Source organism: Acinetobacter sp. YH12131 (assembly GCF_013418635.1).
In the GTDB taxonomy this organism is placed as follows: domain Bacteria; phylum Pseudomonadota; class Gammaproteobacteria; order Pseudomonadales; family Moraxellaceae; genus Acinetobacter; species Acinetobacter towneri.
Genome location: NZ_VPBQ01000017.1, coordinates 1 through 48,462, shown reverse-complemented (window position 1 = coordinate 48,462; position 48,462 = coordinate 1). Strand labels below are relative to the sequence as shown.

The following is a 48,462-nucleotide window of genomic DNA, read 5'->3' as shown; positions in this document are numbered from 1 at the left end:
CATAGCAAGAGTGAACCACCTGATCCCTTCCCGAACTCAGAAGTGAAACCTCTTCGCGCTGATGGTAGTGTGGGGTTACCCATGTGAGAGTAAGTCATCGCCAGCTCATTATTCAAACACCCTCAACAAATGTTGGGGGTGTTTTTTTATGTAGAAAAGAAAATATTAAAAACTATAAAAAGTGAAGGCAAAATAAAACCATCAGATGATGATGGTTTTATTACGGCTTAGATAGAAGATTGATTTAAGCGAATAATTGAGTAACGGAACACCATAGAATTGCTAAAATCGCAATCGCAACGATAGGTTCTAGTACTTTAGACCAAGTGGGTACAATTGCTTCTACAGGCTCAATATTTTGATGATCATCGTGGGTATGTTGTTGAACCATTTGATTAAACTCCTTAATTGATGCCTCTAATGATAGCTCTTCTTGAGGAATTGGTTTAGAACCTTTTAACTCTATTAGATCATTTGTTGACCAAACCCAATCATCCGCTTGACCAGATAAATGTTCAATTTGACCTAGCAATAATTCCCCTAGACCTTTATTGCCAAAATTACCGGTTTGATCCAATTGCTTGAGCTCTGTGAGTTGTAAGGCTAAGACTTCACTAATATTCTGTTCAAGCTCAGTTTTGGAGAGAGGTGACTGATTGTGTGGAGATGTGGTGAGTCGACGTGCAATTTCCTGAATATATAATTCATCTTGATGATCAATTTCTTGATAAAGTTTTTGGTTGTCTTTTCGCCACAGACTGACCAGTTTGCCTAAGCTCAGCGCATTGATTTCTTGAATATATTGGTCGCGATCAACAGCATTATATTGTTTCAAAAGCGAGGGCTTTTGAAGTTTAATCTGCGCTGCAAAATATTGTACTAAATCAAAAGCCATTCACTACTCCATTGTTTTAATCTAATAATCTAAGGCTTGGTTTTTTCTTAGTTTGTTCGGTTTTTTCTTCAGTCTTTGATTCTAAAGCATCTTGATCATTTTGGATATGTGCATACTCACTTGGATCAAAGAATAAGCCTTGTCCATTCTCTCTTGCATAGATACCTACGACGGCATTCATAGGTACATATAAGTCGCGTGATACGCCACCAAAGCGTGCAGAGAAGGTGATTGCATCATTGCTCATGTGTAAGGCATGCACTGCATGTGGAACGATATTTAGGACAATCTGACCATCCTGAATAAATTGTTCAGGAACAAGCGTATTCGGCTGTGTAGCATCGACCAATAAATGTGGTGTGAGTTGGTTATCACAAATCCATTCATAAATTGCGCGGGCTAAATAAGGACGGGTTGGACTTAAATTGATTTCAGATTCAGACATAATATGCTCTTTAAGTATGAATTAAAAATTCTTGATAGCGATTTTTTTCTTGCAAAGTCATTGCTTGAGTGAAGGCAGGGCGTGAAAAAATCCGCTGACAATACAGGAAAATTGGACGACAGTGTTGTTGGGGTAATTCTATGCCCATGGCTTTTAGCCGTATAAATAAGGGTGCCAGCATGCAATCTAAAATACTGAAATTTTCTGACATGAAATAAGGATAATGCTGAAATAATGGTGTCAGTGAAATGAGTGTATCACGTAATTTTTTTTGTGCAGCGCGCTGTGTTGTGTAAACTAAGCTATCAGGATGACGTAGCATCTGATCGGCAAGTTTGAACCAGTCTTGTTCAAAGCGCCAAATATATTGTCTTTGTTCTGCACGTGGCATAGGTGCATCTGCATAGAGTTTATTTTGTCGATAACGATCATCCAGATATTCGGAAATAATCGCAGTATTAAAGAGTTTTAAATCGTTTTCTAGCAGCATTGGAAGTTGATTATACGGATTCAGGCTTGCGAGGTCTTCATCTTCATAATCGACCAAAATCAGTTGATATTTGATTTGTTTTTCGGCCAGAACGTAACGAATCCAATGTGAGCGAAAGTCGTCCGCATGACTGTAGAGGGTAATGCCTTGTAAGGGTGCGTTCTCGACTGACATAATCCGAAATAAAACCAAATGAATAGAATAGGATACTAAACTTAGCCACTAAAATCACCCAGCAAAGCTGATAAAAGTGTATGAGATATTTGTTGATTGGTTTTCAATTTTTGGACTGTATTGAATTTTGATTTTTGGTGTATGTGAATCCGAATTGTTTATCTGGCTTAAAATGCTCAGCTCGTTGATTTGCAAAAAAAAAGCCTTGGAAAATCCAAGGCTTTTTTTGTGTCCGATTCGGTAAACGAATTAACGTTTAGAGAATTGTGGACGTTTACGAGCTTTACGTAAACCAAGTTTCTTACGTTCAACTTCACGAGCATCACGAGTAACGAAACCAGCTTGACGAAGAGCAGGTTTTAAAGTGTCGTCAGATGCGATCAATGCACGAGTAATACCGTGACGGATTGCACCAGCTTGACCACCAATACCACCACCAGCAACAGTGATGTAAAGGTCATATTTTTCAGTAGCTTCAAGAAGCTCTAATGGTTGACGTACGATCATACGAGCAGTTTCACGACCGAAATATTGCTCAAGAGTACGGTTGTTAATTACGAGTTTACCTGTACCAGCTGATAAGAAAACACGTGCAGTTGCGGTCTTACGGCGACCTGTACCATAGTTAGTAGCCATGTGCTGTATCCCTTAGATGTCCAAAACTTGTGGCTGTTGAGCTGTGTGAGGATGCTCAGCACCAGCGTACACTTTCATTTTCTTGATCATAGCATAACCAAGAGGACCTTTTGGCAACATGCCTTTTACAGCGCGTTGGAAGATTTCTTCTGGTTTGTGAGCAACTAATTTCTCGAAATTAGTTTCACGGATACCACCAGGGAAACCAGTGTGGCGATAGTATTTCTTGTCAAGTGATTTGTTACCAGTCACTTGAACTTGCTCAGCATTGATGACAACGATGTAGTCGCCAGTGTCAACGTGAGGAGTATAAGAAGTTTTGTGCTTACCGCGTAAACGACGAGCGATTTCTGTCGCAAGGCGACCTAGAGTTTTGCCAGAAGCATCAACAACGTACCAGTCGTGTTGAACTTCAGCTGGCTTAGCGCTGAGAGTTTTCATTAAACCACTACCTATTATAGTTGGTTTGGACTATGGAAGCTGTCCAAACAAAAAGGAGTCCGAATTCTACCTGAGAATGGGTAGAACTACAATGGAAAAGTCACATTTTAAGCGCTATATTTTATCAAGTTTGGTTATAAAAGCAAAATCACCTCTAGCGACCATTTCACGACAGTAAAAATCAGGTATTGATCTTCTTTATCTAGTGCTGTTTTAGCTTTTTCTGTATGGTCGCAGCAAATAATAATGATGAGGACGGATCACTATGTCTGATGATTTAGAACGCATCGCTACAACGACAAAAGCATTAACGACAGAAGCATTAAAGCCGCAACCAAATAAACTGCTAAAATTTATAGCAGGTTTTTTCATCACATTGATTGGTCTGTATGAACTGGCATTTTTGTTGGTAGGTGCAGCTTATGGTACTGATGTATTTGATTTTATCTTAATCTATTCTGTATTTATGCACATCACCTTGCTCCCTTTTATGTTATATGGCATCGGTGGCTTCATCATCTTGAGTCTATCTGATCAAAACTATCGAGCAGTCACTCAACAAGCGCCCAAAATACTATTTATAGGTTTGTTGTTATGTATGGTCGTGATTGGCATTTCGGAATGGGCGCATCAGATGGGCATCTTAGATAGCCGATTTAGATTAGATTGGAGATAAAACAATTTTGCTCAGGATGGCGCTATAATTCAGCTACACCTAGCTATAGTGGATGAAGCTGCATGCGCCCTTTATATGTCACCAGTGGTGAACCTGCAGGTATTGGACCTGATATTTGTCTAAGTCTGGCAGCTCGACAAGATGAGCGTCCAATTGTGGTATTGGCAGATCATCAATTATTACAACAACGCACCGAAATTCTAAAGCAACAAGTCGAATTGATTGAATATTCAGGTCAGCAACAGCCTGCAGCGCTTGGGCAGTTATATGTTGAGCATGTGCCTTTGGCTGTAGATGTTGAGTTGGGGCATTTAAATGCACAAAATGCAGCTTACGTTTTGGAGCAATTACGTCGCTCAGCTTCTTATGCAATGACAGGTAAGAGTGTGGGCGTGGCGACAGCACCCGTGCAAAAATCTATTATTAATGAAGCTGGTATTTCTTTTAGTGGGCACACTGAATATTATCAGGAGTTTGCAGGTGTTGCGCGTGTGGTGATGATGTTAGCCACCAAAACCTTACGAGTTGCCTTGGCGACCACGCATTTACCTTTACGTGCCGTGGCAGATGCCATTACCAAAACACGTTTAGAACAAGTAATTGATATTTTGCTGCACGATCTAAAAAGCAAGTTTAAAATTGAACATCCTAAAGTATTGGTCTGTGGTTTGAACCCACATGCGGGCGAAGATGGTTATTTAGGCATGGAAGAAATTGAGGTGATTAATCCTGTGCTGCAAAATTACCGTAATCGCGGTGAAAATCTCAGTTTAAGTTTACCTGCAGATACTTTATTTACCCCAGAAAATTTAAAAGATGCCGATGCAGTTTTAGCGATGTATCACGATCAGGGTTTACCTGTGTTAAAATCTCAGGGCTTTGGTGAAGCAATCAATATTACTTTAGGCTTACCGTTTATTCGCACTTCAGTCGATCACGGCACAGCGCTCTCCCTCGCAGGTACGGGACTTGCGAAAAGTTCTAGCTTGCATGTTGCTGTCGATTTAGCGCTGGATTTAGCACGTTCATAATCTCAGCTTGGAAATCTTTATGTATCAAATTAATGCCCTAAACCCAAAGGAAGAAGGGCATCAGGCTCGTAAACGCTTTGGTCAAAACTTTTTACATGACCAACGTGTGATTGCCAAAATTGTACGCTCTGTTAACCCACGTCCGGGTGATAATATTGTCGAGATTGGGCCGGGTTTGGCTGCATTGACCTCACCTTTAATTGGTGAGTGTGATGCCTTGACTGTAGTGGAGTTAGACCGTGATTTGGCTGCAGGCTTGCCAGGGCGTGTACCGCATCCCGAACGCTTGACCATTGTTGAAAGTGATGCCCTGAAATACGATTTTAGTGAATTATTTGCTGAAGGCCGTCCTTTACGTGTGGTCGGAAACTTGCCGTATAACATTTCGACGCCGCTTTTGTTTCATCTCTTAGAGTTTGGTGACAAAGTTAAAGACATGCACTTTATGCTGCAAAAAGAAGTGGTAGATCGTATCACGGCTGAACCGAATACCAAAGAATATGGGCGTTTATCGGTGATGATGCAGTATTATTGTAAGCCAACGTTCTTGTTTGAAGTACCGCCTGGCGCATTTAATCCACCGCCTAAAGTGACTTCTGCAGTATTCCGTTTAGAGCCTTATGTGACTAAACCGATTATTGCCAAAGATGAAAAAGCATTGGCACGTTTGGTGGCGCATGTATTTACCCAACGTCGTAAAACATTGCGCAATAGCTTAAAAGGCATGTTGGCTGAAGATGCGTTTGAACGTGCAGGGGTAGACCCAATGGCACGTCCTGAAACTTTAAGTTTGAGTGCATTTGTCGCATTGGCAGATCAGATGGTGAATTAATGGCAGCAATTCGATACAACTATGTCATTGGTGATGTGCAGGGCTGCTTTGAAGCCTTAAAACTATTATTAAAAGAAATACAGTTCGATCCCGATCAAGATTTTATTTGGTTTGCAGGCGATTTAGTCGCGCGGGGTGAAAACTCGGTAGGTGCTTTGCGTTTTATTAAAAAACTGGTAGATCGTGGCGTTGCAGCAACGGTGTTAGGCAATCACGATTTAACCTTGTTGGCAGGCGCACGTGGCTTAAAGAAAATCAAAGCACAAGACAACACTCGTGATGTGATTGATGCAATTGACAGTGATGATTTGATTGATTGGTTGCGTAAACAACCATTGTGTCTTTTTCCTAATGAAAACACCATTTTAACTCATGCAGGTATTCCACATATTTGGAATGCGGAACAAACCGCAGCTTTGGCAAAAGAAGTTGAGGCGGTGATTGGGCATGAGGACTTTGAGGTAGTGGATGCATTCTTAAAGGAAATGTATGGGGCAGAACCTGCAGTTTGGTCGGATGATTTAGAGGGGCATGCGCGTTTACGTTGTATTACCAACTATTTGACCCGTATGCGTTTAGCCAATGCACAGGGTGGTTTGGAATTCAGCTTTAAAGATGCCTTAGATGATCCGATGCCAGAAGGTTTTAAACCGTGGTTTGAATATCCATCTTTAGCTGCGCAAACACATCAAATCGTATTTGGTCATTGGGCAGCATTGCAGGGACAAACGGTAGCCGACAATATTCAAAATGTGGATGGCGGTTGTGTGTGGGGCAATCAGCTTGTGGCTTATCGTTTGGAAGATCAGCAATTGTTTGCAGTGGATAATCCGCTGGCAGAATGGTAATAACATTCATCTTTAAAATTTAAAAATGTGATGATGAAATGAAAATAGCCACCTATTGAGGTGGCTATTTTTTATCTTGAATTTTATTGAATTCGAATCCAAGTTTGACTGCGACCTAGTGTAGATACACCCATATAAGCACGTAAAGTTAAACGTTTACCTGTTGAGTTGAGGCGAATTTTTGCATCGTAAATACGACCTGCCAATGGATCAATTACGCGTCCTTTTTCGTAATTGTTGCTGTTTTTGACTTGTTGTAAGCCTTTTAAAATATCCATCCCTAAAATAGGTTGGTCGGTATAAGGCGCAGGGCATTTATTACAAAGTTCACGTGGGGTATAACCCGGACGCGGGGTTACTTTCACAATTTTACCCGTATAGGTTTGATTGGCTTCTTTACGAATTTCGATGACAGCTTTGGGTGAGCCTGTTTTATCATCAATTTGTTGCCAAGTTCCTGCTAAATCTTGTGCCATCGCCAAAGTGCTTAGACTGCCGAAGATGACGGCTATTCCTAAAGCCAATTTCTGAATCATTTTATTTCCCTTACTCGGTCTTTGCGGCTAGTCTAATCTGTGAATTAACGGACACAAAGTCCCGAGTATCCAGAAAAAATGACCGATGAGACACAATTACTCGCTTATTGTTGGCGAATCCACGTTTGTGTCCGACCAATGGCTGAAATTCCGACGTAACCACGTAAAGTGAGACGTTTATTATTAGATGCTAAACGACCTTTCAGGCTATACATTTTGCCTGTAAGTGGATCTAAAATACGCCCATCGGCATAGTTGTTATTTTCCACATGCTTTAAGCCACTAATAATTTCCAAACCGACCAAAGGTTTGTTGGTATAAGGTGCAGGGCAATTCACACACATAGTTTTTGGGGTATAGCCCGGTCTTGGTGTGACTTTGATAATTTTACCAGTAAAGCTGCCATTTTCAGCTTGGGTAATTTCAATCAGGGCTTTGGGTGAACCTGTTTTGTCATCAATACTTTGCCAGATACCTGTTAGGTCTGCAGCAAATGCTGAACCACTGAAGATTAAGCTTGCAAATACACCCATCAATACATTTTTCTTCATATCAGTTCCTTTGATTGTCGAAAGTTATTACAGAGGTTAATTCAAGATATAAAGCGAGTTGTGGTAAGAGTCAAGAGATTTGAGGAAATTTTTAATCTTAAACTTGCAGGGAAAATGCTGGAAAAGATGTGAAAAATGCCACGAACGTGTGGCATTTTAAGTGAAAAGTGAATTAATTAAGTTGATGGAATAACTTATAAATTAATCACTTTTAATCCAAGTTTGGCTACGTCCTAAAGCAGATACGCCCACATAACCACGCATGGTCAGACGTTTACCATTGCTGCTTAATTTGGCTTTGGTGCTGTAGATATTGCCGTTTAATGGGTCAATAATTTTTCCACCAGAGAAGTTAGTACCACCTGTATGTTTTAAGCCTTTAAGTATATCCATTCCTAAAATAGGTTGGTTGGTATAAGGCGCAGGACAGTTGACACAGGTATCTTTAGGGGTGTAGCCAGGACGAGGGGTAACTTTGACAATTTTAGCCGTATAGGTGCCATTGGCTTCCTGACGAATTTCTAAAATTGCTTTTGATGAACCTGTTTTGTCATCAATATTTTTCCAAGTACCCGTAATATCTTGAGCTAGCGCAAAACTTCCTAACGCTGAGCAGATTAAGGCAACGGTGAGTTTCATCTTGACCATGTTCAATGTTCCTTGTTTTTGGCTAACTGGATATTTCATAGTAAAAAGAAAGTTAAAACTCGACAAGTCTAAATAAGTGATTGCTCAGTCACATTTTTTGTAAATACAGTATAAAAGTTGGCAGCCATACTGCGGTAAATACTGCATTGACGGCCATACCAAAGGCGGCATAACGTCCAGCTACGCTACCTCGTTGCCAAGCTTGGGCGGTACCAATTGCATGCGCAGCCAGACCTAGAGCCAAACCAGAGGCACGTTCATCATTGATGTGTCTTAAAATAAAAGGTGAGAAAGCAGCACCTACAACACCCGATAAAATCACAATCAAGACTGCCAGTTGAATTGGGGCTTCCAAAAGCGTGGCGATATTAATCGCAATCGGCGTGGTCACTGCACGGGTGGCAAATGCCATAATATCGGCACTGGACATATGTAGCGCATAAGCAAGCCCCATCGGCAGCGCCACAGCACTAAGACTGGCAAAGAACAAAATACCTAAAATCGCTTTGAGGGGTAAATCGTCATAACGCATGGCTGCTAGAGGAATGGCGAGTGCAACTGTCACATAGCCCAATAATTGATTAAACAAAGGGTTGGTTTGTGCGACGTAAGTTTCGTATGGAATCCCGAAAAAATACAACAGTAGCAACACAAAACACATGCCAAAGACAATCACAGGGATTTGCGGGACTTTTTGGTTGCAAGGTTTTGCCAGTAAATATGCAACGAGAGTGATTAAAAAACCATATAGAATTGACAGCATTTTAATCTCCTAAAGCCAGCGTTTTGCCATTTTGGCATACAGCCAAAGCGGGATCAGCGTACTGATAAACAACACAATTAAGAAGATTGGAATTTGTTTGCCCATGTGCGTGAGCATAATTAATGAACCCGCGCTGATGGGTAAAAAGGCAAAGGCACTTTCTTTCATGATTTTGTTGTTGGTATCGACCAGACGAGCAGGAATTTTACTGAGTTTGCGCCATGTAAATAATACCGCCAGCAGGCTGAGCAAACCGACTAAATTGCCTAATTCTGGGTGATTAAATTGGGTCATGATCCATACAGAGGCTTCACGAAACACAATAATCAAAAGGAGTGTGCCGATCCATGCTGGCCAATCGATATGTTTTATCCTGCTCATTTTTGATCTTTCATTAAAATTTTACTTATCACGTTTTAACCGATCTGATCGTCAATTTCAAATGCTTCAAGCGGACGTTTAAATTGTTCTGCCTGTGCACCTAAAATTTCGTCTATCGGTAAATGTGCCTGTTTAATCAGTTGTTCCAGTTTATGTGGTGCCATGCTGACTTGTAGATGTAATTGACCTTCATCATCGTACTGTTCTGCCTGAATGACATTGAGCGCATACAGTTGATTGCGCAGTTTGCCATAAGCAGGTTGTAATTTAAGATCAAACTTTTGAATTTGCCCCATCAAACATTCATGTACGGCTTGTTTTAACAAGTCTAAACCTTGCCCTGAATATGCCGATACATAGACACGGTCAGGTTGATGCGGTTTTTCATAGATAATTTTGGCTGTTTCGCCTGAGACATCAATTTTATTGTAAACCCGCAAAATAGGTACATCTGCGCCAATTTCTTTTAGCACACCTTCGACTGCTTCAATTTGTTCCAACACATCGGGGCTGCTTGAATCAATCACATGCAGCAATAAACTGGCTTCTAAGGTTTCTTCCAAAGTTGCTTTAAAAGATTCCACCAAAGAGTGAGATAGGTTTCTTACAAAGCCAACGGTGTCTGCCAATACCAGACGTCCGATGCCATCCCATTCTAAACGCCGTAAAGTAGGGTCAAGCGTAGCAAACAGTTGGTCAGCAGCATAGACATCACTTTGCGCCAAAATATTAAATAAGGTCGATTTGCCTGCGTTGGTATAACCGACCAATGAAACGGTAGGAATGGCGGCTTTTTGCCGAGCCACACGACCTTGTGCACGGGTTTGACGGACTTTATCGAGTTTGGTTTTTAGTTGTCCCATGCGAATACGCAATAAGCGTCGGTCAGTTTCAAGCAAGGTTTCCCCAGGACCACGTAAGCCGATACCGCCTTTTTGACTGTCTAAGTTGCTGCGACTACGCACCAAACGTGAAGATAAATGTTGTAATTGTGCCAATTCGACCTGTAATTTACCTTCGTAAGTGCGGGCGCGTTGAGCAAAAATATCTAAAATGAGTTCGGTACGGTCAACCACACGGCATTGCATCACTTTTTCTAAATTACGTGCCTGTGCAGGACTGAGTGCATGATCAAAAATGACCAAATTGGCGTCGTGTTCTTTGACCAATGCGGCAATTTCTTCGGCTTTGCCTGAGCCAATAAAGAGTTTGGCATCGGGTTTACTACGTTGAGTGTGGACGTGTTGTAAAACTTCTGCACCCGCAGATTCAGCCAAGAGCTGAAATTCTTCGGCATCTAGGTCTTCTAAAATTTGGACAGCGACACTGACCAGTACAACACGCTCGCCATCTTGATGTGGCACAAAATTTTCCACTCAGCGCAATCTCCATGCTAAAGCTATATTCTAGTAGAAAAAATGTTTGTGCAGGGAAATAGATGATTGGATTTTTCCTGCGCCCTGATTTGATGCTATATCAACGTATGTAAACTCAATTATAAGGATGACCCCAATATAGAATTTATCTATTTAGATTTTGCCAAAAGTCGCATGTTTGCATGCAGGTTTCGGTTTTTATTATCAATGCAAGTTCAGATTGAACAGTATAGAATGAGCAAAATATAGACCTTTATACGTTGTTTTGCGTTTAACAATTAGTGATGACCCTATGAACCCAGCTGTTGAAACTCACACATCTCCAATTCATGGTTTTGCAAAGCTTGCTTTGTATAGCAAAAAAGTTCTGGCAACGGCTGGCGCGATTGGTGAAGGGTTCTATTTGGTCTATCGTCATCAATTGTATAAAGACACCAACAACCCGAACAATACGCGCTATGTGCAATATTTTTGCCGTCAATTGTGCAAAGTTTTTAATATTGAAGTGCAAATTCATGGTGAAATTCCGCATGACCCTGCGCTATGGGTCAGTAATCATATTTCGTGGTTAGATGTAGCGGTATTGGGTTCTAGTGCGCGGGTATTTTTTCTGGCCAAAGCTGAAATTGAAAAATGGCCGTTATTGGGTAAGTTAGCCAAAGGTGGGGGGACGCTATTTATTAAGCGTGGCTCTGGCGATTCAGTCAAAATTCGTGAACAAATCACGCAATTTTTAAAACAAGATATTCCTGTATTATTTTTTCCTGAAGCGACCACGTCAGATGGAAGCAAAATTAAAAAAGTGCATGGTCGTATTTTAGGGGCAGCAATTGAAGCCAAACGACCTGTGCAAATTTGTCTGATTTGTTATGTGAATCAGCAAGGTGAGTTAGATACTGTTGCGCCGTTTATTAATGACATGACCTTTGTTGATCATGTGAAAGATGTTTTGGAAATGCCGAAAGTGACAGCGCATTTAATGGCGTTACCTGCAATTGTGGTAGAAGGGCACGATATTGAATCTTTAACTGCTGTGGTACAGGAACGCATGACAGAAGGTTTGGCTGAGTTGCATCGTCAGGTATTAAAACCACAAGTGCTGACATCATAAAACATGCTTAGGCGCATCTTCATGTTAAAGATAGCCTAAGCACATCACATTTTTTTAAGAATAATGGTCATCATCCAACAGCTTCAATATTATGTTGCTACATAAAGCCTTCAATTGGCAGCCATGAGGTAATTTTCATTGTCGCACGTTGATACCATTTCATCCCTGGTTCTTTTTTCAGAATTTGAGTTTCGCCTTGTGGATTTTTCATGTGCCATTGAATGTTTTGCTGTGCATCCAAAACCAGTTTATAAGCATATTTGGACAAATTGACATCCATGGTGTGGTGAACTGAGCGAGCCAATGGCGGACTGTTTAAAATCACCCCAATTTCAGTATTTAAATATGCCGAGCGTGGGTCAAAATTAAACGAACCAATAAATACCTGTTTTTCATCCAATGCCATGAGTTTGGCATGTAAACTAGAACGGCTTAAACCTTTCATACTGACTTTGGCTTTTTTGGAAATTTCGTGCGTATGTGTGTTTAGGTTTTCCATTTCAGGTCGCGCCAAAAACTCATACAGCTGCACGTTATTTGCCAATAAATCTTCTCGATATTTGGCGTAAAAAGCATGCACCACAGGAACATCGTTGGCTTTAAAGGAGTTGGTCAGTACGCGTACCTGAACGCCATCATCCGCCAAGTCTTTTAGTTTTTCTGCCCCCGATTGTTCGGGGACAAAATACGCAGAAATAATATCGACACTACTGCTTGGCTTCTCTAAATGCGTCAGCAATTGAAAGTTGAGATGTTCTTCTTTTGAGGCGCGGTCTTTAATTTTACTCGGCGCATCTTTGACCACTTCAGCACTGACCCAATCGAACTTAATACTATGCGTCATCCACTGTTCAATCGCTTTAGAACGAGTCACCAAATCTAAATAATTTTGTACGGTGGCTTCTTGATCGTGCTGTTCTAATTGCTGTTTTAAGCTTTCATAACGCAAGGTGTAATGTTGTGGATTGACCAATTGCTTGACTGAATAAGCATAGTCATCATTCCAGTATTCATCAAAAGAGTGAATAATTTCATCCGAAGCCGAGCCGACTAACATCACATCGACATCAGAAAATTGATAATTGTCGCTGACGTTATAGTATTGATTGCTCATATTGCGCCCACCAATCAGAGAAATTTGGTTATCGGCAATAAAGCTTTTGTTGTGCATACGACGGTTAATACGCTTCAAATCCAAAATCATGTCCATGGCACGATAATGTCGAAAGCGATATGGATTATACAGTTTGATGTCGATGTTGACGTGTTGATCGAGCGCGAGATAAATGCCTTCCATTTTTTTGGCATTGTTATCATCGACCAATAAGCGGACTTTCACCCCACGATCTGCCGCACGAATAATGGCGTGTAGTGCAAGCGCGCCAATTTTATCGTTATCCCAAATATAATATTGTAAATCTAAAGATTTTTCTGCTTTATTAATCAGATAGATACGTGCTGCTAGGGCTTCGAGCGGATCATACAGGACATGATAACCCGTAAGCTGCGGATATTTTTCGCGTAGCGGCAGTACAATTTTGGCCAAACTGGTTTGATCGGTTGGGGTTTCAAACGCCATCCGGATCGGATGTTCAATCTGTTTGGGCAGCGTGCTACAGCCTGAGAGTGTCAAAACGAAGGCGCAACTCAGCCACAAGACGTTGTGCCGAATATTTTGAAATGGAGCGGATGAGCTGCGGTTTGCCAAATTAAATTCCTTTTTAGCACGAGGAGCAAATAAGTTAAAAATAGGGTTTGAGTATAATTGTCAGCTATGAAAAGATAAATATGACAATACAGATATATGACGTGTGTGGGTTAAATGCGACATCTGGGTTTAGCGCAGCATTGAATAGCAGAAGTATGAAGTAATAGAGAATAAATATGTGGGATAACGATTCAGTCGTGTTGTATTTCTATATGGGTATGGCAATTTTGGCGCTGTGGGCAGTTTCGCAAGCATGGCGCAGTCAGGCCAATACAGAAACCATTCACCCGTTTAAGGCCTTTGTGCATTTGTTGGCATTTTATTTGTCTTACCTGTTGCCGCCTTTGGTTTTTTTTAGTGTCTATGCGGGTATTCAGGGCTATTACTCCATCCACGAAGCGATTTTTGTATTTTTAGTCAGTGCTGTGTTGAGCTATGCGCGTTTTATTGAACCGCATTTGATTCAAGTCAAAACTACCAAATATCAAATTCATGCAGATCGCCGTTTATTAAAGCCTGTCAAAATTGCTTTAATTGCAGATTTACATATTGGCTTGTTTTCTGGGCATGAGCGTCAATTGAAGCAAATTGTGAAAAAACTCAATTTGCAAAACCCCGATATTGTCGTTGTAGCAGGCGACTGGACTTATGAGCCTGAAAATAAATTGGTCGAAGAATTGGCGGTATTAAAAGAAATTTGTGCGCCTGTATATTCGGTAAATGGTAATCATGATGAGCAGTATCCTGGCCCGCCCATTCAAGAGCTGTTAAAAACGGCTTTAGAACAAAATAACGTGATTGATATTGAAGGTAGAATTGTCGAGTTTGATGAGTTTCGTTTGCTCGGTATTGGCGATTTATGGGCAGGTAAAACCGACATGCGCTATATGCCCGATTTACCTCAGGATAAGCCGTGGGTGTTGTTATCACATAACCCCGATACAGTGGATATGGTGCCAAAATTGCCGACACGTCCGTTGATGTTGGCAGGACATACCCATGGTGGGCAGGTTGAACTGCCGTGGCTGACCGATTATGTGATGAAAAAAGTATCTATTTTAGGGCATAAAAAGGGGTTATATCGCCATGATCATGCCGATGTATTTGTGACTGTAGGGACAGGAATGGTCGGTGTTCCTTTTCGTTTTGGTGTGCCGCCCACGATTGATATTATTGAATTATTGTAAGCACCGTCACCATCGCCTACATGAAAAAAACCAGCCGAGGCTGGTTTTTTGATGCAATTTTTGCGCTTAAATTTGATTGTTTACATCATCATGCTTGGTTTCTCGAATCATTAAAAATGCGATTAAAGACAAGATGGATGCTGCACTTAAATAATAACCAACTGCAGCCAAGCCATAAGTGGTGGCAAGTTTGGTGGCAATCAGTGGGGCAAACGATGCGCCAAAAATACCCGCCAAGTTAAAGGTGAGTGCCGAGCCTGTATAGCGTACAGAAGTAGGAAAAATTTCAGACAACACTGTACCAATTGGTCCGTAAGTAAGTCCCATAATTGCCAAGCCAATACACAGGAAAATAAATACAATCCACGTGCTGCCTGAAGCAAGCATATCGGCAAAGAATAAGCCAAAAATTGCAGAGACGATGCACACCGCAATAGAGGTAGTTTTACGTCCAAATTTTTCGGCTAAAACGGCTGAGAGGGGAATAAAAGCAGCAAAACACAATGTGGCTAGTAGTTGAAGTTTTAAGAATTCTTCACGTGAATAACCCAGTTGTTTGGTGCCCCATTGCAAGGCAAATACCGTAGTCAGATAAAACACCACAAAGGTACAAATTGCAGCGATTGTACCGAGCACTAACATTTTAGCGTGTTTTTTAAAGACCTGAATAAATGGCACATTGACTTCTTTTTGTTTATTCAACACTTTTTGGAAGGCAGGCGTTTCATGCAGTTTTAAGCGAATCCATAAACCGACAATCACCAATAAGGCACTCGAAATAAACGGGATGCGCCAGCCCCATGTCATAAAGTCTTGCTCAGACATCAGCGCACCTAAAATAAGGAATGAACCTGTGGCAAGAATAAAACCAATCGGAGCGCCCAATTGTGGGAACATGCCATACCAAGCACGTTTACCTTCAGGGGCATTTTCTGTGGCTAACAGTACTGCTCCCGACCATTCACCGCCCAAGCCTAAACCTTGCCCTAAGCGACACAACGCCAACAGTAATGGCGCGATAATCCCAATTTGTGCATACGTCGGCAGTAAACCAATACAGACTGTAGAAATTCCCATGGTCAATAATGCCGCGACCAAAGTGGCTTTGCGTCCAATCCGATCTCCTAAATGTCCAAATAAAGCTGCGCCAATTGGACGGGCGATAAAGGCAATTGCAAAGGTGGCGAGAGATTGAATGGTTGCCGTCATTGGGTCAGTACTGGTCGGAAAGAACAGATACGGGAAAATAATGACTGCCGCAGTGGCGTAGATATAAAAGTCAAAAAACTCGATGGTGGTACCGACCAAGCTTGCAGTCAGTACTCGAAATTTAGAATTTTGAGTCGGCTGTTCAGCGGCAGCAGTAGATGAAGATGCCATACAGGACCTTATGTAAAGTGAATTTTAAATGAAAGTGCAATTTGGCACAGACCGCACTGGCAGAAAAATAGTAGATACTTCTTGTAGTTATACTTTTTTGAACAAGAAGTCGGTTACAAAACTGCATCCATGAACACCATTCAAATCTGATCGTTTTATCTGTAAGACATGAGCGATATTCAGCGTTAAATCACATACAGATAAATTGCCAGAAAGTGTGCGCCTGCACCAATTAGGACAAATACATGCCAAATTGCGTGGGTATATCTTACGCGTTTTAAGGCATAAAACAATGCACCCACGGTGTAGGCAATGCCGCCAATTAGCAAAAAGGTCAGGGCTTGGCTGCTTAAATAGGCTTGCATATCGTCCATGACCAGAACGGCTAACCAACCCATCACCAAGTAGGCAATTAAAGAAATTTTATGAAAACGGTTGATAAATACCAGTTTAAATAGGGTGCCAATCAGGGCAATAATCCACAGGGCAATTAACAAATATTGTGCTTTTTGAGTAGGAATCGCGATGGATAAAAATGGGGTATAAGTCCCTGAAATTAAATAATAAATTGCGGTGTGATCTAACTTTTTATAAAAATAACGACGGTCTGCTGCGGTTGCCATGTGATACAGCATTGAAGCAGAAAAAAGCAGTACCATGCTTATTGCATAGGCCCACAAACCTAGCCATTGTCCCGTACTTAAATACGCACCTTTAATGATTAAAAGAATACCTGCAATAAATGCCAAAGCCGCACCAACACCATGGCTCAGATAGTTAATCCGTTCTTCTTGCAGGTCATAATCAGACACTAAAGGGGCATTTAATTTCATGGCGAATCTGCTTTAATTTCTTTAATTATACAACTGTATCGTAATTCAATTTTGCTTTTAGGGTAATAACAATTAAACTTGAATTGCAATTTTTTCAGGTTTTTATTATGTCGACTTTGGCTTCTCCCTCTGTGTAGGAACAACAATTCTTAGAGGCTTTTCAGCAAGCCATTGATACACAAAAGCTTGATCGTGTGGTGCTGAGTCAATATAAAGGCGAACTGGAACAATTAGAAAAAATCACCTTACGGGTGATTCAGCTAAATCAAGACACCGTTTTAACTTGTTTGTATCGCCATAAAACGCAGGATATCACCAAAAACTATCCTTTGGCAGAAGCACAGATACAATTGAGTCACTTATTGGCAGATTGTAAACAGGCCAATTTATTTACGACAGATCAGGAAATTCAGCTAAAAAAGAACAAAAAGAAAGCTATGCTCAGCATTAGTAAAACAGCACCGACTATAGCGAAACCGAAAGAACCACAAGGACATGACCGAGAAAAGCAGCGTTATGTCGATCAATCCAGCCCATTTTTACAACACTTGGGGATTAGCGATGCCAAAGCGCAAATTATTCCGAGCATGGCGCGTATATGGAAACAGATTAATAAATTTATTGAAATTTTTTCGGGTGCCTTGGCGCAAATCAAAATTTCGGAAAATACCTTGCGCGTGGTGGATTTTGGTTCAGGCAAAGGCTATTTAACTTTTGCGCTCTATGACTATTTGCAAAAGCAGCAATTTATTCCCTTTGTGACTGGGGAGGAACTAAACCCGAAAATGGTTGAGTTTTGTCAGTCGGTGGCGAGTGCTTCAGACTTTCAGCAGCTAGATTTTTTTCAGGGCGATGTGCGCACCTATCAGCCAGAACATTTAGATGTAATGATTGCTTTGCATGCCTGTGATGTCGCCACCGATTTTGCAATTCATACTGGTATTCGCCTAAATGCACAAATGATTATGTGCGCGCCGTGTTGCCATAAAGAGTTGCGTCCACAATTACAAAGCCCAAGCGTGTTGCAACCGATGCTGCAATTTGGCATTCATGCAGGGCAACAGGCGGAAATGTTAACCGATACCATCCGCGCTTTATTGCTCAAAGCCTATGGTTATGACACCAAAGTTTTTGAGTTTGTCGCTTTAGAACACACCAGTAAAAACAAAATGATTTTAGCAACCAAACGTCAAAATTGGAGTGAACCTGATCAAGCAGTTTTGGCACAAATTCGTGATTTAAAAACCATGTACGGTATTCAAAAACATTCTTTGGAGTTGTTGTTGAACGATCAGTGGGATCAACAGGGCATTGGTTCTAAGTGCTAAGCAAGATGGAACAGGATATAAAGATGCAAGATTATGAAATTCAATCGGGCACTTGGACACAATTTGCTGCAGAGGCCAAATCTATTCGTGAGCAAGTCTTTATTCAGGAACAGCGAATTGCGCCTGAAGATGAGTGGGATGCACAAGATGCAGTTGCCTTGCATTTTGTGGTCTATGCAACTGGACAGGCGATTGCAACAGCACGTTTACTGGAAAATCACAGTATTGGACGGGTCGCAGTGTTGAAATCACAGCGCGGTTTAGGTGTGGGACGTGTTTTAATGCAGCATATTATTCAGGTGGCAAAGCAGCAGCAACGTCCGTGGGTCAAGTTGTCTGCGCAGGAACACGCGATTCCGTTTTATCAAAGTTTGAGTTTTCAGGTTGAGGGTGAGTCGTATTTAGATTGTGGTATTCCGCATGTAGATATGCGATTGATATTTTAAACGAATTGTCGATAGTCCTGATTTTAATCGTGCAAAATAAAAATCGCCATGATGGAATGTGATCATGGCGATTTCTTTTTATAAACTGTATGAACAGAGCCGCTAGCGCATATTAATGTCCATGTGCGGGTGCTGGCTCATGGTTTTCAGGCATATTGGCATGTTCTGTTTCAGTCATACCGTGTGCATCTGCAGTTTCAGCAGCCAAAGCTTCACGTGCTTCACGATCTGCTTGTGCTTTTGCCAATGCTTCTTGTGACATAGCTGGCGCATTTTTAAAGGCGTGTTGCTGAGTATTCTGCTTTTGTTGCTGGCTAGGCATGTAGTCAGGTTCATTCGTGACCGCTAACCAGAAAATAAACATGAAAATTCCACCCAAAATACAGAAAATAAAGAGTGCTTTCCAACCCCAAGGTGATTTTTCAGGAGTAAGGCGTTCGGTCATGTGCATCTACCCAATTTGAATCTAAATCTTAAAATTATGTAACTTTATAACATAAAATGCATGAAAAACGGATTAAATTCTATTTATGCAGGGATATTCATTGTAATTTTGAGCAAATAAAAAGAGGGATGATATATCCCTCCCAGATTGCTTTAAATTTAAAGTTTAGCTTTAAATGCTTTTAGCACCTGCAGCAACACGATCTTGCAAGATTTTAGGTGGGGTAAAACGCTCGCCATATTCAGCAGTAAGTTGCTGTGCTCGTGCCAAAGCCTGTGTTAAACCATATTGATTCAAAAATTGTAAAGCACCACCTGTCCATGCAGGGAAGCCAATGCCAAAAATTGAACCAACATTGGCATCAATGACAGATTCTAAAACACCTTCTTCCAAGCAACGTAAGCTGTCCAGTGCTTGTACAAATAAGAAACGGTTAATCATCTCTTGTTCAGCGATTTCGGTATTTTGATACCAATGACTTAATCCCGACCAAAGCTGTTTTTTACCCTGTTCAGGGTAGTCATAAAAGCCTGCACCTGCAGCTTTGCCTTTACGTGAGAATTGATGAATCATGGTTTGAATGACTTCATCTGCACTCGACAGTGGTCGGTCTTTTCCTTCGGCTTGCAGCGCCTTACGTGCTTCCTGTGCCACGTGTTCAGATAAGGTTAAAGATACTTCATCCTGAATAGCAAGTGGGCCAACAGGCATACCTGCTTTTAAAGCTGCCATTTCAATTTTGGCAGGATGTACGCCTTCTGCCAGTAAGCGCAAGCCTTCCTGCACAAAAGTGCCAAACACCCGACTGGTAAAAAAGCCACGTCTGTCATTGACTACAATCGGTGTTTTACCAATGTGTTGCACAAAGTCATATGCTTTTGCCAAAGTATCGGCAGAGGTGTTTTTTCCTTTAATGATTTCTACCAACGGCATTTTATCGACAGGACTAAAGAAATGCAGGCCAATAAAACGCTGCTGATCTTGCGCCGCTTGGGCAAGCTCACTAATTGGCAAAGTTGAGGTATTGGATGCCATCACACCTTGTTCTGCCAGAAAAACTTCGGCTTCTTGTGTGACTTGCGCCTTGAGTTGAGGATTTTCAAATACCGCCTCAATAATCAAATCACAGCCTTGTAAATCGGCAGCCTGTGCCGTTGGATGAATATTGGCTAAGACTTGTGCTGCTCGCTCTGCACTTATACGACCTTGCGATACTTGTTTATCCAATAGTTTTTGACTGTAAGCTTTGCCTTTTTCAGCTTGTTCGATGGATACATCTTTAAGAACAACCGCAATGCCTTTGCTTGCTGTGGCATAAGCAATGCCTGCGCCCATCATGCCTGCACCTAAAATGCCGACTTTTTGAGTTTGATGCGGTGCAATGCCTTGCGGACGGCCACTGCCCGATTTAATCGCATTCAGCCCATGCCAAAAGGTGCCAATCATATTTTTAGAAATTTGACCTGTTGCGAGCTGGGTAAAATAGCGAGATTCAATGCGTAAGGCTGTATCGACATCAACCTGCGCACCTTCTACTGCTGCACTCAAAATTGCTTCAGGCGCAGGGTAACAGCCTTTGGTTTTGTCGCGTAGCATGGCAGGAGCAATGGAAAGCATTTGCGCGACAGCAGGTGTAGATGGTGTTCCCCCAGGGATTTTATAGCCTTTGACATCAAATACTTGTTGTGATTGAGGATGTGCAAGAATCCAGTCTTGGGCTTTGCTGAGTAATTCTGTTTCATTTTCAGCAAGATCATGGATTAAACCTAAACTTTGTGCTTTTTCCACACTCAGCTGTTTGCCTTCCATCAACAGCGGCAGGGCAGTTTGTAAACCCAATAAACGTACCATCCGCACAATACCACCGCCACCAGGCAATAAACCTAAAGTCACTTCGGGTAAACCAAACTTGGTTTTTGCATCACGAATTGCAATACGATGATGACAGCACAGAGCAAGTTCCCATCCGCCGCCGAGTGCCGTGCCATTTAAGGCAGCTACCACAGGAATACCACGGGTTTCAATATAACGCAGCTGTGCTTTTAGGTTTTCAATCATCTGAAAAAATGAGCTGGCATGCTCAGGCTGTACTTGAATCAACTCATCTAAGTCACCGCCTGCAAAAAAGGTTTTTTTTGCAGAGGCGAAAATGATTCCCGCCACTTGTTCGTCTGCTTTTAACTTTTGTACCACTTGCGCTAATGCATCTCTAAAGTCAGCATTCATGGTGTTGGCAGATTGATTTGGTGAGTCAAAGGTTAGAATGACAATGTTATCGGCATTTTTATAATAGTGAATGGCGCTCATTTTTATACTCCTTATACTCGCTCAATAATGGTGGCAATTCCCATCCCACCGCCTACACATAATGTAGCCATGCCGCGTTTTTTATCTTGTCGTTCTAGCTCGTCCAGTAAGGTGCCTAAAATCATGGCACCTGTAGCGCCAAGTGGATGACCCAAGGCAATAGCACCACCATTCACATTGACTTTGGCGGGATCAACCTGAAGTTCTGTAATAAAACGCAGAACCACGGCTGCAAAGGCTTCATTGACTTCAAACAGATCAATATCTTCAATGTTCAGTCCTGCTTTGGCTAAGGCTTTGCGTGCTGCAGGCGCGGGTCCTGTGAGCATAATGGCAGGGTCTGTGCCAACCAGTGCGGTAGCAAGCACTTTGGCGCGTGGTTTTAAGTTGTGTTGTTGTACCGCTTGTTCCGATGCAATCAAGACCAATGCCGCGCCATCAACAATACCTGATGAATTGCCTGCATGATGCACATGATTGACTTGTCCTGCTTCAGGATATTTTTGCAGGGCAATCGCATCAAAACCCATTTGTCCCATATTGGCAAAACTCGGCTTGAGCTGTGCCAAGCTTTCAGCCGTGGTCTGTGGTTTGATAAATTCATCTTGTGCCAAAATCACCACACCTGCCTGATCTTTGACAGGTACAATCGAGCGCTCGAAATGTCCCTGTGCTTGTGCTGCTGCGGCTTTGTGCTGTGATGCTGCTGCAAATTGATCGACTTCTGTACGGCTATAGCCATCGAGTGTGGCAATTAAGTCAGCGCCAATACCTTGTGGAATAAAGTCACAAGCCATATTGGTTTCAGGGTCGAATGCCCAAGCACCACCATCGGAACCCATTGCCACGCGTGACATAGATTCCACACCACCTGCAACGATTAAATCTTCCCAACCCGAACGAACTTTTTGCGCTGCGAGGTTCACGGCTTCTAAACCTGAGGCACAAAAGCGGTTGATTTGTACCCCAGCAACATCATTGTCCCAACCTGCGGCAATCGCTGCGGTTTTGGCAATATCTGCACCCTGATCGCCAATTGGTGTGACACAACCCAAAACAATATCGTCTACTTGTGAGGTGTCTAGGTTGTGTCGTTGTTGCAATTCATTCAATAAGGTTGTGAGTAGGCGAATGGGTTTAACTTCGTGTAATGCGCCATCTTTTTTTCCTTTGCCGCGCGGAGTGCGAATAGCATCAATGATGTAGGCCTCGCTCATAATCAATCCCTTGTCGATAGTTTTCTTTATGATTGCTTTTGAGTGTAATCTGAAAATTTTGAAGTGCAATGACGAGAACGGTACAGGTCAGTGAGGTTTTTTGCTAATTGGGATGACGCAGTAATTTGGCAGAAAGATTGAAACTATAATAGAGCGATAAAAAAAGCCCTTGCGGTGTGCAAGGGCAATCGATTGGAATTACGAGTTATTGTGAATTGTCGATTCTAAATTAATGATAACCGTGCAACTGACGGTATAAACCAGGTGTGACGCCAGTCCACTTTTTGAAAGCACGGTGGAAAGTACTGGTTTCGCTAAAGCCAACTTGTTGTGCCACATCTTCAAGGGTAAGTTCAGGATTCAGCAATAGGTGAATCGCGGCATCACGGCGTAATGCATCTTTTACCCCTTGATAGCTTTTACCTTCTGCAGCCAAACGACGACGCAAGGTTTGTGGCGATAGGTACAGCATGGATGCAACATCGTTCAAGGTTGGCATTTCTTCGCCAATTTGGCTCTTTAACACGTCACGAATACGCGAAGTTAAAGAATTGGTGTTTTTGAATTTCACCAACAATTGCGCAGGCGCGGTTTTTAAGAATTCGTCTAAGGTTTCTTGGGTTTGACGAATTGGTAAATCCAAGTAGTCGGCAGCAAAGGTAATTTCGGTGCGTGGCATGTCAAATTGCATGACAGGCGCAAAGAACAGCGCATCGTATTCATCTGCATGTGCAGGACGTGGATAGCCAAAATGTACGCGCTCCAAAGGCAGGCGACGTTCAATCAGCCAAGAGGCCAAGCCGTGCCAAATCATTAACATGCTTTCAGTAATGAAGTGATCAGGGTCCATAGATTGTGGAATAGTCGGCACTAGACGTGCTTCGTGTTTGTCACGTTCTAAGGTCACAGACCAGTCATCACCAAAAAGTTTGTAGAATTGAGAGGAGAGTTCTAAGGCATCGCCCAGTGTTTTGGCGTGAATCACCAATTGACACATAATTGCGAATGTTCCTAAACGACGTGGTTGGCTGTCAAAGCCAACGTGCTCGTCTTGAGTCACCATCCACAACATTTTTATAAAGCGCGTGTATTGTTCAGGTGAAATACGTGCTTTCGGTTGGCGCAGCAGTTCCGCCTCAATACCGACATGAGATAATAAGGTTTCGACATCCATACCGAGTCGCTTAACACCCGTGAGCGCTGCATTTACAAAATGGATACTAATGGTATCTCTGCTCATGTTAAATCCTTCAGTCTCTTTTGTATTCACGTAAGCTTGACCTAAATGACGCTAAAAATTGAAATTGGCAATTTACAATACCAATTTTACTTATTTTACATAATAAATTGCCGAAATGATCAAGGTAAATGGCTGAACATGACATTGTGTTACAGTTTTGCTGTTTATAAGATGAACGGAAAATCAGTAAAAATCGAGTAATCACAACAATGACACATGCACTGAGCGGTTTAAAAGTTTTAGATTTTTCTACCTTATTGCCCGGCCCTTTTGCCAGTTTGTATTTGGCGGATATGGGTGCAGAGGTGATTCATATTGAATCGGCAACCCGTCCTGACTTAATTCGTTTATTTCCGCCCTATGCCAATGGACAAGCGACTTCGCACAGTTATTTGAATCGGAATAAACAGTCAATTACTTTGGATTTAAAATCCCCCGAAAGTATTCAGCTTATTCACGATAAAATTGCCGAATTCGATATTGTATTGGAACAGTTTAGACCAGGCGTGATGCAGCGTTTAGGGCTGGACTATGCCAGCTTGGCAAAAATTAATCCGCGACTGATCTATTGTTCCATCACAGGTTATGGACAAACAGGCGATTATCAACAAAGGGCAGGACATGACATCAACTATTTAGCCTTGTCTGGCATTGCGGGGCATAGTGGACGGCAAGCGGGTGGGCCGCCACCGCTCGGGATTCAAGTGGCCGATGTAGCAGGTGGATCATTGCATGCTTTGGTGGCGATTTTAAGTGCAGTGATAGAACGTCAGCGCAGTGGTTTAGGGCAGTATATTGATATTTCGATGACCGATTGCGCTGCGACTTTAAACAATATGGCCGCTTCAGCAGTTTTGGCGGCACAGGTTCCTCAATATGCTGAGCAATCTTACTTAAATGGTGGCACCTATTATGACTATTATGAAACAGCAGATGGCCGTTATCTTTCAGTCGGTAGTTTAGAGCCGCAGTTTATGCAGGGTTTGGCACAGATTTTAAACTTACCGATACTTTTGGAAAAAGGGGCATCTTTAGATCCGCAAGAGCGCTTGCAAGTCAAACACGCTATTCAAGATAAAATTAAAACACAAAGTTTTGCCACATGGCAGCAGGTATTCGCGCAATATGATGTCTGCGTTGAACCTGTATTCACTTTAGATGAAGCCTTACATTCACCTTTGGCACAGCAACGCGGTTGGACAGTAGAAGTTCCTATTCAGCAGAATGCCGAAAAAACTGAAACTCAGTTGGCGTGTCCAATTAAATTTTCACGTTCTCAAATGCGTTACGATTATATCGGGCAGGCTTTGGGTGCAGGGCAGTGGTCATCTCAGATTAAAAATCAGGATGAAGATGAAGCCAAGTCGTAATTTCAGGTAATCAATAATAGATCGAATAGATGCTATAGCAGAAAAAGTGCTAAAGCATGCACTATTTTGTGATAGCTCTATAAAAAGCCTGTAAATTTTGGCAAAGGCTTACAGGCTGTGATGTTGCAATGGCTTATCAATAAAACCGCTAAGAAATATGTAAAAAACACATTTTGTTGATAGATTGAATCTCGCTATGCTGTCAGCCGTGATAATAGAAATGACTAGCTGTACGCCATGTATTTATATACTGATTTCGATCAGCAACTGATTAATGAACGTGTTGCACAGTTCCGCGACCAAACGGAACGTTATTTAGCAGGCAAATTGACTGAGGATGAATATCGTCCATTGCGTCTGCAAAATGGTTTGTATGTACAACGCTATGCGCCAATGTTGCGTATTGCGGTGCCTTACGGTCTGATGAACTCTAAGCAATTGCGTAAAGTTGCGCAGCTTGCCAAAGACTATGACCGTGGCTATGCGCACGTATCAACACGTCAAAATATTCAGTTTAACTGGCCTGCACTGGAAAATGTGCCTGACATGCTGGCAGAGCTTGCAACCGTACAAATGCACGCAATTCAGACTTCGGGTAACTGTATTCGTAATACCACCACAGACCAGTATGCAGGTGTCGTGGCGGGCGAAATTGCTGACCCACGTCCAACCTGTGAATTAATTCGTCAGTGGTCGACTTTCCACCCTGAATTTGCCTTCTTGCCACGTAAATTCAAAATTGCGGTGTCTGCACTGGAAGAAATTGACCGTGCTGCGACTGCATTTCATGACATTGGCGTCTATATTGTTAAAAATGAAGCAGGCGAAATTGGCTATAAAATTAAAGTTGGTGGCGGCTTAGGTCGTACTCCAATTATCGGTAGCTTTATTCGTGAGTTCTTGCCACGTGAAGATTTGATTGCTTACTTAGAAGCTATTTTACGTGTTTATAACTTGCATGGTCGTCGCGACAATAAATATAAAGCACGTATCAAAATTTTGGTAAAAGCCTTAACTCCAGCAGTATTTGCAGAAAAAGTTGAAGCTGAATTTGCACATACGGTGAAAACCTTAAAAATTGATGCAGAAACTTTGCAAAAAATGGATAAAAACTTCACGCCATTTGCTTATCAAAACTATGCCGATGAAGATTTTAGCGAGCTGTTTGCGCAGTATCCAAAATTCAAGCAATGGTTCAACATCAACACCAATGCGCACAAAGTACAAGGCTATCGTATTGTCACCATTTCATTGAAACGTGCAGGTGTTGCACCGGGTGACATGACGACAGAAGAAATGAATCTGATTGCAGATTTAGCCGATCAATATACCTTTGGTGAGTTGCGTACCACGCATGAGCAAAATATTGCTTTGGTAGATGTGCCACAAAAAGACCTGTTTGCATTGTGGCAAGTGCTCGATGCCAATAACTTGGCGCGCGCGCATATTGGCTTTATTACCGATATTATTTGCTGTCCGGGTGGTGATTTCTGTTCACTTGCCAATGCCAAATCTATTCCAATTTCAGAAGCCATTTCACGCCGTTTTGATGATTTGGATACCATTTATAATCTTGGCAAACTGGATTTAAATATTTCAGGTTGTATGAACGCTTGTGGTCATCACCACGTTGGTAATATCGGGATTTTAGGTGTCGATAAAAAAGGCGCGGAATTCTACCAAATCACTTTGGGCGGGCATGCAGACCATGATGCGTCAATCGGTGATATTTTAGGGCCATCTTTTGCTGCTGAAGTGATTCCTGATGTGGTGGAAGAAATTTTAAATACCTACTTAGATTTGCGTAGTGAAGGTGAAGACTTCATCGACACTTATCGCCGTGTCGGCATTCAACCATTTAAGGAGCGCGCTTATGCTTAATACTGCACTACCTGTGCTCGCGAAAGATGGCACGATTACAGACAATACTTATCAAGTGATTGCTGAAGATGCAGCATTACCGCAAGGTGATGTGGTGCTCAGCGTTGAACAGCTTGATCAGTTGGCACAAATTTCAGGTAAAAAAGCCCTATATTTAACGGTAGATGCTTCGCCTGAAAACCATGAATTTCCATTGGCAGAACTGGATGCAATTTTTATTGAATTTTCAGGTTTTAACGATGGCCGTGGTTATTCTTTTGCGGCATTGTTACGCCGTCAAGGCTTTCAGGGTGAACTTCGCGCAGTCGGTGATGTCTTTAAAGACGTCTTAAATTATATGAAGCGTGCAGGTTTCGATACTTTCGTGATTAAAGAAGGTAAAGATGTGCAAGAAGCTGCAGCAGGTTTGGCGGACTTTACCCATCCTTATCAAGCTTCTACCGCAGTGCCAAAACCAAATTATCAAACAGGTGCGTAATATATTGATGATGGATTTCATCGAAATGTAGATAGATTTTATCGAAATATCGCGGTTCACACATTTACAAACAGCCTGCCATGTGCAGGCTTTTTGTTTGCCTTAAAATGATCAAACGGCTTGTTTTATCGCACTTCTTAATGATTTAATTTACCGCAAAGTGCTGTAGTATAAGCACGCTGATGTAGCATCGCAGTCTTATGTAGGCGTTATTTTTACATTATCAAAAATCAATCAAGACGATAATTTGATGTGATTATCCTCTGATTTATTTTTCAATTTTTTCATGATGAAGTGATTTGTCTTTATGCAAAATTCTATCCGTATTGGTATTGCTGGTTATGGCAACTTAGGTCGTGGTGTTGAAACGGCGATTCATAAAAACCCAGATTTACAATTGGTGGGTATTTTTACCCGTCGTGCGCCTGAAAGCGTTTCACCATGTTTTGCTGAAACAGCAGTGTTTCACATGGATTCATTGTCAGATTTTCAAGACAAAATTGATGTGCTGATTTTATGTGGTGGTTCAAAAGACGACTTGCCACAACAAGGTCCAGTATTGGCAAGCCAATTTAATATTGTCGATAGTTTCGATACGCATGCACGTATTCCTGAATATTATGCATCTGTAGATGCACCTGCGACAGCGAACAAGAAAACTGCACTCATCTCAATTGGTTGGGATCCAGGCATGTTCTCGATTAATCGTTTATTTGGTGAAGCGTTGTTACCAGATGGTGAAACCTATACTTTTTGGGGTAAAGGTTTAAGTCAGGGTCACTCAGATGCCATTCGTCGTGTTGATGGTGTAAAAGCAGGTGTGCAATATACCATTCCATCGAATGATGCCATTGAACAAGTGCGTAGCGGTGCGCGTCCTGTATTAAGCACCAAAGATAAACATACTCGTGAATGTTATGTCGTACTTGCAGAAGGTGCCGATGCTGCTGCGGTAGAGCAAGCGATTGTGACCATGCCAGATTATTTCGCTGACTACAACACAACCGTAAATTTCATTGATGAAGCGACTTTAGCCAAAGATCACCAACGCATGCCACATGGTGGTTTTGTCATTCGCAGTGGTAATACCAGCGATGAACAAAAACAAGTGCTTGAATTCTCATTGAAGTTAGACAGCAATCCTGAGTTTACCGCGAGTATTTTGGTGGCTTATGCACGTGCTTGCTATCGTTTAAACCAAATGCAGCAATATGGTGCAAAAACTGCTTATGATGTTGCGCCAGGTTTATTGTCAATGAAATCGCCTGAACAGTTGCGTGCAGAATTGCTCTAAACTTTTTAAAGCTATAAGCAAAAAGACGAATCAATGATTCGTCTTTTTACTTTTTGAATAAAGAAGGGTTAGGGAATGACTTTATTCAATCTACCTCAGTCCCTCTTTACGAAATAGGGGTTGCAAGGCACTTAAAGTAATTCAATCGCGACCGCAGTTGCTTCACCACCACCAATACAGAGAGCAGCCACACCACGCTTGCCACCTGTACGTTTAAGCGCATGAATCAAAGTTAGGATAATACGTGAACCTGTAGAACCCACAGGATGCCCAAGCGCACATGCACCACCGTTAATATTCACTTTTTCAGGATCAAGCTTGAACTCATCCATTGGGCACATGGTGACCATAGCAAAAGCTTCATTAATTTCCCATAAATCTACATCTGCAACTTGCCAAGCTGCTTTATCCAATACTTTTTGAATCGCAGCAACAGGGGCGATGGTGAACTCCGATGGATGTTGTGAATTGGTGGCATAAGCCACAATTTTCGCCAATGGTTGCAAACCTTTGCTTGCTGCATTTTCTGCAGATGTCAGGACTAAAGCCGAAGCGCCATCCGAAATTGAGCTGGCATTGGCTGCGGTAATTGTGCCATCTTTGGCAAAAGCTGGACGAAGGGTTGGGATTTTTTCAATATTGGCATTAAACGGTTGTTCGTCTTTATCGACAACCACGTCACCTTTACGTGTTGAAACATGTACAGGCACAATTTCATCGGCAAAATAGCCTTTATTTACGGCAGTTTGCGCACGTTTAAGAGAGCGAATCGCAAAATCATCCATTTGTTCACGGGTATAGCCTTTGCTATTGGCCATATCTTGTGCGAATGAGCCCATCAAACGACCTGTTTCAGCATCTTCAAGGCCGTCTAAGAACATGTGATCTTTCACATCACCATGTCCCATGCGGTAACCCGCACGTGCTTTGGTCAGAATATAAGGTGCATTACTCATCGACTCCATGCCACCTGCAACAATGATGGAAGCAGAACCTGCTTTAATTGCATCGGCAGCTTGCATGACAGCTTTCATGCCCGAACCACACAGTTTATTGATGGTCACTGCACCTGTTGAATCTGGTAAACCTGCTTGACGCATAGCTTGACGTGCAGGACCTTGTTTTAGGCCAGCAGGCAAAACACAGCCCATAATGACTTCTTCGATATCTGTGGGTTGCAGACCTGCGCGTTGAATTGCGGCTTGAATACTTGCTGCACCCAGCTCAGGTGCAGTCAGTGTGGCTAAACTGCCCTGAAAACCACCCATGGCAGTACGAGCGCCATTTACAATAACGATATCCGTCATTTTATTCTCCCAGTTTTTTATATGTGCTTTTGTCTAGATTTAATTCCAAGCAGGAATAGATCACTTCAGCAGTATAGGCAAAAAAAGATGAGAATAAAGTGACAATATAAAGATCATTTAGACTGCTCAGTTAACATCCATTGATGTCTTCAGCTCGAGTTTGCCCCATTTTACTAAGCACCAGTCGTTTGCTCGCGACGTGAGTAGAGCAGTAAAAGAAACTACCATTCGAGCCGATCGGCAAACCTTGTTGAGCATTGAAAGTCACACTAGGAATGTTTAAAGTTCCACGCCAATCCAGAGTTCCGTATTTAAGTGCAGTTTTTTCTGTATAAAGAATGTATTCACTGTCGTCAATTTGGCGGTTTCGATTACGATCCATAAAGATCAAAAAACCAGTATCCCAGTTTTGCTTACTACATTGAACAAAGTTTTGGGTAGGACAAATCACAACATTACTATGATGGGTGAAGGCATGGGAGCGTGCTATTTTCAGGCTGGACTGTAATGAATACTGAATTCGCTTGAGTTCTTGTTGTGCCATCAGCTGATGAAAATAGGGCAGGGCAACCATGATTAAAATCGCACTAATCGCTAACGTGACGATCAATTCAAACAGCGTGAAGCCATTTTTGCTTATATTCGACATAAGTCTATACCTGTTATTGTTATGTTTTTTTATGATTAATTTGAGTAATTTGTTGTTTTATAGCACTTTATGTGTTGTATAATAATTACTAAACAACTTTTCGTGAAAGTGTTAGAATAAACCGCAAGAAAGATAGGCTATTCGCACCAAATAATTGAGTAAAAATTTACCGAATTACAACGGAAATTGTAAGTAATTTTGTCAATAATTTACTTGATTAAAATTATCAAGCACTTGGAAAAGTAAAAAAGTGTTTGTATGATTCAAAGTGACTAGCTTAAAAATAATACTGGGGTATAAGAAAGCCTATCTCAGGGTAGTCGAAAATTTAGGCTTGAGCTTGAACAACAATTGTTATCTCTGGAGGATAAATCCATGAAAATGAGTCGTATTGCATTAGCAATGCTCGTAGCTGCTCCTTTAGCTGCTGCAAACGCGGGCGTAACTGTTACCCCATTAATGCTTGGTTATACTATGTTTGATACACAGCATAACAATGGTGGTAATGATGGTAGTTTAACAAGTGGCGCAGAACTTGATGATGACTTGTTCGTTGGTGCAGCACTTGGTGTTGAGCTTACTCCTTGGTTAGGTTTTGAAGCTGAATATAGCCAAATCAAAGGTGATGTGAGTAACGGTGGTGAATACAAGGGTCAAAATATCGCAGGTAACTTCTATGCGACTTCTGATCTAATCACTAAAAATTATGACAGCAAAATCAAGCCATACGTACTTTTAGGTGCTGGTCACTATAAATATGACGTAGAAGGTGCTAATGGTGTCGGTTATATCCGTGATGGTGAAGAAGGTACTTTAGGTAATGCAGGTGTGGGTGCGTTCTTCCGTTTGAACGATGCTTTATCTCTTCGTACTGAAGCACGTGGTACTTACCACTTTGATGAGCAATTCTGGAACTACACAGCTTTAGCTGGTCTTAACGTAGTTCTTGGTGGTCACTTGAAGCCAGCTGCTCCTGTAGTAGAAGTTGCCCCAGTTGAAACCGTTGCTCCAGTTCAACCAGCTCCACAAGAGTTGACTGAAGACCTGAACATGGAACTTCGTGTGTTCTTTGATACCAACAAATCAAACATCAAAGATCAGTACAAGCCAGAAATTGCTAAAGTTGCTGAGAAGTTAGTTGAATATCCAAACGCTACTGCTCGCATCGAAGGTCACACTGACAACACTGGTCCACGTGCATTGAACGAACGTTTATCTTTAGCTCGTGCGAACTCTGTTAAATCTTCACTTGTAAATGAATACAATGTAGATCCAGCTCGTTTGTCTACTCAAGGTTTCGCTTGGGATCAACCGATTGCTGACAACAACACTAAAGAAGGTCGTGCTATGAACCGTCGTGTATTCGCGACGATCACTGGCAGCCGTACAGTGACTGTTGAACAACAAGCTCAATAATTTGAGTTAAGTTGAAAAAACGACTCTTCGGAGTCGTTTTTTTATGCTTCTCTTTTATGAGGTGTCTGGATTAGAAAGTGCCTGAAATGATTTACATTCAATACGTTTAAAAAATATTGTAAAAGTATGATTATTAGAATAATGAGTAAATAAAGTAGAGGCTGATGGTGCTTAATATTTCGGTTTGTTGAATTGTAAACTAAGCCGAATTTTTATATCAAGTTTATCGTCAATTCATTTAAAAACTCCAAAGCGGTGCCCCAGATCAAATTTTGAAACAAGATATATGTACTGAATGTCTATCAGTCGATCAAGTCGTTGTTTAGCGATTATAAAATCAACATTGAGCAGTTTGTGGCGTGATCTCTCACCGTAATATTGATAACAAAATATGTTGTAAATCGAATTTGGTTTAAATTTACCCTAAAAAACAGCCAAATGTTGGCTGTTTTTTTGAACCTTAGCTTCTTAAATGAAGTGAATAGAAGAAGAACTTTTTTAGTCATGATCAGGGTGTAGTGGTTTCACATCCATATCCTGATATGCAATCAGTTTGGTTTTGTGTTTCCATTTATAGCCTAACCAAATGACCAAGAACAAAAGAATACCAATATAAGTCGATAAAACAGCGAGCCATTCACCTTCAAGCACTGCTTGGTAGTTTTGCCCTAATACAACAATCGCACATAAAATAAAGGCAAACCATGGCGCAAAAGGAAAGAATTTGGCGCGGTAATCTAAATCTTCAAGTTTGTAGCCTTGTGCCAAATAGCCTTTACGGAAGCGGTAATGCGATACAGCAATTCCGAGCCAAACGATAAAGCCACACATGCCTGACATATTCAGAAGCCAGTTAAATACTTGTTTTTCACCAATAAATGTTGTTAAAAAACATAGTGCAGCGATTGCTGTTGTGGCATACAGTGCATTCATTGGGACGCCACGAGCATCCAAGCGGGCAAAAGCTTTTGGTGCACTGCCTTTACGTGCCATATCAAATAGCATACGGGTCGATGAATACATGCCCGAGTTCCCTGCAGAAAGAATCGCAGTTAAAATCACCGCATTCATGACACTTGCAGCAAAGGCAAAGCCTGCTTGCTCATATAATAAAGTAAACGGAGAGAGCGCAATGTTATCGGTGGCGGCTGCTTGAAGTAAACGTGGGTCATCATAGGCGATTAAGGTGCCAATAATGAAAATACACACGATATAAAACAACAAAATACGCCAGAAGATTTGTTTGATTGCAATAGGAATGGTTTTCTTAGGATTTTTAGATTCACCCGCTGCAACGCCAACCATTTCAGTACCTTGAAATGAGAATCCTGCAATCATCGCCACACCAATTAAGGCAGATAGTCCACCTACAAATGGCGCTTCGCCTTTGCTCCAATTGGCAAATGTAGCAACATTAGGGTTGAGCATGATTTTGACAATCATAAAAATACCGATAATGATGAATGCTACAATTGCAAGGACTTTGACCAGCGAGAAGAAAAATTCTGATTCACCAAATCCTTTTACGGTTAATGCATTAATACCAAATACAACTGCTAGAAATAACGCACTCCAATAGAAACCAGGAATATCGGGAAACCAGAATTTCATAATAAATTGTACAGCCACCAATTCAAATGCCACGGTAATGGCCCAGTTGTACCAATAGTTCCAGCCTAGCGCAAAACCGAAACCACCTTCGACATATTTACTGCCATAGGTAAAGAACGCGCCTGAAGTTGGATTATGCGTTGCAAGTTCGCCTAGACTGGTCATCAAGAAATAAATCATCACACCAATGAGTGCATAGGCCAGTAATGCACCGCCTGGGCCTGCATTAGCGATGGTTGCACCCGAGGCAAGGAACAAACCTGTACCAATCGAGCCACCAATGGCAATCATGTTTAAATGACGTGCACCGAGCTTACGCTGTAACTGTCGATTGTTTTGAGTTTCGCTCATCATGCGTCCTTCGTATTTTTTTGTGTACTGGCGAACAGTACTTTAAAGCCTTGTTGATCTGCCTTGATTGTGCATTGACCGAAACTTTGTTCAATTAAGAGTGGATAATTCAAAAAGCGATTGGCCACAATCCAAAGTTCACCACCCGATTTCAGATGACGACGTGAAGTTTTACACAGGTTTTCACTGGCATCGTAATGTGTTTGAATGCCTTGGTGGAACGGGGGATTGCTCACGATGGCATGCAAAAATAGCGGTGCATCCTCAATGCCTGTCACAGCTTTAATTTCAAGCTGTTGTGGATTGAGCTGATTTTTTTCAAACGTCATTAGCGTTGACGCTAAAGCAAAGGCATCGACATCTAAAGCAAAAATACGATTTTCAGGGTTAAGTTTGGCTAAGTAAGCACTGATCACACCCGCGCCACAGCCAAAATCTGCAATTTTTCCAGCAGTAACCTGATTCAAATAAGGCAATAATACAGCCGTGCCAACATCCAAGTGTTTTTGGCTAAATACACCTGGCAAGGCACTAATTTGTAAATCACCTTTAGGTGTAGCAACTGTATAGTTTTTCGCCCAATCTGCTAAGGTTTTAGTTTGAACCTTGCAGTCTAAAATCAGCTGCCATAGTTGGCAGTGGCGGGCGCTATCTAGTTTGAGTGTTTTGCCATAAGGTTGTAATTGCTTTGCAGCCCGTTCAATTCCTGCTTTCTTTTCACCGACTAAAAATACGCTGCTGCCTTGTGGGAGTTGTGCGGCAATGGTGTGAATCAGGTAATTGAGCAGTTCCTTAGATTTCGGTACAAAAATAACAGCCTGATCAAATTCACCGACAGGCAATTCTGCACCAAAATGCACTTGCGCCTGTTGATTTTGAAAGTATTGATAGTCGTTAAAATTCCATGTCCAAACAGAAGCTTGGATTGAGTCACCCAATTCTGCGAGGAGTTGATCGGTCGGGGCATTGATCAGTAGAACGCGACCAGACAAATAGTCGTATTGTCTGAGTAAAACTTCGCTTTGGGGGTTCATGGTTCTCTCTCCAATAGAAAAACACTGTCTAAGTTCAGCTCAGACAGTGTTTTTTGGACATGCAATTACTTTTTAGTTTCAGGAAGCACAATATTTAAAATGAGTGCTGCAATACCGCCTGTTGCAACGCCTGAACTGAAAATATTACGGAATAATTCAGGTAAGTGTTCCAGAATTTGTGGCACTTGTGCAACACCTAAACCTAAGCCCAATGAAATTGCAATAATCAGCAAGGCACGACGATCTAAAGCGACACCTGAAAGAATATTGATTCCCGAAGCGGCAACGGCACCAAACATCACCATCACAGCACCACCTAGTACGGCTTGAGGCACAGCCTGAATCACACCTGCAACTGCAGGAAGTAAACCTAAAATGATGAGTAGGGCAGCAATCCAAATGCCGACATAACGGCTAGCAACACCTGTAAGTTGAATCACGCCATTATTTTGGGCAAATACCGAACTTGGAAAGGTGTTGAAAATCCCTGCCAAGAATGAGTTAGCGCCATTTACCAATACACCGCCTTTAATGCGTTGTATCCATTGTGGGCCATCGACAGGTTGATTGGAGAGTTTAGAGGTCGCGGTAATATCACCAATGGCTTCTAATGACGTCACCAAATAAATAAATGCCAATGGAATGAATAAGCTCCAAGAGAAATCCAGTCCAAAATGCATCGGAGTCGGAACTTGTACCAAAGGGGCATCTTTCAGACCTGAAAAGTCGAGATGACCCATCATGCCTGCCATTGCATAACCAATCACCAAGGCAATTAAAATGGCAGAGCTTTTAATCCACGTGATATTGATGCGGTTCAAAATAATAATAATCGCCAAGACCGTACACGACATAATCAGGTTGTCGGTATTTGCAAAGGTATTATTGCTCATGGCTTGATAGCCACCACCCATACTGATTAAACCTTCTTTAATTAAGGTTAAGCCAATCAGAAGTACCACAATGCCTGTGACCAGTGGGGTAATCAGCTTTTTGACCCACGGTAAAATTTGCGATACGCCCATTTCAATAAACGAACCCGCAATGACCACGCCAAAAATTGCCGCCATGACCGATTCAACAGGTGTGCCTGCGGCGACCATGGCAGAGCCAATACCAATAATTGGGCCAATAAAGTTAAAACTGGTGCCTTGCACAATGAGCAAACCTGCACCAAAAGGGCCGACTTTTTTACATTGTAAAAAGGTTGCAATACCTGAAATGACCAAAGACATTGACAAGATCATGTTGGTATCTTGTTTGGAAACGCCTAAAGCCAAGCAAATTAAGAGGCCTGGTGTGACAATCGGAACAATAATTGCCAGTAAATGCTGAAAAGCTGCTAAAAAAGCGATGAATGGTTTTGGACGGTCATTCAGACCATAGACCAAATCGAGCTGGTCTTTTGGGTGGGGAGAGTGGTTTAAATCAGACATGAGTCATAAAAAATTGCAAAAGTGGCGCTATTCTAATCGAGTTACACAGCTTTACAAAACCCAAAGCACGCCACTCATCAAAAAAAATTGTGTGTGTCAATAAAGTGTCACTATAAAACTTTAGTATTTTTCTGTATAATTTGCCCTCAAATTTATAGCGTATTGAATTTAAATGTCTGATATTAAAACTCTCCGCAACATCGCAATTATTGCGCACGTTGACCACGGAAAAACAACTCTTGTGGATAAACTTTTACAACAATCGGGCGCACTCGGTGAACGAGCGGGCGAGATTGAGCGTGTCATGGATTCAGGCGCTATTGAAAGTGAACGTGGTATTACCATTCTTGCAAAAAACACTGCAATCAAATGGTTAGACAAACGTACTGATACTGAATACCGCATTAACATTGTGGACACCCCGGGACACGCCGACTTCGGTGGCGAAGTTGAACGTGTAATGTCGATGGTGGATTGCGTACTTCTTTTGGTTGACTCACAAGAAGGCCCAATGCCACAAACACGTTTCGTAACGCAAAAAGCGTTCGCACGTGGTTTGAAGCCAATCGTGATCATCAATAAAGTAGACAAGCCAAACGCACGTCCAGACTGGGTTATTGATCAAGTATTTGACTTGTTTGATAACTTGGGTGCAACCGATGATCAATTAGACTTCCCAATCGTATATGCATCAGGCTTACGTGGTGTTGCTGGCCCTGCGCCAGACGAATTAGCGGAAGATATGACGCCGTTGTTCCAAACAATTGTAGATATCGTCGAGCCACCAGCAGTTGATGTTGATGGTCCATTCCAAATGCAAGTCTCTTCACTTGACTATAACAGCTTCGTAGGTGTTATTGGTGTTGGTCGTATTCAACGTGGTTCAGTGAAATTAAATACACCTGTAACCGTGATTGACCAAGAAGGTAAAACACGTAACGGTCGTATCTTAAAAATCATGGGTTACCATGGTTTAGAGCGTGTTGATGTTGAATCTGCTTCTGCAGGCGACATCGTATGTGTAACAGGTATGGACGAACTGCATATTTCTGACACGATTTGTGATCCGAAAAATGTAGAAGCTTTACCACCGCTTTCTGTAGACGAACCAACAGTATCGATGACATTCCAAGTGAATAACTCACCGTTTGCAGGTAAAGAAGGTAAATTCGTGACTTCACGTAACATCCGTGAACGTCTTGACCGTGAATTGATTCATAACGTTGCACTTCGTGTAGAAGATACTGACAGTCCAGACCGTTTCAAAGTATCTGGTCGTGGTGAACTTCACCTTTCAGTATTGATTGAAAACATGCGCCGTGAAGGTTTCGAAATGGGTGTATCTCGTCCGCAAGTCATCTTGAAAGAGATTGATGGCGAAATGCAAGAACCATACGAAAACGTAACTTTTGACGTAGAAGAACAGCACCAAGGCGCTGTGATGGAGCAAATGGGTAACCGTAAAGGTGAGATGACCAATATGGAAGTAGACGGTAAAGGCCGTATCCGTATTGAAGCCACTGTGCCTTCACGTGGTTTAATTGGTTTCCGTTCTGAATTCATGACCATGACTTCTGGTACGGGTATCATGACGTCAAGCTTCTCACACTATGGCCCAATGAAAGCAGGTCAAGTTGCCAAACGTCAAAACGGTGTGTTGATCTCTATGGTTCAAGGTACGTGCTTGGGTTATGCATTGTTCAGCTTGCAAGACCGTGGTCGTTTATTCGCCAAGCCTCAGTTAGAAGTTTACGAAGGTATGATCATTGGTATTAACTCTCGTTCAGATGATATGGTGGTTAACCCAACCAAAGCGAAACAGTTAACAAACGTACGTGCTTCTGGTACTGATGATGCGTTGACACTGGTACCTGCAATTGAATTCACGCTTGAACAAGCGCTTGAATTTATTGAAGATGATGAGCTGGTTGAAGTAACGCCAAAGTCAATTCGTATCCGTAAGCGTTACTTGACTGAAAACGAACGTAAACGTAACCGTTCTGGTAAATAAGTTTTAAAAATGATGTTGTCCTCATGCGGGGCAGCAAAATTTAAAAATGCCATCAATTTATTGATGGCATTTTTTGTTTAAAATTAGCAAACCAATATATAAAAGCAGATGATTTCCGAGTAAATTACGTGGAAATGAAGCTATAAAATTAATGTATACTTCGTCACATAAATTAAAGTCAAAAAAACTGGAGATTTAAATGAGTATTATTCAAGAGTTCCGCGAATTTGCGGTAAAAGGTAACATGATCGACTTGGCTGTCGGTGTGATTATTGGTGGGGCATTTGGTAAAATTGTTGACTCATTAGTGAAAGATATCATCATGCCATTGATTACTGTGATCACTGGCGGTGGTGTGGATTTCACACAAAAGTTCTTTGTTTTGGGCGATAACCCAAACAATTTACAGTCTTTAGATGAGTTAACCAAAGCAGGTGTAAATGTCCTGACCTATGGTAACTTCCTTACGATTTTAATTAACTTCATTATTTTGGCATGGGTGGTGTTCTTAATGGTGAAAATGATTAATCGTATGCGCCGTAAACAAGAAGAAGCAGCGCCAGAACCAGCAGCAACGCCAGAAGATATCGCGTTGCTACGTGAAATTCGTGATGAATTGAAAAAACGTCAATAATTTTTAATACGCAATCAAAACAAACGGCGCTTTATGCGCCGTTTGTTTGCACCCTATTCTCTAGGATGGAGAGGCGCTGAAGGCATAAAAATTACATCCGAAACTTTACTTCTACCAAATGAAAACCAAACTGACTTTTTACAGGTCCGTGTAGTACGCGTTCTGCTGCGGTAAACACTAATTTATCAATGACGGGTACCAATTGTCCTTTTTTGACCTCACCCAATTCCCCACCTTTTTTTCCTGAAGAGCAGGTCGAAAATTGTTTGGCAATTTTGGCAAAATCAGCACCTGATTGAATCCGCTTTTTCAGTTGTTCACAGGTTTCTTTATCTTTCACTAAAATATGACGCACAATAGCGGTTCTCATACTTTTTTACCTCGTTTGCTTGTTGCAGCTTTAGTCGAAGTGAGTACTTTTTTCAAAGGCTGACATTCAGGACAAAATACCGAGGCACGTTGGCCCAGTTTTAAATTTTCTAGTGTGGTTTCACAGTTCACACACATTTCACCTGCACGTCCATACGCCAACAAGGTTTGTTGGAAATAGCCATTTTCGCCCATCGCATTGCTGTAATCACGTAAGGTCGAACCGCCTAAATCAATCGCTTGTTTTAAAATGCGTTTGATTTCGAGCACTAGTTTTTCAATCTGTTTCAAACTGAGTGATGATGCAGGTTGTGCAGGGTGAATACCTAAATTAAACAGACTTTCCGTGGCATAAATATTGCCCACACCCACCACGACATGGTTATCCATAATTGCAACTTTGATGCCAACATTTTTGTTTTTGAGCTTCTGTGCAAGATAGTCGGGGTTAAAGGCATCACTCAACGGCTCAGGGCCAAGTGGATCTATCAGTTTGCGTTGAGAGCTTTCATTTAGCCATAAAATACAGCCAAAGCGACGTGGGTCGTGGTAGCGCAATTGTATATCTTCAAACTGAATAATCAAATGGTCGTGTTTGCGTAAATCTTCCTGCGCATCGCAAAGACGAAAACTGCCCGACATGCCTAAATGCCACAACATGCTGTCCTGTTCAAATTGCGCCAGAATGTATTTGGATCTGCGGGTCAATTGCAGTAATTTTTGTCCTGTGAGTTTATGTAGGTTTTCTGGAATGGGCCAGCGTAAATTGGCTTGACGTACTTCTACATTCAGGACTTTTTGATCAAGTAGCGGCAATAGACTAGTTTTGGTAGTTTCAACTTCTGGTAATTCTGGCATGGTACAAATTCAATCCGCTTTTAGAAATTAAGCAGGCAAGGACATACAGTAATGCGCTTAATATTGGGCATTATCCATAGAATACAAGCCATAGTGTGCTGTCGCAAAATTATTCTGTGTAAAACAAAAGCAGGCTTTGCAAAAACCATACAACACGTTATAAATAAATCATTTTTAAACATCTATTATAGAAAAACCATCTAAAACAGATGGCAGATTCTGAGTGATTACTTCTTTTTTATTTAATGATTCGCTTTTGGTGAATCGCACTGTATGAGGGCTTGCAGCGTGACATTACTTTTTCAGCCGATTCAATTTGGATCACTGCAACTTGCCAACAAAATTGTTATCGCCCCGATGTGTCAATATTCTGCCAATGAACAAGGTGAATTGAGCTATTGGCATGAGCAGCAATGGGCCAATTATGCCTTGTCGGGCGCAGGGATGTGTATTGTAGAAGCCACGGCAGTGCAGGCAGCAGGACGTATTAGTTATGCAGATTTAGGCTTATGGAATGACATGCAGCGTGCGCAGATGAAAGCACTATTGCATAAAGTCAAAAGTATATCGCCTATGCCATTTGCTGTGCAGTTGGCACATGCGGGTCGTAAAGCTTCAACCGATAAACCGTGGCAGGGCATAGGACAGTTTGCACCGAATGAAGAACATGGTTGGCAGACGGTATCGGCCAGTGAGTTGCCATTTCAATCGCACGAACATCCACCGCATGCTTTAACGCAAGATGAAATTCAACAGGTCATTGCAGACTTTGCCAGCGCCGCAGTACGAGCGGTGGATGCAGGTTTTGACTTAATCGAAATTCATGCCGCACATGGCTATTTATTGCATCAATTTATGTCGCCATTGTCTAATCACCGCCAAGATGAATATGGCGGCAGTTTGGAAAATCGGATTCGCCTTACATTGGAAGTATTTCAAGCGATTCAAAATGCTGTTCCACAAGGCTATCCAATTGGGGTGCGAATTTCTGCAACAGACTGGATGGATGATGCAGAGGGTTGGAATGTGGAATCTTCAGTAGGTTTGGCAAAAGCACTGGAGCATTTAGGTGCGGCTTATATTCACGTGTCGAGCGGTGGTTTGCATGTCGATCAAAAAATTGATTTACATGCGGGTTATCAAACACCATTTGCACATGCCATTAAGCAAGCTGTAAAAATTCCTGTAATTGCGGTGGGTTTGATTACCGAAGCGATGCAGGCAGAAGGTATTTTGCAATATGAACAGGCCGATGCAATTGCGATAGCACGTGCCATTTTATATGACCCACGTTGGCCATGGCATGCTGCGGCAGAATTGGGCGAAAAAATTGAAATTGCCCCGCAATATTTACGATGTCAGCCGCATGGGTTCCGTACTTTATTTGCGCCGTTTAAATCAACAGATACGGAAGTGGAATCCTAATATTTTATCTGCTTAAAATAAGTGAAACTTAAACTATTTTGCCGTGCTTTATTGGAGGATTCGGTGTAAGGTAAATCAGTAAAACCATGCAGAAATATGGGCAACACTGAAAAAGGATGTCAGGGTGTTACTGAGTATTTTATTTCCCATTTGCGCCGTCGTGCTTTTGGGATATTTCACCGTAAAAAGCCAGTTTATAGAATCTAATGCAATTCAGTTTCTAGGTCAATTTGTCATGAAAGTGGCGTTGCCTGCATTTCTATTGCAGGCATTGGCCAGTAAAAGTTTGTCAGAAATCTGGCATCCCGCTTATTTTTTAGGTTACGGTGGCGGTTCTATTCTGCTGTTTATCTTTGCCTTTTTACTGTATCGGCATTATTTTAATTCAAACTTAACCCATGCCAGTGTCTTGGCAATGGGTGCATCAATGTCAAATACAGGGTTTATTGGCACTGCTATTTTGACTTTGTTGATTGGCAGTCAATCGGCAATTTATTTGTCTTTAACTTTAATTGTCGAAAATTTAATTATTGTGGCATTGATGCTGATTTTGGCAGAACGAGGGCTACAATCTTCAGCGAAATCAGGTTGGCAGGTGTATGCCGAAACTGTGCAGCGCTTACTGAAAAATCCAGTAATTTTATCTATTTTATTGGGTATGCTGTGCGTATTGTTGAATTTCAAACTGCCGCAAGCTATTGCACAAGTGCTGGAAATGTTGGGCAAAACTGCTTCACCTTTGGCTTTATTTGTGATTGGTGGAAGTTTGGTCGGCATGCAAATCAAGTCGGTGAATTTGCAAAGTATTGTTTTGGTTGCATTCAAAGTATTGCTGATGCCACTCACGATTTTTGGAATTTTATGGGCATTAGATGTGAACCGAGAAATGCTATTTGTCGGGACTTTGCTTGCGGCTTTACCAATGCCAATTGCCTTTGGTATTTTCGGGCAGCACTATGGTTTACATGAAAAAGCCTTAGCCCCCTTGGTGTTGAGTACAGTTTTTGGTTTTGTGATGGTGGCGATTTTATTGACATAATCGGGTAAGTATTTTTGACATACTCCCACCACTTTCGTTTTCACTCAAGTGGGGGATTCTAAAAGCAAAGCTCTTAGGCGACTTCCTCACGGATTTCGCTTGCTTTCTGCTTCTTAGGGCGACCTTTACCGCATCCACCCTCCACAGACAAAACGGCATGTCCTGCCGACAATATATTACGAGATGCGTTTAAATCCGCATTCGCAACATAACCGCATCCAAGATGCTTACCCGACTGAAACGATTAGCAAGGAAGATATTTTCTACTATGTGTATGGTTTATTGCACAGTGAAGATTATCGTACTCGTTATGCAGACAACTTGACTAAAGAGTTACCACGTATCCCATGCGTGAAAAAAGCTGACGATTTCTGGGCTTTCTCTAAAGCAGGGCGTGATTTGGCACATTGGCATTTAAACTATGAAACGGTAGAGCCGTATAAAGCTAAATTGGACTTGGGTGGTAAATCATTGAAGCAATTAGAAGATAAAGACTTTTATGTGACCAAAATGAAATTCCCTAAAAAAGACCAAAAGGATACGGTGGTCTATAACAATTCTATTACCATCCGTGAAATACCGTTAGAGGCTTATGACTACGTGGTAAATGGTAAGTCTGCACTCGAATGGGTTATGGAGCGTCAAGGCGTTTCTACGCACAAAGACAGTGGCATTGTGAACGATGCGAATGATTGGGCAATTGAAACTATGGGTGATGCTAAATATCCATTGAATTTGTTTTTACGTGTGATAACGGTAAGTTTAGAAACAATGAATATTGTGAGAAGTTTACCGAAGTTGGATATTTAAGCAAAAAAGCCCTTTCTATTTGAAAGGTAAGCGTCTGATCTGACGTTCTGAAATATGAAGTAGCTGAGCAGCTTGGGATTGAGTTATGCGTTGATCACAGATTTCCTGCAAGACCGACACTCTCCGAAAATATCGAGACGATTCACGGTTGGTTACAGATAGTTTGGGTGTTATTTTTATCTCTATGCTTGATAGGCTTTATGAGCTTACCACAAATAATTTTTCATTCGGTCAGTCCTCGCTTTCATCCGACCAATTTTGACTCAACTCACTCACCAAACGACTCTCATCGCATTTAAAATCAATATAGTGATAGGTATTGGCAGGCAATAGCCAATCCTGCCCTGTCAGTGGACATTTTTGTTCCATATCTTCTGCCTGTGTCCAATCACGGTAATTCATTAGAAAATAATAGGTGGGTACACCTGTGCTTTGTTCAATGATACGGCACAATTCTCGACCTATTTTGCTATGCTCAGAATTGGGATTTTGCATTTGCTCTAAGGCAAAGGCTTCACTTACTGGTTGAGAACCAAGCCACAAACGATATAACGCTTCAGCCTGACGATACCATGACCACACATTATCATAACAAGGGTGATCAGGTTGGGTATATGGGATTTTATATAGAGGAATGCCTTGTAAGGTTACTCCATCTAGTAAAGGCGAACTCCAGCCCCAACGCAACATGTAAAATTCAGATTGCGTTGGTACGGCATAACGGGGAAGAGGATAGTCATGGTCTTCTCCGATATACAAGGTTTGAATGGGTTTACCTGCTAACTGTTCGATTTTATTGTGCATTTCTTGGGCATAGCTGTTCATATTTTTACGGTCAAGGGCATCCATTTCAGGACACACCACAGTCACGCGAGTAATATCATTTTGGCTAACAGCTAAATGATGGTTACGGGGTAATATTTGTCCGTTGCCTTCTAAATTTCCTAAATAACAAAATACATCATGGTCGTGGCTATCATCATCTTCAGCGATACCTGTATATTGGGGTATGATAATATCAAAGGCGTGCATTTTTATATCTCATGCTTAATTTATATTAAATATATTTGGGGATGTTGCTGTTGAAATTGGTTAAAGTGCTGTCTTGTAGTGTCAATTTAACCTATACCGTCAATGCCGTACACTCTAAATATTAATAATACTTAAACTACTTGATATTATAACTATAATTTTTCTTATCATATTTACCGAAATAAGGAACAGCTACATCCTTATGCACTGTATTATTACTATCAGTATATGTAATTACTATAGAGTCTTCGGTGTCAGAATATTTTATAGGATACTTAAATGATTGATTAGGAGATAAATTACCTATATTTTCTGATTTATTAGTGGTTTTATAAGTTAAATTAACCTTAGTTATATCTTCGGAGGTTTTGTTATTTATAATTAGCATCCCTTCTGATTCACTTTGACTGGAACAAGCCACAGTAATTAATGCACTTAAGCTAATTACATACAGTTTTCTTATTGAGATCTTCACGAGCCAAACCTTTAGTTATTTTATTTAATACAAAATAATTCTATGCAAGAAATGCCACTCTCAACTTCTTAAGCCTATTGGAATGGCTGTATTACAAGAATTGTAAGTTTAATATTGAAAGTCTAACCTTCGTAAAATAAATGATTTAGCGAAAAAAAGTTGAGAGTTAAGCATAAAATGGAATCTTATTTTTCACCAAAGGAATTAGAAGATGTTAAAGAACCATTAGTTATAACTTTCATTTTGAGACTACCCTAAATTCTGTGTAACTATCTAGTTTTCTAAAATACTTCTTAAATTTTGTCAAAATGGCTTTATTAGCTCGAAAAACTAACTTTCTATACACCATGAAGTACACCGCGACTACCTAAATAACTCAATATACCAATATCATTAGCCTACAGCCTAAGGTTCTAGTCCTCACTAGGGTACCGAAGCAGTGAAATTGGTTTGCCATAGGCATACTAATCAGAGTATGAAAAAGAAACTCCTCTCTCTGCAAATTCTTGATTGAAAACACTAAGAACCTTCATACTAAAAGTATAATAAATAAGTACTAGCCTTTCTATTATGGTGATGTCGTTCATATTCCAAGATATTCTCCGATCATCTAATAACCCCTCCCAACTAGGATCGTTTATTTTAGGTATAGATTGACTGCCGTAAGAAGGTATTTGATCAACTAAATGACGCATATCATCGAGTTTTTGATTTGATAGGGGTTACCCCAGAATTTGGAGAAAATAGTACGACAAGGAATTTTGTCGACTAATTAATTTATTAAAATCAAAGATTTATATTTTTATGCTTTGCCTGTCTGCTAGAGATTGGCAACATGCAATTTAATTGAAAGATTTTTAACGAAGTTCTTAAATAACAACTACATAGAAGTAAATAAATGTACTTACCGCCCTATAATTTCCGTTTTCTGTGCTGACCCCTATATTCGAGTATTTAGACGGGAACGAAGAAGACTATGATTTCTCAAGATAGCGAGAAAAACTGACTACCTAGAATAGTCTGTTATAGGCGGTTTTCTTATAACGGTCTGTTCTAGGTAGTCTATTAATAGGTCTAAGGGGCTTTTTAGGTGGTTCCGCTAGGGTATACTGAAAATAAACTTGTCCTGTACCTGATTCCAGTAAAACACTCTCGAGACTGTAAATAAAACTGTGTAAACGCTTAAACTATCGTTAAAAGTGTCATTCTAGGTATTCCATTAAATAGGTCATAGCTTATTTATGATTTCACAATCTTTATTTAATCGGCGAATTGATCTGATAAATTTTTTCGGGTCATCAATTCGTAGTGGTTTTTCATGACCATCACGTAAAATTATATACTCGTCTAATTTTTCATAATGCACAGCAGCAACTGGTACGCCTTTATTTTTTTTGTTGAACTCATGATTGTTGCCAGGTACTAGTTCCGCATAGGTAAAAATAATCTTATCCGCAATACGAATATAGCTGGCGCTTGTTTTTGACATTCTTGACATATAAAAACCTCCATAGGTGTGAAATTAATCTACAACTAATTTACAACTATTTCAAGGCTTTTTAATTCACCATTAAAACCAATAAAACAGCTATTAATAAATTTAATTTTAGTTGTACTATTAGTTGTAAAAATAGGTTTATAATTAATGATAATTAAAACATAAATTGAGTAATTATATGACTAATCGCTTTAAAGCAGCCAGACAAAATACAGAATTCACTCATAATGATGTGAACTCTGATGTTAAAGAAAATATTGAACAGCCTTCTAAAATCAATATTGTTACTCGTAATCAAAGTGTAATTACTATCGAGAAAAATACGCTCCCTGTTGCTAAACGAGTTCGAACAAAACATGGCAGAAATCTTACAACCCCTCTTTTTGTCGAAGAACTTACCGCAATCGAAGAAGCAGTAAAAAAGTTAGGGCAAGAACAAGATATTTCAATTGCTACTTTTATTAGACAAACAATTTTAGATCAATGTAAAAAAGTTCTAGGTAAAGAAGGTTTTAATGAAATTATGGCAAATCAACTTAATTCAGTTAAGCCTAAAAAAGAAAAAGAATAAGTCTATATTTAGGTCTAAAAATACAACTAATATTAAGGCTAATTATAAATGTATCTGGAGTAATATAATGGCGAAAATTATATGTGTAGCAAATAGAAAAGGTGGAGTTGGAAAAACTACACTTGCGACAAATTTAGCAGTTGCATTAAATAATAAAGGTAAAAGCATTCTGATTGATGCTGATGAGCAACAATCAGCATCTAAATGGGCTAAACAGCGCAATGATATAGAATGCATTAGTGTTCATTCAGAACTACTCACCAAACTAGAAGAAATCGATAGTAAATATGATTACATTCTTATTGATGTAGCAGGTCGAGACTCTACAATTTTTCGTGAAGCACTCTTAGTTGCAAATACACTAATAGTTCCAACTCAACCATCATTATTAGATTTAGATGTTCTTGAATACATGCAAGATAAGATTGCAACAGCAAGGAAAATGAATAGTGATTTAGATGCTTATGTTCTTATTAATCGTGCATCACCACGATCGAATGAACTACCAGATGCAATTGATTTCATCAAAGACTTTGATCAATTTAAACTGTTAAAAACAGTTCTATTTGAAAGAAAGCAATTCAGAGATGCAATTATTGAAAGTAAATCAGTTACTGAGATGAATAGCTCAAAAGCTAAAGATGAATTAAATAAACTAATTATAGAAATTCTATAAAGTAAAACTAGAAAATAAGAAAGAGTGCACATGCACTCTTTCTTATTGTGTAGAAAAAAATAAAAAGCAAATAATTCATAGAGTTTTCTACTAGAAATTAAAAAATTTTTCTACTCAGTATATAAAAACTATTTATTCATAATAAATAATTGATTTTTTTAAAAAAAACCATTCAAAAAATGAAGCATAACCGCATCCGACACACTCAAATTTAGCTTGAGTTTGTCGGTTTTCTTTTGCTACATGACCACATTCACAGCAGGTTTGACTTGTGTACTTCGGATCAACTTTTACAAGTAATCCACCTCGCCA

The 48,462-nt window shown here is 40.9% G+C and carries 47 protein-coding genes, 1 rRNA gene and 3 pseudogenes; 21 read left to right on the top strand and 30 right to left on the bottom strand.

Translation table 11 applies throughout. The annotated features are described in order from the left end of the window. Nucleotides 1-106, top strand: a 5S ribosomal RNA gene (rrf, locus tag FTU66_RS11370); the annotation flags it as partial. Nucleotides 107-244: 138 nt separating this feature from the next. Here the strand turns inward: rrf and FTU66_RS11365 are convergent. The 5 genes from FTU66_RS11365 to rplM all read right to left on the bottom strand — a co-directional run bounded on the left by FTU66_RS11365 (nucleotide 245) and on the right by rplM (nucleotide 3,081). Continuing rightward, a complete protein-coding gene (locus tag FTU66_RS11365; protein ID WP_179996310.1) occupies nucleotides 245-895 on the bottom strand; it encodes a hypothetical protein in 651 nt (216 codons plus the stop codon). A 16-nt stretch (nucleotides 896-911) separates the two neighbouring features. Beyond that, nucleotides 912-1,340: a ClpXP protease specificity-enhancing factor gene (locus FTU66_RS11360; RefSeq protein WP_004972487.1), complete on the bottom strand. Its 429-nt coding sequence runs from the start codon at nucleotides 1,338-1,340 to the stop codon at nucleotides 912-914. Between the two features lie 10 nt (nucleotides 1,341-1,350). After that, nucleotides 1,351-2,004 carry a glutathione S-transferase N-terminal domain-containing protein gene (locus tag FTU66_RS11355; protein ID WP_180112817.1) on the bottom strand — a complete coding sequence of 218 codons (654 nt, stop codon included), beginning with the start codon at nucleotides 2,002-2,004 and terminating at the stop codon, nucleotides 1,351-1,353. Nucleotides 2,005-2,253: 249 nt separating this feature from the next. Next, the gene (gene rpsI, locus FTU66_RS11350) at nucleotides 2,254-2,640 is read right to left on the bottom strand and encodes a 30S ribosomal protein S9 (RefSeq protein ID WP_004972483.1); all 387 of its coding nucleotides are present in this window, start codon (nucleotides 2,638-2,640) and stop codon (nucleotides 2,254-2,256) included. Nucleotides 2,641-2,652: 12 nt separating this feature from the next. Beyond that, complete coding sequence (rplM, locus tag FTU66_RS11345) at nucleotides 2,653-3,081, bottom strand: 50S ribosomal protein L13 (protein WP_004909012.1); 429 nt, start codon at nucleotides 3,079-3,081, stop codon at nucleotides 2,653-2,655. A 265-nt stretch (nucleotides 3,082-3,346) separates the two neighbouring features. Here rplM and FTU66_RS11340 point away from each other — a divergent pair, with 265 nt between their 5' ends. From FTU66_RS11340 to FTU66_RS11325, 4 genes are all read left to right on the top strand, one after another. Beyond that, nucleotides 3,347-3,757, top strand: a complete 411-nt coding sequence (locus FTU66_RS11340) for a hypothetical protein (protein ID WP_180112816.1) — start codon at nucleotides 3,347-3,349, stop codon at nucleotides 3,755-3,757. Between the two features lie 62 nt (nucleotides 3,758-3,819). After that, nucleotides 3,820-4,788: a 4-hydroxythreonine-4-phosphate dehydrogenase PdxA gene (pdxA, locus tag FTU66_RS11335; protein WP_004972479.1), complete on the top strand. Its 969-nt coding sequence runs from the start codon at nucleotides 3,820-3,822 to the stop codon at nucleotides 4,786-4,788. A gap of 19 nt (nucleotides 4,789-4,807) precedes the next feature. Next, a complete protein-coding gene (rsmA, locus tag FTU66_RS11330) occupies nucleotides 4,808-5,620 on the top strand; it encodes a 16S rRNA (adenine(1518)-N(6)/adenine(1519)-N(6))-dimethyltransferase RsmA (RefSeq protein ID WP_180112815.1) in 813 nt (270 codons plus the stop codon). Further along, nucleotides 5,620-6,468 carry a symmetrical bis(5'-nucleosyl)-tetraphosphatase gene (locus tag FTU66_RS11325; protein WP_096901578.1) on the top strand — a complete coding sequence of 283 codons (849 nt, stop codon included), beginning with the start codon at nucleotides 5,620-5,622 and terminating at the stop codon, nucleotides 6,466-6,468. The genes rsmA and FTU66_RS11325 overlap by 1 nt, the downstream gene beginning before the upstream one ends. Nucleotides 6,469-6,551: 83 nt before the next feature. Here the strand turns inward: FTU66_RS11325 and FTU66_RS11320 are convergent, their stop codons facing one another. From FTU66_RS11320 to hflX, 6 genes are all read right to left on the bottom strand, one after another. Then, nucleotides 6,552-7,004, bottom strand: a complete 453-nt coding sequence (locus FTU66_RS11320; RefSeq protein WP_004972473.1) for a DUF2147 domain-containing protein — start codon at nucleotides 7,002-7,004, stop codon at nucleotides 6,552-6,554. Nucleotides 7,005-7,108: 104 nt separating this feature from the next. Continuing rightward, nucleotides 7,109-7,555, bottom strand: a complete 447-nt coding sequence (locus tag FTU66_RS11315) for a DUF2147 domain-containing protein (protein WP_004972472.1) — start codon at nucleotides 7,553-7,555, stop codon at nucleotides 7,109-7,111. A gap of 201 nt (nucleotides 7,556-7,756) precedes the next feature. Next, nucleotides 7,757-8,203 (bottom strand): DUF2147 domain-containing protein, encoded by a 447-nt coding sequence (locus tag FTU66_RS11310; RefSeq protein WP_154321023.1) that lies wholly within the window; start codon nucleotides 8,201-8,203, stop codon nucleotides 7,757-7,759. 88 nt (nucleotides 8,204-8,291) lie between these two features. Beyond that, on the bottom strand, nucleotides 8,292-8,966 hold the full coding sequence (locus FTU66_RS11305; RefSeq protein WP_154321022.1) for an LrgB family protein: 675 nt from the start codon (nucleotides 8,964-8,966) through the stop codon (nucleotides 8,292-8,294). A 9-nt stretch (nucleotides 8,967-8,975) separates the two neighbouring features. Beyond that, nucleotides 8,976-9,347, bottom strand: coding sequence for a hypothetical protein (locus tag FTU66_RS11300; protein WP_004972466.1), 372 nt, complete (start codon nucleotides 9,345-9,347; stop codon nucleotides 8,976-8,978). A 35-nt stretch (nucleotides 9,348-9,382) separates the two neighbouring features. After that, entirely contained in the window at nucleotides 9,383-10,723 is a 1,341-nt protein-coding gene (gene hflX, locus FTU66_RS11295) for a ribosome rescue GTPase HflX (RefSeq protein ID WP_179996308.1), read from the bottom strand. A 292-nt stretch (nucleotides 10,724-11,015) separates the two neighbouring features. Here hflX and FTU66_RS11290 point away from each other — a divergent pair, with 292 nt between their 5' ends. Continuing rightward, nucleotides 11,016-11,834, top strand: a complete 819-nt coding sequence (locus FTU66_RS11290) for a 1-acyl-sn-glycerol-3-phosphate acyltransferase (RefSeq protein ID WP_096901584.1) — start codon at nucleotides 11,016-11,018, stop codon at nucleotides 11,832-11,834. Between the two features lie 97 nt (nucleotides 11,835-11,931). Here the strand turns inward: FTU66_RS11290 and FTU66_RS11285 are convergent, their stop codons facing one another. Further along, nucleotides 11,932-13,542, bottom strand: coding sequence for a phospholipase D family protein (locus FTU66_RS11285; protein ID WP_228291705.1), 1,611 nt, complete (start codon nucleotides 13,540-13,542; stop codon nucleotides 11,932-11,934). A gap of 176 nt (nucleotides 13,543-13,718) precedes the next feature. Between FTU66_RS11285 and FTU66_RS11280 the strand changes: the two genes are divergently transcribed. Continuing rightward, complete coding sequence (locus FTU66_RS11280; protein WP_004972462.1) at nucleotides 13,719-14,729, top strand: metallophosphoesterase; 1,011 nt, start codon at nucleotides 13,719-13,721, stop codon at nucleotides 14,727-14,729. A gap of 66 nt (nucleotides 14,730-14,795) precedes the next feature. Here the strand turns inward: FTU66_RS11280 and FTU66_RS11275 are convergent, their stop codons facing one another. Together FTU66_RS11275 and FTU66_RS11270 are read right to left on the bottom strand one after the other, a co-directional pair. Beyond that, entirely contained in the window at nucleotides 14,796-16,109 is a 1,314-nt protein-coding gene (locus tag FTU66_RS11275) for an MFS transporter (RefSeq protein ID WP_096901571.1), read from the bottom strand. 185 nt (nucleotides 16,110-16,294) lie between these two features. Then, nucleotides 16,295-16,942, bottom strand: a complete 648-nt coding sequence (locus FTU66_RS11270; protein ID WP_180112814.1) for a hemolysin III family protein — start codon at nucleotides 16,940-16,942, stop codon at nucleotides 16,295-16,297. Nucleotides 16,943-17,112: 170 nt separating this feature from the next. On the opposite strand from FTU66_RS11270, the gene FTU66_RS11265 reads away from it, so the two are divergent. Both FTU66_RS11265 and FTU66_RS11260 read left to right on the top strand, forming a co-directional pair. Further along, nucleotides 17,113-18,270: an SAM-dependent methyltransferase gene (locus FTU66_RS11265; RefSeq protein ID WP_373684825.1), complete on the top strand. Its 1,158-nt coding sequence runs from the start codon at nucleotides 17,113-17,115 to the stop codon at nucleotides 18,268-18,270. A 23-nt stretch (nucleotides 18,271-18,293) separates the two neighbouring features. Continuing rightward, complete coding sequence (locus FTU66_RS11260) at nucleotides 18,294-18,716, top strand: GNAT family N-acetyltransferase (RefSeq protein WP_004972455.1); 423 nt, start codon at nucleotides 18,294-18,296, stop codon at nucleotides 18,714-18,716. Nucleotides 18,717-18,828: 112 nt separating this feature from the next. Here the strand turns inward: FTU66_RS11260 and FTU66_RS11255 are convergent, their stop codons facing one another. From FTU66_RS11255 to FTU66_RS11240, 4 genes are all read right to left on the bottom strand, one after another. Beyond that, a complete protein-coding gene (locus tag FTU66_RS11255; RefSeq protein WP_004972453.1) occupies nucleotides 18,829-19,161 on the bottom strand; it encodes a hypothetical protein in 333 nt (110 codons plus the stop codon). A gap of 171 nt (nucleotides 19,162-19,332) precedes the next feature. After that, entirely contained in the window at nucleotides 19,333-21,468 is a 2,136-nt protein-coding gene (locus FTU66_RS11250; protein WP_180112813.1) for a 3-hydroxyacyl-CoA dehydrogenase NAD-binding domain-containing protein, read from the bottom strand. A gap of 11 nt (nucleotides 21,469-21,479) precedes the next feature. Then, a complete protein-coding gene (locus FTU66_RS11245; protein WP_096901568.1) occupies nucleotides 21,480-22,685 on the bottom strand; it encodes an acetyl-CoA C-acetyltransferase in 1,206 nt (401 codons plus the stop codon). Between the two features lie 229 nt (nucleotides 22,686-22,914). Further along, the gene (locus tag FTU66_RS11240) at nucleotides 22,915-23,925 is read right to left on the bottom strand and encodes an AraC family transcriptional regulator (protein WP_168418875.1); all 1,011 of its coding nucleotides are present in this window, start codon (nucleotides 23,923-23,925) and stop codon (nucleotides 22,915-22,917) included. A 209-nt stretch (nucleotides 23,926-24,134) separates the two neighbouring features. Here FTU66_RS11240 and FTU66_RS11235 point away from each other — a divergent pair, with 209 nt between their 5' ends. The 4 genes from FTU66_RS11235 (at nucleotide 24,135) to FTU66_RS11220 (ending at nucleotide 28,948) form a co-directional block, all read left to right on the top strand. Further along, nucleotides 24,135-25,295 (top strand): CaiB/BaiF CoA-transferase family protein, encoded by a 1,161-nt coding sequence (locus FTU66_RS11235; RefSeq protein WP_004972446.1) that lies wholly within the window; start codon nucleotides 24,135-24,137, stop codon nucleotides 25,293-25,295. A 237-nt stretch (nucleotides 25,296-25,532) separates the two neighbouring features. Then, on the top strand, nucleotides 25,533-27,176 hold the full coding sequence (locus FTU66_RS11230) for a nitrite/sulfite reductase (protein WP_096901566.1): 1,644 nt from the start codon (nucleotides 25,533-25,535) through the stop codon (nucleotides 27,174-27,176). After that, nucleotides 27,169-27,654 carry a DUF934 domain-containing protein gene (locus FTU66_RS11225; protein WP_179989191.1) on the top strand — a complete coding sequence of 162 codons (486 nt, stop codon included), beginning with the start codon at nucleotides 27,169-27,171 and terminating at the stop codon, nucleotides 27,652-27,654. The genes FTU66_RS11230 and FTU66_RS11225 overlap by 8 nt, the downstream gene beginning before the upstream one ends. A gap of 307 nt (nucleotides 27,655-27,961) precedes the next feature. Continuing rightward, complete coding sequence (locus FTU66_RS11220) at nucleotides 27,962-28,948, top strand: diaminopimelate dehydrogenase (RefSeq protein WP_004972441.1); 987 nt, start codon at nucleotides 27,962-27,964, stop codon at nucleotides 28,946-28,948. Nucleotides 28,949-29,079: 131 nt separating this feature from the next. Here FTU66_RS11220 and FTU66_RS11215 read toward each other — a convergent pair whose 3' ends face one another. Together FTU66_RS11215 and FTU66_RS11210 are read right to left on the bottom strand one after the other, a co-directional pair. Continuing rightward, nucleotides 29,080-30,255, bottom strand: coding sequence for an acetyl-CoA C-acyltransferase (locus tag FTU66_RS11215; RefSeq protein ID WP_180112812.1), 1,176 nt, complete (start codon nucleotides 30,253-30,255; stop codon nucleotides 29,080-29,082). Between the two features lie 130 nt (nucleotides 30,256-30,385). Then, nucleotides 30,386-30,904, bottom strand: coding sequence for a GspH/FimT family pseudopilin (locus FTU66_RS11210; RefSeq protein ID WP_136144767.1), 519 nt, complete (start codon nucleotides 30,902-30,904; stop codon nucleotides 30,386-30,388). Between the two features lie 375 nt (nucleotides 30,905-31,279). Between FTU66_RS11210 and omp38 the strand changes: the two genes are divergently transcribed. Beyond that, the gene (gene omp38, locus FTU66_RS11205) at nucleotides 31,280-32,320 is read left to right on the top strand and encodes an outer membrane protein Omp38 (protein ID WP_004972434.1); all 1,041 of its coding nucleotides are present in this window, start codon (nucleotides 31,280-31,282) and stop codon (nucleotides 32,318-32,320) included. Nucleotides 32,321-32,818: 498 nt separating this feature from the next. On the opposite strand, the gene FTU66_RS11200 is transcribed toward omp38, so the two are convergent. The 3 genes from FTU66_RS11200 to FTU66_RS11190 all read right to left on the bottom strand — a co-directional run bounded on the left by FTU66_RS11200 (nucleotide 32,819) and on the right by FTU66_RS11190 (nucleotide 36,752). After that, nucleotides 32,819-34,282, bottom strand: a complete 1,464-nt coding sequence (locus tag FTU66_RS11200; RefSeq protein ID WP_180112811.1) for an amino acid permease — start codon at nucleotides 34,280-34,282, stop codon at nucleotides 32,819-32,821. Continuing rightward, nucleotides 34,282-35,316 (bottom strand): methyltransferase, encoded by a 1,035-nt coding sequence (locus FTU66_RS11195; RefSeq protein WP_180112810.1) that lies wholly within the window; start codon nucleotides 35,314-35,316, stop codon nucleotides 34,282-34,284. Before FTU66_RS11195 ends, FTU66_RS11200 begins: the two co-directional genes overlap by 1 nt. Before the next feature lie 65 nt (nucleotides 35,317-35,381). Further along, nucleotides 35,382-36,752 carry a uracil-xanthine permease family protein gene (locus FTU66_RS11190; protein ID WP_180072165.1) on the bottom strand — a complete coding sequence of 457 codons (1,371 nt, stop codon included), beginning with the start codon at nucleotides 36,750-36,752 and terminating at the stop codon, nucleotides 35,382-35,384. A gap of 172 nt (nucleotides 36,753-36,924) precedes the next feature. On the opposite strand from FTU66_RS11190, the gene typA reads away from it, so the two are divergent. After that, the gene (typA, locus tag FTU66_RS11185) at nucleotides 36,925-38,763 is read left to right on the top strand and encodes a translational GTPase TypA (protein ID WP_180051483.1); all 1,839 of its coding nucleotides are present in this window, start codon (nucleotides 36,925-36,927) and stop codon (nucleotides 38,761-38,763) included. Between the two features lie 199 nt (nucleotides 38,764-38,962). After that, complete coding sequence (gene mscL / locus FTU66_RS11180; RefSeq protein ID WP_004972423.1) at nucleotides 38,963-39,397, top strand: large conductance mechanosensitive channel protein MscL; 435 nt, start codon at nucleotides 38,963-38,965, stop codon at nucleotides 39,395-39,397. A gap of 91 nt (nucleotides 39,398-39,488) precedes the next feature. On the opposite strand, the gene FTU66_RS11175 is transcribed toward mscL, so the two are convergent. Together FTU66_RS11175 and mutM are read right to left on the bottom strand one after the other, a co-directional pair. Beyond that, on the bottom strand, nucleotides 39,489-39,767 hold the full coding sequence (locus FTU66_RS11175; protein ID WP_096901561.1) for a peptidylprolyl isomerase: 279 nt from the start codon (nucleotides 39,765-39,767) through the stop codon (nucleotides 39,489-39,491). Continuing rightward, nucleotides 39,764-40,624, bottom strand: a complete 861-nt coding sequence (gene mutM / locus FTU66_RS11170; protein WP_004972419.1) for a bifunctional DNA-formamidopyrimidine glycosylase/DNA-(apurinic or apyrimidinic site) lyase — start codon at nucleotides 40,622-40,624, stop codon at nucleotides 39,764-39,766. Before mutM ends, FTU66_RS11175 begins: the two co-directional genes overlap by 4 nt. A 288-nt stretch (nucleotides 40,625-40,912) precedes the next feature. On the opposite strand from mutM, the gene FTU66_RS11165 reads away from it, so the two are divergent. Together FTU66_RS11165 and FTU66_RS11160 are read left to right on the top strand one after the other, a co-directional pair. Further along, the gene (locus FTU66_RS11165) at nucleotides 40,913-42,049 is read left to right on the top strand and encodes an NADH:flavin oxidoreductase/NADH oxidase (protein ID WP_167845804.1); all 1,137 of its coding nucleotides are present in this window, start codon (nucleotides 40,913-40,915) and stop codon (nucleotides 42,047-42,049) included. Nucleotides 42,050-42,173: 124 nt separating this feature from the next. Further along, nucleotides 42,174-43,088 carry an AEC family transporter gene (locus tag FTU66_RS11160; RefSeq protein WP_180112809.1) on the top strand — a complete coding sequence of 305 codons (915 nt, stop codon included), beginning with the start codon at nucleotides 42,174-42,176 and terminating at the stop codon, nucleotides 43,086-43,088. A 73-nt stretch (nucleotides 43,089-43,161) separates the two neighbouring features. On the opposite strand, the pseudogene FTU66_RS11155 reads toward FTU66_RS11160, so the two are convergent. After that, nucleotides 43,162-43,305, bottom strand: a pseudogene (locus tag FTU66_RS11155) (RNA-guided endonuclease TnpB family protein); the annotation flags it as partial. Nucleotides 43,306-43,307: 2 nt separating this feature from the next. Here FTU66_RS11155 and FTU66_RS11150 point away from each other — a divergent pair. Further along, nucleotides 43,308-43,898, top strand: a pseudogene (locus FTU66_RS11150) (type ISP restriction/modification enzyme); the annotation flags it as partial. A gap of 231 nt (nucleotides 43,899-44,129) precedes the next feature. Here FTU66_RS11150 and FTU66_RS11145 read toward each other — a convergent pair. The 3 genes from FTU66_RS11145 to FTU66_RS11135 form a co-directional block, all read right to left on the bottom strand. Further along, nucleotides 44,130-44,930 carry a DUF2310 family Zn-ribbon-containing protein gene (locus FTU66_RS11145; protein ID WP_114237944.1) on the bottom strand — a complete coding sequence of 267 codons (801 nt, stop codon included), beginning with the start codon at nucleotides 44,928-44,930 and terminating at the stop codon, nucleotides 44,130-44,132. Between the two features lie 136 nt (nucleotides 44,931-45,066). Next, nucleotides 45,067-45,405, bottom strand: coding sequence for a hypothetical protein (locus FTU66_RS11140; RefSeq protein ID WP_114237945.1), 339 nt, complete (start codon nucleotides 45,403-45,405; stop codon nucleotides 45,067-45,069). Between the two features lie 1,228 nt (nucleotides 45,406-46,633). Then, on the bottom strand, nucleotides 46,634-46,903 hold the full coding sequence (locus FTU66_RS11135; RefSeq protein WP_154320474.1) for a hypothetical protein: 270 nt from the start codon (nucleotides 46,901-46,903) through the stop codon (nucleotides 46,634-46,636). A 178-nt stretch (nucleotides 46,904-47,081) separates the two neighbouring features. Here FTU66_RS11135 and FTU66_RS11130 point away from each other — a divergent pair, with 178 nt between their 5' ends. Then, nucleotides 47,082-47,474, top strand: coding sequence for a hypothetical protein (locus FTU66_RS11130; RefSeq protein ID WP_154320473.1), 393 nt, complete (start codon nucleotides 47,082-47,084; stop codon nucleotides 47,472-47,474). 67 nt (nucleotides 47,475-47,541) lie between these two features. Further along, nucleotides 47,542-48,150 (top strand): ParA family protein, encoded by a 609-nt coding sequence (locus FTU66_RS11125; RefSeq protein ID WP_106986724.1) that lies wholly within the window; start codon nucleotides 47,542-47,544, stop codon nucleotides 48,148-48,150. A gap of 183 nt (nucleotides 48,151-48,333) precedes the next feature. On the opposite strand, the pseudogene FTU66_RS11120 reads toward FTU66_RS11125, so the two are convergent. Next, nucleotides 48,334-48,462, bottom strand: a pseudogene (locus FTU66_RS11120) (zinc ribbon domain-containing protein); the annotation flags it as partial.

What these genes read in the sequence shown, in the direction of transcription:
- FTU66_RS11125 (WP_106986724.1), top strand. Translation starts at nt 47,542, where the DNA reads ATGGCGAAAATTATATGTGTAGCAAATAGAAAAGGTGGAGTTGGAAAA.
- FTU66_RS11300 (WP_004972466.1), bottom strand. Translation starts at nt 9,347, where the DNA reads ATGAGCAGGATAAAACATATCGATTGGCCAGCATGGATCGGCACACTC.
- FTU66_RS11245 (WP_096901568.1), bottom strand. Translation starts at nt 22,685, where the DNA reads ATGAGCGAGGCCTACATCATTGATGCTATTCGCACTCCGCGCGGCAAA.
- FTU66_RS11175 (WP_096901561.1), bottom strand. Translation starts at nt 39,767, where the DNA reads ATGAGAACCGCTATTGTGCGTCATATTTTAGTGAAAGATAAAGAAACC.
- FTU66_RS11220 (WP_004972441.1), top strand. Translation starts at nt 27,962, where the DNA reads ATGCAAAATTCTATCCGTATTGGTATTGCTGGTTATGGCAACTTAGGT.
- pdxA (WP_004972479.1), top strand. Translation starts at nt 3,820, where the DNA reads ATGCGCCCTTTATATGTCACCAGTGGTGAACCTGCAGGTATTGGACCT.
- rplM (WP_004909012.1), bottom strand. Translation starts at nt 3,081, where the DNA reads ATGAAAACTCTCAGCGCTAAGCCAGCTGAAGTTCAACACGACTGGTAC.
- FTU66_RS11275 (WP_096901571.1), bottom strand. Translation starts at nt 16,109, where the DNA reads ATGGCATCTTCATCTACTGCTGCCGCTGAACAGCCGACTCAAAATTCT.
- FTU66_RS11290 (WP_096901584.1), top strand. Translation starts at nt 11,016, where the DNA reads ATGAACCCAGCTGTTGAAACTCACACATCTCCAATTCATGGTTTTGCA.
- FTU66_RS11250 (WP_180112813.1), bottom strand. Translation starts at nt 21,468, where the DNA reads ATGAGCGCCATTCACTATTATAAAAATGCCGATAACATTGTCATTCTA.
- mutM (WP_004972419.1), bottom strand. Translation starts at nt 40,624, where the DNA reads ATGCCAGAATTACCAGAAGTTGAAACTACCAAAACTAGTCTATTGCCG.
- FTU66_RS11310 (WP_154321023.1), bottom strand. Translation starts at nt 8,203, where the DNA reads ATGGTCAAGATGAAACTCACCGTTGCCTTAATCTGCTCAGCGTTAGGA.
- FTU66_RS11355 (WP_180112817.1), bottom strand. Translation starts at nt 2,004, where the DNA reads ATGTCAGTCGAGAACGCACCCTTACAAGGCATTACCCTCTACAGTCAT.
- FTU66_RS11215 (WP_180112812.1), bottom strand. Translation starts at nt 30,255, where the DNA reads ATGACGGATATCGTTATTGTAAATGGCGCTCGTACTGCCATGGGTGGT.
- FTU66_RS11240 (WP_168418875.1), bottom strand. Translation starts at nt 23,925, where the DNA reads ATGAGCAGAGATACCATTAGTATCCATTTTGTAAATGCAGCGCTCACG.
- FTU66_RS11130 (WP_154320473.1), top strand. Translation starts at nt 47,082, where the DNA reads ATGACTAATCGCTTTAAAGCAGCCAGACAAAATACAGAATTCACTCAT.
- FTU66_RS11195 (WP_180112810.1), bottom strand. Translation starts at nt 35,316, where the DNA reads ATGAACCCCCAAAGCGAAGTTTTACTCAGACAATACGACTATTTGTCT.
- mscL (WP_004972423.1), top strand. Translation starts at nt 38,963, where the DNA reads ATGAGTATTATTCAAGAGTTCCGCGAATTTGCGGTAAAAGGTAACATG.
- FTU66_RS11315 (WP_004972472.1), bottom strand. Translation starts at nt 7,555, where the DNA reads ATGAAGAAAAATGTATTGATGGGTGTATTTGCAAGCTTAATCTTCAGT.
- FTU66_RS11320 (WP_004972473.1), bottom strand. Translation starts at nt 7,004, where the DNA reads ATGATTCAGAAATTGGCTTTAGGAATAGCCGTCATCTTCGGCAGTCTA.
- FTU66_RS11135 (WP_154320474.1), bottom strand. Translation starts at nt 46,903, where the DNA reads ATGTCAAGAATGTCAAAAACAAGCGCCAGCTATATTCGTATTGCGGAT.
- FTU66_RS11340 (WP_180112816.1), top strand. Translation starts at nt 3,347, where the DNA reads ATGTCTGATGATTTAGAACGCATCGCTACAACGACAAAAGCATTAACG.
- rsmA (WP_180112815.1), top strand. Translation starts at nt 4,808, where the DNA reads ATGTATCAAATTAATGCCCTAAACCCAAAGGAAGAAGGGCATCAGGCT.
- omp38 (WP_004972434.1), top strand. Translation starts at nt 31,280, where the DNA reads ATGAAAATGAGTCGTATTGCATTAGCAATGCTCGTAGCTGCTCCTTTA.
- FTU66_RS11360 (WP_004972487.1), bottom strand. Translation starts at nt 1,340, where the DNA reads ATGTCTGAATCTGAAATCAATTTAAGTCCAACCCGTCCTTATTTAGCC.
- FTU66_RS11270 (WP_180112814.1), bottom strand. Translation starts at nt 16,942, where the DNA reads ATGAAATTAAATGCCCCTTTAGTGTCTGATTATGACCTGCAAGAAGAA.
- typA (WP_180051483.1), top strand. Translation starts at nt 36,925, where the DNA reads ATGTCTGATATTAAAACTCTCCGCAACATCGCAATTATTGCGCACGTT.
- FTU66_RS11365 (WP_179996310.1), bottom strand. Translation starts at nt 895, where the DNA reads ATGGCTTTTGATTTAGTACAATATTTTGCAGCGCAGATTAAACTTCAA.
- FTU66_RS11260 (WP_004972455.1), top strand. Translation starts at nt 18,294, where the DNA reads ATGCAAGATTATGAAATTCAATCGGGCACTTGGACACAATTTGCTGCA.
- FTU66_RS11230 (WP_096901566.1), top strand. Translation starts at nt 25,533, where the DNA reads ATGTATTTATATACTGATTTCGATCAGCAACTGATTAATGAACGTGTT.
- FTU66_RS11280 (WP_004972462.1), top strand. Translation starts at nt 13,719, where the DNA reads ATGTGGGATAACGATTCAGTCGTGTTGTATTTCTATATGGGTATGGCA.
- FTU66_RS11145 (WP_114237944.1), bottom strand. Translation starts at nt 44,930, where the DNA reads ATGCACGCCTTTGATATTATCATACCCCAATATACAGGTATCGCTGAA.
- FTU66_RS11225 (WP_179989191.1), top strand. Translation starts at nt 27,169, where the DNA reads ATGCTTAATACTGCACTACCTGTGCTCGCGAAAGATGGCACGATTACA.
- FTU66_RS11325 (WP_096901578.1), top strand. Translation starts at nt 5,620, where the DNA reads ATGGCAGCAATTCGATACAACTATGTCATTGGTGATGTGCAGGGCTGC.
- FTU66_RS11200 (WP_180112811.1), bottom strand. Translation starts at nt 34,282, where the DNA reads ATGAGCGAAACTCAAAACAATCGACAGTTACAGCGTAAGCTCGGTGCA.
- FTU66_RS11210 (WP_136144767.1), bottom strand. Translation starts at nt 30,904, where the DNA reads ATGTCGAATATAAGCAAAAATGGCTTCACGCTGTTTGAATTGATCGTC.
- FTU66_RS11235 (WP_004972446.1), top strand. Translation starts at nt 24,135, where the DNA reads ATGACACATGCACTGAGCGGTTTAAAAGTTTTAGATTTTTCTACCTTA.
- FTU66_RS11190 (WP_180072165.1), bottom strand. Translation starts at nt 36,752, where the DNA reads ATGTCTGATTTAAACCACTCTCCCCACCCAAAAGACCAGCTCGATTTG.
- rpsI (WP_004972483.1), bottom strand. Translation starts at nt 2,640, where the DNA reads ATGGCTACTAACTATGGTACAGGTCGCCGTAAGACCGCAACTGCACGT.
- FTU66_RS11305 (WP_154321022.1), bottom strand. Translation starts at nt 8,966, where the DNA reads ATGCTGTCAATTCTATATGGTTTTTTAATCACTCTCGTTGCATATTTA.
- FTU66_RS11255 (WP_004972453.1), bottom strand. Translation starts at nt 19,161, where the DNA reads ATGACCGAACGCCTTACTCCTGAAAAATCACCTTGGGGTTGGAAAGCA.